The following is a 57671-nucleotide window of genomic DNA, read 5'->3' on the forward strand; positions in this document are numbered from 1 at the left end:
TTGTTCGGCTCAATGAATACTGACTTCAAAACTTATCGTTACTCGAAAGTAACAAGCAATTTTAAAGCTATTACCATTCCAACAGAATGATAATGAATTGACTGTGCCAAATAACCGAAGTCATTTGTATTGGTCACTCAGTTCATTGATACCTAAAGTGATTCAATAGAATCATTTTTGGATTATCATCAACGAGTGCCCACACAGATTGATAGGTTTATATTGTTAAAGAGCGGCTCTTCTTTTGCGACTTACATCACTTTGGAAGAGGCGGCTATTCTAACGAGATAATCTTCGGTGTCAAACACTTTTTTGCATTTTTATTTTTCTTTTAAAAAATAAAGGCAAACGACTATTTTGTTAAATTAAGCCTTGTCAAACAAGCTTCGAACCCTTGTGAACTCTTGCCCTGTCGACGAGGTGGCATTATAGATATCGCGGCTAAGTTGGCAAGCACTTTTATTAATTATCTCTTACTTTTTTCCCTTTCGGTCAAAAACTAAACCTAAATGCCCAAATAGCAGCCTTAATTTTACAAATCCATAAACTTTTGAGCAAATAAGGCGACTTTTTTCCAGTTGGTGTATTCCACTTCTTTGGTGGTGTCTGTTTCGCCACCCGTCATTCTCATAATGAATTTAATCATCATTTTATCAAACCAGTGATATCTCGGGTAATAAAGGGCACCAGCAAACACACCTATCAGTTCAGGCTTCCAAGTCGACTTGGCGAGAAACTTTCTAATATAAGCGCTACCTTCTGGTGTGTCTTTAGCCTGGTCTTCTTTTCTTGCGGTAAGGTTGACACAAAAGAACGCCACCTTGTTTGACTGTAAATAACGTTGATGGCGTTCAATAAAACGATATAGATGACGATTAAGGTGACCATAGCGAATAGATGCTCCAATTAGAATTCGACTATATTGGCCAACATCAATCTCCTTAACCTCATGAAGATCTTTGGTTTCAACGTCAAGCTGAGGTAATTCTTGTTCAATATAACGTAGAATTTTTTTCGTTTGCCCCTCTCGCGAGGAGTAGAGAAATAATGCTTTAGTCATAAAAGCTCCTTAGCTGCGCCAAAAAGTAGGGGTGAGAAGAATCAATAAGGTAAATATTTCCAGCCGCCCAAATAGCATTGATACAATCAACACCCACTTTGCTTTGTCATTAACATCGCCAAAATGAAGTGCAACCTCTCCCAATCCTGGGCCCAAGTTATTAAGTGTCGCTGCGACGGCAGAAAACGCACTTAACTCCTCCATACCCGTTGCGATGAGTCCGAGCATGCACACCACAAACACCAATGCATAGGCCGAGAAGAAGCCCCAGACTGCATCAACGACTCTTTGTGACAATGCCGTTCCGCCCACCTTTATGGTGTAAACCGCTCTTGGATGCACTAAACGCTTAAGTTCACGTGCACCTTGCAAAGTCAGTAGCAATATCCGTATCACTTTCATTCCACCACCTGTAGAGCCAGCACAGCCCCCTATAAAGGAAGAGAACAGCAGCAATACTGGTAAAAATAGCGGCCACTCAGAAAATCCAGTAGTGGTAAAGCCTGCTGTCGTTGAAATTGACACTGTTTGGAATAAAGCCTGATCAAAAGCATCGTAAACATTGTCATACGAACGGTGGTTTAACAAAATCAGAAAGCAAACAATGAAAAGCAAACTCTGGATAAATATAAAGGCACGAAATTCTGGATCCCTCCAATAATATTTTGGATGGACGCCACCGGAAGCAAATGCGGCAAAGTGAAGTGAGTAATTACATGCTGAAATCAACAAGAACACGACAGTAATCATGTTGATCGCATAACTATCAAAGTGTCCCATACTGGCGTCGTGCGTCGAAAAACCACCAATGGCTATCGTTGAGAAGCTGTGGCCAATGGCATCAAAGGGAGTCATGCCTGCCATCCAGAAAGCAAGCGCGCAGGACACCGTAAGGCTGAGATATATATACCAGAGTGCTTTCGCAGTCTCGGCAATTCTTGGTGTCATCTTAGAATCTTTCACAGGGCCTGGAATCTCTGCACGGTAGAGCTGCATCCCACCGATACCAAGCACAGGGAGAATCGCGACCGCCAATACGATAATCCCCATTCCACCAAACCATTGGAGAAATTGGCGATAAAACAATATCGCTTTAGGGAGATCGTCTAATCCGACAATCACCGTCGCACCTGTTGTCGTTAACGCAGAGAATGATTCAAAAAAAGCATCCGTTACCGACACATTGGGATTGTCAGCAATGAGCAGAGGCAAAGAACCCGCACTGCCAATAACGGTCCAGAAGAGGACAACAATAAGGAACCCATCTCGAGATTTAAGCTCATGTTTGTGATGACGATTTGGTACCCAACATATTGCCCCGCAGATAAACAAGACAAAAAAGGTCGTGATGAAAGGTACACCAGCACCGTCACGATATATTAACGCTACAAGAGCAGGGGCGAGCATTGATACACTAAAAAGCGCAAGCAATAGCCCGACAATACGAATTATTGAACGAAACTGCATGAATTGATGAGTACCGAAGCTAAGCTTCTGACTTCCTGATTATCTTTATTTTCCATCTAAAGAGGTGACCGACACTTTAGCGCCACTTTTATTCACAATGGCCTGCTTAAAATCAGCCGTATGTCTGATCTCGATTTCCACAAACATTTTTACTTTTTCACTATAGTCAGCCTTCACTTCTTGCGCGCCAAATTGTGGCAACAACGCCTGAACCATGGAGACAAAACCATAGTCTAACTCTAGTAACAACTTTGTGGTGATCTTTTTCTCAATTGTTTGAAGCAAACTCAGCGCTTGCTGAACACCCCCACCATAGGCTCTTACCAAGCCACCAGTGCCCAATTTTATCCCACCAGAATAACGAGTGACGACCGCTGAAATTTCTCCGACACTCATACCTTTGAGCTGAGCTAGAATAGGCTTACCCGCCGTACCCGATGGCTCACCATCATCACTAAAACCATACCTCATCGAATCTTCAGGCCTTCCCGCCACAAATCCCCAACAATTATGTCTTGCGCTTGAATGCAACATTCTTACTTTTTCTAAAAATGTTTTTGCTGCATCAATGGAAGGCGTATGTGCTAGCTGCGTAATAAACACGCTCTTTTTAATTTCTTCTTCAAATATGACCGGCTGAGCGGGAATTAAGTAGGGTTGGTCGTTCATAATTTAACGTTGATTTTCACTATCGGGTTAGCTTAGCACGACCTGAAAATAAGAACCCTCAAAAGATCCACCTTAGCGCACAATGTTAAACACTTGTTTAAAAAATGTGTTGAATTTGACCACCAGCCAGTTCAAACTGAACATACTGGTCAAACCAGATCATAATGAAGCGACATTTCTATATGTCATCCTAACAGGCGAATGGCTCAAGGGTGACATACGCGCAATCCCAAGATTGTATGTCATGGAGATAGATAATGATTTACCAAGCTGAAACCCTACAAGTCAGGGAATTACAAGATGGCATTGCTGAGCTTAACTTCTGCTCACCAAATTCTGTCAACAAACTCGATTTAGCTACCCTCGAGTCACTCGATAAAGCACTTGATGCGCTGAGCACCCACTCGAATCTGAAAGGCCTTTTACTAACGTCAGATAAAAATGCCTTCATCGTTGGGGCTGATATCACAGAGTTTTTAGGCCTGTTTTCTAAACAAGAATCTGAACTGGATAAATGGCTCAAATTTGCCAACAGTATCTTCAATAAACTCGAAGATCTCCCTGTCCCAACCGTATCTGTTTTAAAAGGGCATGCATTAGGGGGAGGTTGTGAGTGTGTACTGGCTACCGATATGCGTATTGGAGACAAAACCACCAGCATTGGGCTACCAGAAACAAAACTGGGCATCATGCCTGGATTTGGCGGCTGTGTGAGGTTGTCGCGCCTTATCGGAGCAGACAGTGCCATGGAGATCATTACTCAAGGTAAAGCTTGCCGTGCTGATGAAGCGCTGAAAATTGGTTTGATTGACGCTATCGTAGACCATGATGTGCTCTTTGAATCTGCGCTTGCGACCCTCACTTCCGCCATCAATGAGAAAGTAGATTGGCAGAAACGTCGCCAACAGAAAACCGCCGCGCTTTCCCTCAGCAAGTTGGAATCGATGATGAGTTTTACGATGGCGAAGGGCTTAGTTGCCCAAAAGGCGGGGCCTCATTACCCTGCGCCAATGAAAGCCGTCATTGCCATTGAAGAAGGTGCTCGGTTAGAGCGTGACAAAGCACTGGATGTAGAACGAAAGTACTTTGTACAACTTGCTAAATCGGAAGAAGCTAAAGCGTTAGTCGGTCTATTTCTCAACGATCAGTACATTAAAGGCATTGCGAAACAAGCGGAAAAGAGTGCCCAAAGTAGCACTGCGCGTGCCGCCGTACTCGGAGCAGGCATCATGGGAGGTGGGATAGCCTACCAATCAGCCTTAAAAGGCGTCCCAGTTTTAATGAAAGATATCGCTCAGCCTTCTCTCGATCTCGGAATGACAGAAGCGTCTAAGCTGTTGAACAAGCGCCTCTCCCAAGGTCGCATTGATGGCTTTAAGATGGCCGGAATACTTGCCTCTATTACACCAAGCCTTCATTACTCAGGAATCGAAACATCCGACATTATTGTTGAAGCAGTTGTTGAAAACCCTAACGTTAAGGCCTCCGTATTAAGTGAAGTAGAACACCATGTAGGTAAAGAAACGGTGATTACCTCAAATACCTCCACTATTCCTATTAATCTGCTCGCCAAATCTCTCAAGCGTCCAGAAAATTTCTGTGGTATGCACTTTTTTAATCCTGTGCATAAAATGCCTTTGGTTGAAATTATTCGTGGCGAACATACGTCGGATGAAACCATTAACCGCGTCGTCGCGTATGCAGCCAAAATGGGAAAATCTCCCATCGTAGTCAATGACTGCCCGGGATTCTTTGTTAACCGAGTGCTTTTCCCTTACTTTGGTGGCTTTAGCAAGCTACTGAGCGATGGTGCGGATTTTACAAAAGTAGATAAAATCATGGAGCGTCAATTTGGGTGGCCTATGGGTCCTGCCTACCTCCTTGATGTCGTCGGCATCGACACAGCCCATCATGCCCAACAAGTCATGGCTCAAGGATTTCCAGAGAGAATGGCGAAAGACAACCGTGATGCCATCGACGCGCTGTATGATGCCCAAAAGTACGGCCAGAAAAATGGCAATGGATTTTATAACTACAGTATCGATAAACGCGGCAGACCCAAGAAAGCATTCAGCGAAGATATCTTGGCCGTTCTATCGGAGGTCTGCAGTGAAACGAAACAATTCGACGATCAGACCATTATCCAACGCATGATGATCCCGATGATCAACGAGGTAGTTCTGTGCTTGGAAGAAGGCATCATTGCCTCAGCACAGGAAGCCGATATGGCGTTGGTTTACGGCCTAGGCTTTCCTCCATTCCGCGGTGGCGTTTTCCGCTACCTTGATAGTGTTGGTATTGCTGAATTTGTTGCGATGGCGTCACAGTATTCATCGCTTGGCGCTATGTATCAGGTCCCTCAAATGCTGATTAACATGGCTGAGAAAGGTGAGCGTTTTTATGGCACTCAGCAACAAGGTTCTATCTAAGGAGACGCCAAAATGGCTATAAATACAAAAAACGTCGTCGTTGTAGATTGTCTGCGTACCCCAATGGGGCGTTCTAAAGGTGGAGCTTATCGCCACACACGTGCTGAAGACTTATCCGCACATTTGATGAAAGGCATTTTGGCACGTAACCCTCAAGTGAATCCTTCTGATATTGAAGATATTTACTGGGGTTGTGTCCAACAAACACTAGAACAAGGCTTCAACATCGCTCGAAATGCCGCACTACTCGCCGGACTGCCCATTGAAATTGGGGCTGTCACAGTCAACCGTCTGTGTGGTTCTTCAATGCAAGCCCTTCATGATGGTACTCGTGCCATCATGACTGGCGATGCAGAGATCTGTCTTATCGGTGGTGTGGAACACATGGGTCACGTACCAATGAACCATGGTGTAGACTTTCACCCCGGTATGTCAAAAAATGTCGCCAAGGCGGCGGGTATGATGGGTTTGACCGCTGAAATGCTAGGTAAACTGCATAATATCAGTCGAGAACAACAAGATGAGTTTGCGGCCCGATCCCATGCTAGAGCCCATGCCGCAACACTCGAAGGTCGCTTTAAAAACGAAATTCTACCGACAGAGGGGCACACAGCAGACGGCACTTTGTTTACGCTCGACTATGATGAAGTCATTCGACCAGATACTTCCCAAGAAGGTTTATCTCAGTTACGTCCAGCCTTTGACCCAGCTAATGGCACCGTCACTGCAGGATCGTCTTCTGCACTCTCTGATGGTGCTTCTGCCATGCTGATCATGAGTGAAGAAAAAGCCAATCAATTGGGGTTAACAATACGAGCCCGTATTAAAGGAATGGCCATTGCGGGATGCGATCCTTCTATCATGGGTTATGGCCCCGTCCCCGCAACGAAAAAAGCGCTAAAACGAGCTGGCTTGGTTATTGAGGATATGGATGTTGTCGAGCTCAATGAAGCCTTTGCAGCACAGTCCTTACCCTGCGCCAAAGACTTAGGTCTACTTGATGTTATGGACGAGAAGGTAAACTTAAACGGCGGAGCGATCGCTCTCGGTCACCCTCTGGGCTGCTCCGGCGCTCGCATATCCACAACCCTCATCAATTTAATGGAATCCAAAGATGCCAAATATGGGTTGGCGACCATGTGTATTGGCTTAGGCCAAGGTATTGCTACTGTCTTTGAGCGCCCATAAACGTGAAGCAATGATTTCCTTGATACGCAAAGCGCCAGCTCAATGCTGGCGCTTTTCATCTCTGTCTCCCATCAGTATTGTAACCAATCTATATGGAGCTGACTGGATGACCCTAAATAGTCAACCATCCACTGAATCAACTTATGGTTATCATCTTTGCGCCAGACCAAACAACACTGACTGAGCAGGTTTTCCGCAGGCAATATTTTTTCCACCAACACACCATCATCAATTAAAGGCATGGCGATATGGCGAGGCATATAGCCTATACCTATGCCATTTTTCAAACATTCAATTGCTGTATACCAATTTGGTAACAATAAACGACGCTGTTGTGAATAGTGTTCAGTATGACGTTTCGGCAACACACTGGAGGTATCATCAAGACAAATAGCGGGAAATTGACTGACAAAGGCTTCAGTCAGCAGCTCTTGTTGGGCACAGGGATGAGCAGGTGACATAACAAACACCCAATCTAATACACCCATATCTTTAACGCCAAAATCGCCGCCAACGGGCACCGCCGACGTCGCTCCGATCACAATGTCAGCGCGTTCTTGAGCAATCGCCTCCCAAGAACCATTAAACACTTCCATATTGATCTGCAACTCAGCAAACTCAAACGCCTCATAAAAGCTCTCGACCAACGGTTTCAACTTTTCTAACTTCACGACATTGTCCAACGTCAATTTTAGTGTCGATTGCCACCCATGGGCCGCTCGGCGAGTTTGAGCCTTAAGTTCTTCCATTTGTCTGAGTAGTAATCTTGCTTGAGCAATAAAAAGCTCCCCAGCTGGTGTTAATTCAACCTTTCTGGGTAAACGTCGAAATAGAACAACATCAAGATCTTTTTCTACCTGACGAACACCATAGCTGATCGCAGAAGGGACTTTGTGCAACACGTCCGCGGCGGCGGTAAAACTGCCGAGGCGAGCAACAGTATCAAGCATTTCCAATGAGGATTTTGAATACATGAATTTTAGCCTTCAAAAAATTTGATTGATAACCAACAATTTTAGCGTTTTATTTTATCTAAATCGAAAAATAGAATGCCATAACAAATAAATCAGGATATGACACACCAAACCCTGAACCACTAATGATTAAATAATTTGATTGGAAAATAATGAATATCTCAAAACTACAGATTTTCTATCTGGCAGCTCTGTCAATGCTTGGTTTCATTGCAACTGACATGTATTTACCTGCTTTTAAAGCAATGGAAACCAATTTTGCCACTGGCCCAGAACAAATAGCCCTTTCATTGACTGTCTTTCTCATCGGTATGGCAATAGGTCAATTACTTTGGGGCCTAGCGTCCGATAAATTTGGTCACCGAAATACTCTGGCTGCTGGTCTTGCCATTTTTACCGCCGCTTCCCTTGGCATCGCATTCTGTGATCAAGTCTGGCAGTTGCTCTCCCTCCGTTTTATTCAAGCCTTTGGAGTCTGTGCCCCGGCGGTCATCTGGCAAGCCATGGTAATTAAGCGCTATCCGAATCATAGCCAGCAGATTTTTTCCACGATCATGCCTTTAGTCGCGCTATCTCCGGCATTGGCCCCGCAATTAGGTGTGCTGCTCGCAGACCACTTTGGATGGCAAAGTATCTTTATCACATTAACTCTCATGGGTGTGGTGCTTGTTGCTACAACCATGCGACAAAATAATGAAAAGGTTGAAGAAAAACAAACCAGTATTTCCGGTGACATCAAAGCTCTCATGAGTTCACCTAGCTATCTAGGGCATGTTTTGATGTTTGCTTCAGCTTCAGCTGCCTTCTTTGCCTACCTAACTGGGATGCCAGAAATCATGGCTCAACTTGGCTATGATGCCAAGGATATTGGCTTAAGCTTTATTCCTCAGACTATCGCTTTTATGGTTGGGGGTTATTTAGGTAAAGTAGGCATTCGCAGATACGGCGACGGTAAAGTACTTCGTCAATTGATTGGTTTGTTCAGCATCGCTTCTTTACTGATCTTTATTGCATCACAGTGGGCACTAACATCAATCTGGCCAATACTTTCTCCCTTCTGCCTCATTGCAATAGCCAACGGCGCTCTTTACCCAATAGTGGTCAATCGAGCGCTCGCTAGCGCTAAGAACAGCCCAGCAACCGCGGCTGGATTACAAAATAGCCTTCAGATCTGTGTCAGCAGCTTGGCGAGTGCGTTAGTGGCAGCCATGGCGACGCAAGCACAAACCTTCACCGGTATTGTTATCGCAATTTGCATGGTCGGGCTTTGGGTTGGGTACTTTATTGCTCATCGCCAAGTATCGACACACTTTACAGCTCCTGATGACTCTCGCGTTGTAAGTGACGAGTAAAAAATGGAGCCGTACAACAGTACGGCTCCATTTCCCACCCTTTACATACTTTTTAATCCCCACTTTTCCGCAGTTTGATTGAAAAAGCCCTGTGTTTTTTTCAACTCAATCCAGTGATTCAGATAATTAATCCAGATCTGATCATGCTGCGGTAATAACATGGCAATCGGCGTAGGTTTGCGTGGTTCTTTGACTGGGACAATAGCCAGTTGCTGAAACTTACTCACCAATGTGGCTGCCTCAACATTGGACGTGACAGACACATCTGCTCGACGAGCTAACAATTCCTGAAAATCGCGAGCAGGCGCTTCAATAACAATATGCCGAGCCGAAGGGAAGAACTCTTTGACCATTTTCTCCTGAACTGTTCCCAGTGTTGCAGCCACTCTCACTTGAGCATGATTAAAGTCATTCCAGTCGGTAAATTTTGCTAGATCTTTCTTTTGAACGATGGGAACAAATGCTAGATAGAAATAGGGCTGGCTGTATCCAGCCACTTTTGCACGAGACATATTCAATGATGCACTACCCGTCATATCATATTTATTGGCGGTAATTCCGTTAACAAGCGTTTTCCAATCGGTGGCGACGTATTCGACTTTTACGCCAAGATCCTTGGCAAGTTCAGTGGTCACATCAATATCAAATCCGCGGTAACTGTTCGTTGCCGGATCTTTCATTGTCATTGGATTCCAGTCTCCCGTCGTCCCGACTCTAAGTACACCTGTATTTAAGATGTCTTGAAGTCGGCTTGTTTCAGCCATCACCTGACCAACTGAAAAAAGGCACACACTCAGTGCCAAGAGAAACGTCTTCATTTAATCTTCCTTAAAGTTATTACATTGTGGGCGAATTCACTGATAACATAGCAGCCACAAACGGAATTTTTTAGCCTATACAAGGTGTAATGTGACTCCTCGTTATTTATTGCTGATCGTAACCTTATTCATAACTGGCTGCTCAGACTACGAGTGGGGATGGTATGTGTTAGATCCACGAACCGCACAAGGACAAACCAATCTCAAATTTTTGATGGCTGGTTTTCAAGACACCATTGCCGTATCTCTGCTCAGTATGATATTTGCAATGATGATCGGACTCTTGGTTGCTTTACCTGCCTTATCAACGCTAAAGTCTCTCAATACCTTAAATCGCCTCTACGTCGAAGTTGTAAGATCGGTGCCTTTATTGGTTCTATTACTCTGGGTCTACTACGGAATGCCGACCCTATTCGATATTTCACTCGACTACTTTTGGGCCGGCGTCATTGCGCTGACGATCGCTGAAAGTGCTTTTATGGCCGAAGTCTTTAGAGGAGGAATTCAAGCCATCAACAAAGGTCAACACGAAGCGGCGGAATCCTTAGGGCTCACTTATTGGCAAAAGATGCATCTGGTGATCATTCCACAGGCTTTTCGCCAAATACTGCCGCCTTTAGGAAACCAATTTGTTTACATATTAAAGATGAGTTCACTTGTCAGTGTGATTGGTTTGAGTGACTTGACTCGACGAGCCAACGAGCTGGTGGTAAGTGAATACTTACCACTAGAAATCTACACCTTTTTAGTCTTGGAATATCTGTTGCTCATATTATTGGTATCACAAGCCGTGCGTTGGTTAGAACGTTACATTGCCATTCCAGACCATTAAGACGGAACACAAACACTGGTATTCAGCGCTGTGTTCACGGTTTTATTCTAGTGAAAAAGTTACTGTTGCTTAACGGGCCGCTGCCATCCCGAAATTTTCTTTTCTCTGGTGCGCGTGATGACCAATTCTCCTTTCGCCACATCTTTGGTCAATGTTGTTCCAGCGCCCACTGTTGCGCCATCATCTATCGTCACCGGAGCCACTAATTGGCTGTCTGAACCAATAAATACATCGTCACCAATGATGGTCTTGAACTTATTGACGCCATCATAGTTACAGGTGATGGTGCCCGCACCAATATTGGTACGCTGGCCAATCTCAGTATCACCCAGATAAGTCAAATGGTTGGCTTTTGAACCTTCACCAAGGCAAGTATTTTTCATTTCAACAAAATTACCGACATGCGCATCATTTCGTAATTCAGCGCCGGGACGTAATCGAGTAAATGGTCCTATGGTACACGCTTCACCGACGGAGGCTCCCTCAATAACACTGTAAGGACGAACAACCGTGTTATCGTCGATTTCACAATCCTTCAGTACACAGCCAGTACCGATTGTGACATTATCGCCTAACGTAACCTGCCCTTCAATGATAACATTGCTATCAATTTCACAATCCATACCACACTGAAGTTCACCGCGCAGATCAAAGCGCGTAGGATCTCGCAACATGACACCTTGGGCTAAAAGTTGCTGTGCCTGCATGGATTGAAACGCTCGCTCAAGTCGAGCCAGTTGAACGCGATCATTCACCCCCTCAACTTCGATAGGGGTTGCCGGATGCGCCGTTGCAATAATTCGACCTTCTGCATGAGCAGCAGCAATAACATCGGTTAAATAGTATTCACCTTGAGCATTATGATTGTTCAAACCAGATAACCACCGCTTCAGATCACCTCCAGTCACGACCATCACACCAGTATTAATTTCTTGAATCGCTTTTTGCTCATCTGAGGCGTCTTTTTGTTCCACAATCGCCACGACCGAGCCCTGTTGACGTACGATACGTCCATAGCCTGATGGGTTATCAAGAACAACGGTCAGCAGGCCAATACCTCCTTCAGGCTGAGCCTCCAGCAAATTCTCCAGAGTTTGCTCAGAGATCAGTGGAACATCTCCGTAAAGAATGAGAATTTTCTCGTCATCTTGAAAATGTGGAGATGCTTGATCAACAGCATGGCCAGTACCAAGTTGTTTGGCCTGTAGGACCCAATTGACCCCTTCTCCAGCCAACTCCGCCTGCATTTGGTCGCCGCCATGACCAAAAACCAAATGTATATTCTGTACTCCCAAACTTTGACAGGTATCGATAACATGCTTGGCCATGGGTTTACCTGCCAATGTATGCAGTACTTTGGGTTTATTTGAATACATGCGGGTTCCTTTACCCGCAGCGAGGACCACCGCGCTAAATTTCATCTAATAACCTACTAATGGTATTTTTCATTGAGGGCTATTTTAGACACTAATTGTTAATTAGTTAATCGATTCAGAAATTTTCTGTCGTAAAAAAGCAAAAAGGCGGTCGTAAGACCGCCTTTATCTTTAAAGAAACATCGATTTTAATTAACGGTGTTTCTTTGTCAGCTCGATTACACGTAGCTGAGCAATGGCTTTCGCAAGCTCACTGGCCGCTTGAGCGAAGTCCATATCGCCGTGCTGATTCTGAATACTTTCCTCAGCGCGACGCTTGGCTTCTTCTGCCTTCGCTGCGTCTAGTTCTTCACCACGGATAGCGGTATCTGCCAGCACTGTTGCTGTACCTGGCTGAACTTCTACCATACCACCAGAAACGTATATGATTTCTTCGTGGCCGTGCTGTTTCACAATACGCACCATACCAGGCTTGATAGCGGTCAGTAACGGAGTGTGACCATGGAAAATACCAAGCTCACCCTCGCTACCGGTCACCTGAAACGTTTCAACGCGTCCTGAGAACAGTTTTTTCTCCGCGCTAACCACGTCTAGGTGAAAGGTTATTGGTGCCATATCGCCTCCTAGTTAGCCTTATAGCTTCTTCGCATTCTCAATAGCTTCGTCGATTGCACCACAGTACATGAACGCTTGCTCTGGAACGTCATCGTAATCACCAGCTAATAGACCTTTGAAGCCACGCAGTGTCTCTTTAAGAGGTACGTAGACACCAGGGTCACCAGTAAATACTTCCGCTACGTGATAAGGCTGAGTCAAGAAGCGCTCAATCTTACGTGCACGAGATACAACTTGCTTATCTCTCTCAGAAAGCTCATCCATACCTAGAATAGCGATGATGTCTTTCAGCTCTTTATAGCGTTGCAGTGTCTGCTGAACACCACGAGCTGTGTCGTAGTGATCTTGACCAACAACAAGAGGGTCAAGCTGACGAGACGTCGAATCTAACGGGTCAATTGCTGGGTATAAACCCATGGCTGCAATATTACGGTTAAGTACAACCGTTGCATCCAAGTGAGCAAAAGTGGTTGCTGGAGACGGGTCAGTCAAGTCATCTGCTGGTACATATACCGCCTGTACAGACGTGATAGAACCTGCTTTAGTTGACGTGATACGCTCTTGAAGTACACCCATCTCTTCTGCAAGTGTAGGCTGGTAGCCCACTGCTGAAGGCATACGACCTAGAAGTGCTGAAACCTCTGTCCCTGCTAGGGTGTAACGGTAGATGTTATCTACGAACAATAGAACGTCACGACCTTCGTCACGGAAACGCTCTGCCATCGTCAGGCCAGTCAATGCAACACGTAAACGGTTACCTGGTGGCTCGTTCATCTGACCGTAAACCATTGCTACTTTAGATTCTTCTGGCTTCTCAACGTTGACAACGCCCGCTTCCTGCATCTCAAAGTAGAAATCGTTACCCTCACGAGTACGCTCACCTACACCTGCGAATACTGAAAGACCTGAGTGCTGTAGTGCGATGTTGTTGATAAGCTCCATCATGTTAACGGTCTTACCTACACCTGCACCACCGAATAGACCGATTTTACCACCCTTAGCGAATGGACAAACCAAGTCGATTACTTTAACGCCAGTTTCTAGTAGAGCAGTTTCGTTCGATTGCTCTTCGTAGCTTGGTGCTTCTCGGTGAATAGAGTAAGTCTCTTCTGCACCGATTTCACCACACTCATCAATCGCATCACCAAGTACATTCATGATACGACCAAGGGTCTTAGTACCTACCGGTACCGAAATTGGAGCGCCAGTGTTTACAACTTCAACTCCACGACGTAAACCATCAGAGCTACCCATTACGATACAACGAACTACGCCACCGCCTAGTTGTTGCTGAACTTCAAGAACGAGACGTTCTTTTGAGTCCGTAACGTTTAGAGCGTCATATACACTAGGTACTTCGCTCTGTGGGAACTCTACGTCGACTACCGCACCGATGATCTGTACGATCTTACCTGTAGCCATCGTTAATCCTCTAAACTATTTCGTTTTACCTAAGCCTAAACCGCTGCAGCACCTGACACGATTTCTGATAGTTCTTGTGTAATCGCAGCCTGACGGGCTTTGTTGTACACAAGTTCTAGGTCATCAATCAGGTCGCTAGCGTTGTCAGTTGCAGCTTTCATCGCAATCATTCGAGCCGCTTGCTCACAAGCAAGGTTCTCGACAACACCTTGATAAACCTGAGACTCCACGTAACGCACGAGTAGTGCGTCCAGCAGAGGTTGTGGCTCAGGCTCATAGATGTAATCCCATGAGTGCTCACGCTGCATTTCTTCGCTATCTGATTTAGGCAAAGGTAGCAATTGATCGATCGTTGGTTCTTGAACCATGGTGTTCATAAACTTATTAAACACAACATACAGACGGTCCAATTCACCTTCATCGTATTTCTTCAGCATAACGCTTACAGAACCGATTAGGTTTTCAAGGCTTGGGCTATCGCCCAGACCAGAAACCTGAGCCGCTACTTTCGCGCCACTGTTATTGAAAAAGGCTGTCGCTTTTGACCCAATGAGAGCCAATTCAACGTCAACACCTTTTTGTTTCCATGCCTGCATATCGGTTAAGGCTTTTTTGAACACATTAATGTTCAAACCACCACACAGGCCTCGGTCTGTAGAAACGATGATGTAACCAACTCGCTTTGCTTCACGCTCTTCTAGGTATGGATGACGATACTCTAGGTTTGCGTTTGCTACGTGACCGATCACTTTACGCATTGTTTCAGCGTATGGACGAGAAGCTTCCATTGCATCTTGAGAACGACGCATTTTTGAAGCTGCTACCATTTCCATCGCTTTCGTAATTTTCTGCGTGCTTTTAACACTACCGATTTTATTACGTATCTCTTTTGCGCCGGCCATCGTTACTCTCCATTAGTTGGTGACAGTGACTGTCACCGACCTATTACCAAGTTTGGGTTGCTTTGAAATCGTCAGTCAGTTTTTTAAGCTGAGCTTCAACTTCATCATTGTAAGCACCCGTCTTGTCGATCTCAGCTGCAAAATCAGCATATTGACCACGAGCATACGATAGTAGAGCCGCTTCGAAATCGAGCAGTTTGTTCAATTCAACATCTGCCAGATAGCCACGTTCAGCAGCGAAAATAACCAGTGCTTGGTCAAAAACAGACATTGGAGCGTATTGCTTCTGCTTCATAAGTTCTGTCACTTTTTGACCATGGTCTAGCTGCTTCTTCGTCGCTTCATCAAGATCAGATGAGAACTGTGCAAATGCAGCAAGTTCACGATACTGAGCCAGTGCAGTACGAATACCACCAGATAGCTTCTTGATAATTTTCGTCTGCGCAGAACCACCTACACGAGATACCGAAATACCTGGGTCAACCGCTGGGCGAACACCTGCATTAAATAGCTCAGTTTGTAGGAAGATCTGACCGTCGGTAATCGAAATTACGTTGGTCGGTACGAATGCTGAAACATCACCAGCTTGAGTTTCAATGATAGGTAAAGCCGTTAAAGAACCCGTCTTACCTTTCACTTCTCCCTTCGTGAATTTTTCCACATACTCTTCGCTTACTCGAGCTGCACGCTCCAGTAGACGTGAGTGAAGATAGAAAACATCACCAGGGAATGCTTCACGGCCCGGAGGACGCTTCAATAGCAGAGAGATTTGACGATAAGCAACAGCTTGCTTAGATAGATCATCATAAACAATCAGTGCATCTTCACCACGATCGCGGAAGTATTCACCCATCGCACAACCCGCATAAGGCGCCAAGTATTGTAGCGCTGCAGATTCAGAAGCAGAGGCAACAACGACAACAGTATTTGCCAATGCACCATGCTCTTCAAGTTTGCGAACCACGTTAGCAATAGTCGAAGCTTTCTGACCAATGGCAACATAGATTGAGAAAATACCAGAATCTTTCTGGTTGATAATCGCATCGATCGCCATCGCTGTTTTACCAGTTTGACGGTCTCCGATCACAAGTTCACGCTGACCACGACCGATTGGGATCATTGAGTCGACTGATTTGTAACCAGTTTGCACGGGTTGATCTACCGACTTACGGTCGATTACACCCGGTGCAATGACTTCTACAGGCGAAGACAGTTTCGCATCAATTGGACCCTTACCATCGATAGGCTCACCTAGTGTGTTAACAACACGACCAAGCATTTCAGGACCAACAGGCACTTCTAAAATACGACCTGTACCTGTTACTTTCATGCCTTCCCTAAGGTTGGCATATGGGCCCATTACTACGGCACCAACCGAGTCACGCTCAAGGTTAAGTGCTAACGCATAACGGCCACCCGGTAATTCAATCATTTCACCTTGCATCACGTCCGCTAGGCCGTGAATGCGGATGATACCATCGCTTACCGATACGATAGTACCTTCGTTGCGAGCTTCACTAACAACCTCGAATGACTCGATACGTTGTTTGATTAGATCACTAATTTCAGTGGAATTAAGTTGCATGCTCCATCCCCATTAAGACTGCAATGCATCGCTCAGGCGGCTCAAACGACCACGCGCTGAATCATCGATGACTAGGTCTCCGGCTCGAATAATTACCCCACCAAGTAGGGTCTCATCTACACTGCAATTCAGCTTGACTTTACGCTTTAGGCGTATTTCAAGTTTGCTGCTGATATTTGCAAGTTGTTCATTAGAAAGACTCGTCGCTGAAATGACTTCAACATCGACTTCTTTCTCATGCTCTTTTTTAAGAGCAAAGAACTGTTCACAGACATCAGGAAGGGCCGTTAAACGACCATTCTCAGCCATCACCTTCAGAAGGTTTTGACCGTTGGCATTAACTTGATCACCACAAACTGCAACAAATATTTCAGCCAATCTCTCGGCAGAAACAGAACCAGTTAAAAGTTCTTTCATTTGTTCGTTTTTGGCGACTTCAGCAGAAAAAGACAACATATGACCCCATTGGTCAAGTTGGTCTTTATCCACCGCAAAATCAAAAGCTGCTTTAGCATAGGGGCGTGCGATAGTTGTCAAATCAGACATATGCGCCCCCAGACTTAAAGTTTTGCAGTAATGTTGTCGAGAATATCTTTGTGCGCATCTTTATCAATAGAGCGTTCAATGATTTTCTCAGCACCAGCTACAGCCAGAGTTGCAACTTGTTTGCGCAGCTCATCACGTGCACGGTTACGTTCAGCTTCAAGTTCAGCTTCTGCTTGTGAAAGGATTTTCTGACGTTCTGTCTGAGCTTCCTCACGTGCTTCATCTAAAATTTGAGCTTTACGCTTATTCGCTTGCTCGATGACCTCTGTTGCTGTGCGCTTCGCTTCTTTCATTTGGTCAGAAGCGTTTGCTTGTGCTAGATCCAAGTCTTTAGCAGCTCGTTCAGCTGCCTGTAGACCGTCAGCAATTTTTTTCTGACGCTCTTCTATCGCTTGCATCAATGGCGGCCATACATACTTCATGCAGAACCACACAAATAAGGCAAACGAGATTGCTTGACCCAGCAGAGTTGCGTTTATATTCACAACAGCTACCCCTTCTATTCAGACTTAGTGTTAATCAATAACAAGCTAATGCTTGTCGAGGGTTAAAAGTGATTAACCTAGTTGACCAACGAATGGGTTCGCGAAAGTGAATAGAAGTGCGATTACGATACCGATCATTGGAACCGCATCAAGCAGACCCGCGATGATAAACATCTTAACTTGTAGCATAGGAGCCATTTCTGGTTGACGTGCTGCACCTTCAAGGAATTTACCACCTAGAAGTGCGAAACCAATCGCTGTACCAAGAGAAGCAAGACCGACGATAAGACCTACGGCGATTGCAGAAAAGCTCAGTAAAGTTTCCATTACTATCTCCAATTTATAGTTTTTGGCTAATTGCCCAAATAAAAAGCTTTAAAAAATTAATGATCACTGTCTTCGTGTGCCATCGACAAGTAAACAATTGTCAACATCATAAACACGAAGGCTTGAATAGTGATAACCAAGACATGGAAGATTGCCCACGGTAGTGAACCCATCCATTGCAAGTACCATGGTAGCATTGCCGCACAAAGAATAAACACAACCTCACCCGCAAACATGTTACCGAATAAACGCATACCAAGTGACAGAGGTTTCGCCAGAAGAGAAACAACTTCAATCAGTAGGTTAAACGGAATCATCAAAGGGTGATTAAATGGATGCAATGCTAATTCTTTAGCGAACCCACCCAGACCCTTCACTTTGATGCTGTAATAAATCATCAGAGCGAAAACGCCTAGAGCCATAGCCATGGTGATATTCACATCAGCAGATGGTACAACCTTTAGATAAGGGATACCAAGCCAATGCTCTGCTGGGTAAGGTAAGAAATCAATGGGCACGAGGTCCATCAAGTTCATAATAAATACCCAACAAAAGATAGTCAGTGCTAAAGGCGCGATCAATGGGTTGCGTCCATGAAACGTATCTTTGACGTTTTCCGCGACAAATTCTACGATCATTTCAACAGCACACTGAAGCTTACCTGGAACACCTGCTGTTGTTCTCTTCGCTACTTTGTAAAAGATTCCGAGGAAAATTAAACCAGTAAACCAAGAAAAAAACAGGCTATCGATATGTACGTTCCAGAAACTGGCCTCCTCCGCTACAAAACCTAACTTATAAGTAGAAAGGTTTGTAAGGTGGTGGCTAATGTATCCAGACGTAGTTAGCGCTTCATCTGGCGCAGCCATAACTCATCCTATTTTTTTGTTGTTAATGAATAGCACTGGCGCACAGATATTAATACCTAGAGCCAGCAAATAGGTTAGCTTAAGGGGAACAAGTTCCACCTGTATATACATGTAAACAACGGAGAAAAGAATCACCGTGATGGCGATTTTCAGAGCTTCACCGGCATAAAAAGAAGTTGCAATACGTTTGGCTGCGCGTGCGCCACCATACAGAAACGCAAACCACGCAAACACGGCATTAGCAACTACAAAAATACCACCACCAATGAGCGATGAAAGTCCCCATTCAACATTCATGACTAATGTCATTCCTGCTGCCATTAGTGTAACCGCGCCAAGCTGGATCACTAACAATCGCTTTGCAAGCTCTCGTCCTGGCCTCGCTAACGCAGCTACCATGTATTCGTACCTCGAGTAAAATCCACAGCGTTACGACCTCAGTGCTGGGAAATTGGCGAAAATTATACGGTGAGTCTTTTTGAATGCAATTAAAACACCGCAAAAAGTTACAATTTTGTTTACAAACCGACAACTTTCGCACAAAAAATCATTTTTTATATAATTGAGCGGGATGGATTATCTCACTTAGCCCTCAAGCTTGGCAATCAGTTGCTCTAACTTTTGAGGTTCGTCTAGACTAATCGTCACTTTAGAGGCTCCGTTTAGGCTTCTCACAATCGCCACTTTTGCCCCCAACATTTCACTCAGTCTCTCGGAGATTTGTTGTGTATCTGAGTCTTGCGCATCGTTTTTCTGCTCAGCCATCGGCTCCAGACACTTTTTAACTAATTGTTCCGTCTGTCGCACGGTCATACGCTTCTTGGCAACCAGTTCTGCGATATCGACTTGTTGCTCCCCTTCCAACGCAAGTAACGCTCTTGCATGGCCCATATCAAGCATTCTCTCCGATAGGAGATACTTAACATCCAGCTCAAGTTGGTTGAGGCGGAGCAAGTTACTCACTGTTGCTCTCGATTTACCAATCACATCAGCGACTTGCTGGTGGGTCAAAGAAAACTCTTCTTGAAGACGATCCAATGCGACCGCTTCTTCGATCACATTAAGATCTTCACGCTGTATGTTCTCAATTAAAGCCATGGCAATAGCGGCACGATCTTCCACATTTTTGATCACACAAGGAACCTGCTTGAGGCCTGCTTTGCGCGCCGCTCGCCAGCGACGTTCACCCGCAATAATTTCATATTTATCGTTGTCGACTTGACGCACCACGATCGGTTGAATAATACCCTGCGATTCTATCGAAGCAGCCAACTCATCAAGGGCTTCTGGCTCCATATTTTTTCGTGGCTGATACATCCCTGGCTTTAAACTATTAATGTTCAAATCTGTTAGATCGCCATCGGAAGAGAGCTCCTGACTATGCAAAGCACTTTGCTGTTTTTCACGCGCTAGTGAACTAGTTGAAAGCAGAGCATCAAGCCCTTTACCTAAACCACGTTTAGACATGAGACACTATTCCTTTGATTGGGTTATGCAGGGACTTCATCACGGCGCAGCATTTCTCCAGCCAACGCCAGATATGCTTTTGCACCCGCAGAGTATTTATCGTAGTACATGGCTGGTTTGCCATGACTGGGCGCTTCGGCCAGGCGAACATTACGAGGAATAACGGTACGGTAGACTTTGTTGCCAAAGTGCTTCTTAAGCTGATCAGAAACTTCATTGGACAGACGATTACGAGGATCATACATGGTCCGTAATAAACCCTCTATTTTTAGATTTTCATTCACAACTGCGGCCAACTTACTGATCGTGTCCATTAACGCTGTTAATCCTTCCAAAGCAAAATACTCGCACTGCATTGGGACTAAGACCGAATCGGCCGCAGCCATCGCATTGATAGTAAGGAGATTTAGAGACGGAGGGCAGTCAATAAAGATAAAATCATAGTCATCACGAACGGATGCCAGCGCATGTTTCAAACGTACTTCGCGGGCAAAGACTTCCATCAATTTGATTTCAGCGGCTGTCACATCGCCATTGGCTGCAATGAGATCATAGTTTCCTGACGTTTTGCGGCACACGACATCATCAAAAGGAACATCTTCGACCAAAAGCTCATAGGCTGTGGCATCTATTTGATATTTATCGACACCGCTCGCCATGGTGGCATTCCCTTGAGGGTCAAGGTCAATCACCAAGACATTACGTTTGGTCGCAGCCATCGAGGCAGCTAAGTTGATGCACGTTGTTGTCTTACCAACCCCGCCTTTTTGGTTGGCGATTGCTACGATTTTTCCCACGTTGAACCTCGCTTTTAATCCTTGTGGGATAAGATTACTAGATGACGCTTGCCTTCCAATTGAGGAACTTGCAAAGCTTTGATGTCGGTCACAGAACACCAATCTGGCAACTGTTCAATCTCATCCTGAGGCAACTGCCCCTTCAATGCCATAAACTGGCCCGTCCTATCTTTAGGCAAATGATGACACCACTCAACCATATCTAGCATAGAAGCAAAAGCTCGGCTCAAAACACCATCAAATTTGTCTTCTGGTTGAAACTCTTCCACTCGACTTTGAACTGGAGTCACATTTTTGAGTTTGAGTTCATGTATGACCTGCTTAATAAAGCGAATGCGTTTGCCCAAACTATCCAGTAAAACGAATTCCCTTTGAGGGTTCATGATTGCAAGAGGAATCCCCGGTAATCCAGGTCCTGTGCCCACGTCAATGAAACGTTCACCCCGCAAATGTTCACTAACCACAAGGCTATCAAGAATGTGTTTAACCAGCATGTCATCAGGCTCACGCACTGACGTTAAATTATACGATTTGTTCCACTTATTCAGCATTTCAACGTAGTTAACTAATAATTGACGTTGCTGTTCAGAGACAACCAAGTCCGTTTGCTCAATCAAATGGTCCAGCTTGTTGCGTAATTGATTCATTAGGCAACCTTACCCTTTTTCAACATTCCCTGTTTTTTTAGATGGACTAACAAGATTGAGATAGCCGCGGGTGTAATGCCTGATATACGAGATGCAATACCTATTGATTCTGGTCTGGCTTGAGTCAGTTTTATTATCACTTCATTAGAAAGCCCTTTGACTTCAGCGTAATCCATATCAAGAGGGAGTTGAGTATTTTCATGGCGCAACGATTTGTCTATTTCATCTTGTTGACGCTTGATATAGCCTTCATATTTTACTTGAATCTCAACCTGTTCCGCGGCTTGAGAATCAGTCAAAGCTGGTGAGAATCGATCAAGTTCCGTGAGTGTTTGATAGTTCATTTCAGGCCGACGAAGAAGATCTTCCCCACTTGCTTCACGAGCAACAGGCGTTTTCAGTAAAGCATTGAGAGCCTCAACATCATCAGAGTTTGGGTTAATCCAAATATCTTTGAGACGCTGACGTTCTTTCGCCATATTTTCCACTTTTTCGTTGAAACGAGCCCAACGGCTCTCATCGATTAAACCTAACTCTCGCGCTTTTTCTGTCAAACGTAGATCCGCATTGTCTTCGCGTAACAGCAAACGATATTCTGCTCGAGATGTGAACATTCTATAGGGTTCTTTCGTGCCCATTGTTGATAAATCATCAATCAACACGCCCATATAAGCTTGATCACGACGGGGGTTCCACCCCTCTTTTTCCTGACTAAACAAACTGGCATTAAGTCCTGCCATTAAACCTTGTGCGGCCGCTTCTTCATAACCTGTTGTACCGTTTATCTGACCGGCAAAAAATAGTCCCTGGATAAATTTGGTCTCGTAATTTTGCTTGAGATCGCGTGGATCAAAGAAATCATACTCAATGGCGTACCCTGGACGTACGATATGCGCATTTTCAAAGCCTTTCATTGAACGAACTATATTCACCTGAACGTCAAATGGAAGACTGGTGGAAATACCATTTGGGTAAAGCTCATGGGTATTGAGTCCTTCAGGTTCAACAAAAATTTGATGACTGTTCTTATCAGCAAAGCGCATGACTTTGTCTTCAATCGATGGACAGTAACGAGGGCCAATTCCTTCGATGACACCAGCGTACATAGGGCTTCGATCTAGGTTCTTGCGAATCACATCATGAGTATTCTCATTGGTGTGCGTGATATAGCAAGGTATTTGGGTTGGATGCTGGTTCCTCTGGCCCATAAACGAAAACACTGGTGTTGGGTTGTCGCCATGCTGTGTTTCTAAAACGGAAAAATCTACCGTTCTAGCATCAATTCTTGGTGGTGTACCTGTTTTTAGACGATCAACTCGAAAAGGCATCTCTCGCAAACGATCAGCGAGAGCTATTGAAGGAGGATCACCTGCACGGCCGCCAGACGAGCTTTCCATCCCAATATGGATCTTACCCCCTAGAAAAGTACCGACGGTCAAAACAACGGCTTTAGAGTGAAAGCGTAGACCCATCTGTGTGACTACACCAATGGCCTTCTCATTTTCTACGATCAAGTCATCAACTGATTGCTGAAATAAGGTCAGGTTTGGTGTGTTTTCTAGTGATTCTCGTACAAACGATTTGTATAGCGAACGATCAGCTTGGGCTCGAGTTGCTCTGACTGCTGGGCCTTTTGATGCATTTAATGTTCTAAATTGAATTCCAGAATGATCGATCGCTTGCGCCATCAAACCACCCATAGCATCAACTTCTTTGACTAAGTGACCTTTCCCGATCCCACCGATTGCAGGATTACAGGACATCTGGCCCAATGTCTCAATGTTATGTGTCAGCAGCAGGGTTTTTTGCCCTGTGCGAGCTGATGCGAGTGCGGCTTCCGTTCCTGCATGTCCGCCACCAACAACGATGACGTCAAATTTTTCGTGATAAAGCATGAACTGACCTCTGGTATTCAATAAAGAGCTGGACAGGTAAGGGAGCGATATTCTACCTGCTTTCCCTAGGATAGAAAATCGCTTTTATTGATTTTAGATTTAAGCGTCTGACAAAACTTACTGATATAGGATCTTTATATATGATCTTTTATAAGATCTATTATTAGGATCGACGATCTCTGTGGATAAGTGATAAATGATCAATAGGATCATCGATCTTGTGGAGATCATATCATGTGATCTTATACTGATCATGATGAGGATTTCCTGAGATCAAAATACCTGTTTATACACAGGTGATCGGATCAAAAATAGTTATTAAGTGGATAAATAAAGGCTAATCACCGGATATCTTTTTTTTATCCACAACTGGTCTGGTTAATATTTCATCATCTTTAGGTATGTATTTAGGCAGAAAAGTGGCTTTGTGAACCCTAGCCACTTTTATTTGAAGGTTAAATTTGATGGATATGTTTCATGAGCCACGACTCAGCAGCATCTTCTGGGACATCATGCTCTAGAATATCTATGGTCAAGCAGTCAGTCACCGCTGTTGCTCCAATGTCAGCCAGTAATTCGTGGGCGTGTTTTCCGGCGGCACAAAATGTGTCATAGCTAGAATCACCAATCGCTATGACTGCATATCTCACGTTTGACATTTTAGGCGGGGTGTTTTGAAGAGCCTGAATAAAGGGTTGGATATTATCAGGGTATTCACCAGCACCATGGGTTGAGGTAATCAATAACCAACATCCTTCAGCCGGTATTTCTTCGATGCTAGGGTGGTTATGTATCTGGGTTTCAAACCCTTTTTCAACCAGTAAATCACTGAGGTGATCACCCACATATTCAGCACCGCCGAGAGTGCTGCCCGTAATGATTTGGATCATAGTATTTCCTTTATTGGATAACAATGAGATGAATAGCGGTTACTTATAGTACTATTTCCCAATACAGAAAGACGAAAAGATACGCCCGAGAAGATCATCAGAACCGAACTCGCCAGTAATTTCGTTGAGGTACTGCTGAGTGATTCTAAGTTCTTCAGCGAGTATCTCTCCAGCCATGTAGCCCTCAAGTTGCTGCTGACCAATATCGAGGTGCCGTGCTGCACTTTCCAAGGCTTCTAGATGGCGTCTTCGAGCCATAAAGCCCCCTTCATTCGCACCTGCAAAGCCCATACATTCTTTGAGATGGGTTCGCAATGATTCAACCCCTTGTCCTGTTTTTGCTGAAAGCCGGATTAAGGTTGGATCATTGACGTGACAAATTCCGAGTGCTTCGTTTGTTTGATCCGCCTTGTTACGGATCACCGTAATGCCGAGGTTTTTTGGTAAACGATCAATGAAATCGGGCCAGATTTGTTTTGGATCTGTCTCATCGGTCGTTGTGCCATCCACCATAAATAAGACTCTGTCAGCTTGTTCTATCTCATCCCACGCACGTTCAATACCTATTCTTTCTACTTCATCAGAGGCATCGCGAAGTCCCGCGGTATCGATGATGTGGAGTGGCATACCGTCGATATGAATATGCTCTCGAAGAACATCTCGAGTTGTCCCTGCAATATCAGTAACAATCGCGGAATCCTTGCCTGAGAGCGCATTCAGTAAACTTGATTTACCCGCATTGGGGCGACCCGCTATCACGACTTTCATCCCTTCACGCATAATTGCGCCTTGATTGGCTTGTTGGCGAACGCGGTTAAGGTTATCGATAATGGCTTGTAAATCAGAAGAGACTTTTCCGTCGGCTAAAAAGTCAATTTCTTCTTCTGGGAAGTCAATCGCTGCTTCGACGTAGATTCTCAAGTGAATTAACGACTCTACCAAGGTATTAATGTGTTGTGAAAATACCCCTTGTAGTGACTGTAGGGCTGACTTGGCGGCTTCCTCAGAGCTGGCGTCAATGAGATCCGCAATGGCTTCTGCTTGCGTTAAATCGAGTTTATCGTTTAGGAAGGCACGTTCAGAAAATTCGCCAGGTCGAGCGGTTCGTATTCCTGGTATTTTGAGAATACGCTTGATCAACATATCGATGACGATGGGGCCGCCATGCCCTTGCAATTCAAGAACATCTTCGCCTGTAAACGAATTGGGATTTGGAAAAAATAGAGCAAGGCCTTGATCTAATTCGGAGCCATCTTCTGCGAGAAAGGGAATATATTCTGCGTATCTTGGGCGTAACTGTTTTTGAGTCAGCTCTATTGCGACTTTTTCAGCAAGAGGGCCAGATATTCTGATTATACCAACGCCGCCTCGTCCGGGCGCGGTGGCTTGAGCGACAATGGTCTCTGTATTCATTTGATTACCTATAAGCGTCGATCCACAAGGGAAGTAGTGATTGAGATGAATTGTAATCAGCTATAAATAAAAAGGCGACCTTATTGGTCGCCTTTCTCTGATATGGGACAGAGTGGTTACTTGGAGTGTAAGCCTTTCTTCTCCAGCGCCTTATAAATAAGTGTTTGCTGAATAAGGGTAACGATATTCGATACCAACCAGTACAGAACTAAACCTGATGGGAAGAACAGGAAGAAGACAGTAAACATCACCGGCATAAAGGTCATGATTTTCTGTTGCATAGGGTCTGTGACGGTTGTCGGACTCATCTTCTGGATCATAAACATTGAAGCGCCCATCAGCAATGGCAAGATGTAGTAAGGATCTTTTGCTGAAAGGTCAGTGATCCAACCAAAGAACGGAGAATGACGTAGCTCAACGGATTCCATCAATGCCCAGTAAAGAGCAATGAATATTGGCATTTGAAATATTAGCGGTAGACAGCCACCCAATGGATTTACTTTTTCTTTTTTGTAAAGTTCCATCATTTCTTGGCTCATACGCTGGCGATCATCGCCGATACGCTCACGCATTGCTTGAAGCTTGGGCTGCAGCATGCGCATTTTTGCCATTGAGGTATATTGCGCTTTAGTTAGCGGATACATCGCTCCACGTACACAGAATGTCAGGATGATAATGGCGACACCCCAGTTACCCACACCGTATGGAAAACTGATTAATCCAAGTAGTTCGCCGCCAGACTGAATAAATGAAAGGAAGGTATGCAATGGTTTCGCTAGGAACCATAGCCATCCGTAATCAACCACCAAATCAAGGTTGTCCGCTGTCGCTGCCATTTGATCTTGCAGTTTAGGACCGACCCACAATGTGGCCTGAAATGTCGTGCTGTCGCCGTTGGCGATGGTTTTATTTGGCATACGAACGCCAATATCGCCGAGGTTACCGATCACGCGAGTATATAGGTTAGTACCTGCCTCGTTGCGGGGTATCCATGCTGCGGCGAAATAGTGCTGAATCATTGCTGCCCAGCCTTTTCCGTCCGGTAATGGCAGAGACAAATTGCGATCTTGCATATCGTCAAAGCTATATTTTTTGTAACGAGTTTCTTCTGTTGAGTATGCACCACCTCGGTAGGTTGGCATCGTAATACTGCCACCATCATCCATCAGGTTTTGGCGCAAGTGTGCATACATGCCAAACGTAGCATTGTTACCAGAACGGTTAACGATATCGTACTCAACATTGATTGCGTAGCTGCCACGTTTAACCACAAACGTCTTGGTATATTCAAGGCCATTGGCTTGATAGGCCATTGGAATACGTAATTCATTTTGATCTTGTGTTAACACATATTGGTCAGCGCTGACGGCATAAGCAGGTCGGTTTGTACTGCTAAGATCGATACCTTGAGGGCCAACTAAACCACTTTGAGCAATAAACTGATGACCCGGCTCGTCTTTTAATAGAACGAAAGAATCAGCTGAATCGAGCTCTGCTGCGTATTGATTGAGCTCGGCGCTGACAATATCACCACCAACGGTATCAATCATCAGAGTCAATACATCAGTGGTAACGGTAATCGTTTTGGCAGATGCTTGCTGAGTAGGTGCTGGGTCTAATTCATCAGCAAAAGACGGTGCAGGTAACGTACTGCTTGATTGAGCCTGTTCAATCGGCTGCGGTTTTGGGTTCTTTTCTACTTGCCATTGTTGAAACAACAGAAAAGAAACCAGTGCTAGCGCGATTAACAGGATATTTCGTTGAGAATCCATCGTTATTTATCTCTGTCTTGTTGTTGGACTGGTGGAACGGGATCAAAACCGCCTTCACTCAAAGGGTGGCATTTTAATAGACGTTTGCTTGATAACCAACAACCTTTTACACATCCATGAGCTTTAATTGCCTCTATGGCGTATGCAGAGCAAGTTGGACTGAAACGACAGCGTGGTCCCAAAAGCGGACTAATAAGACCTTGATAAAGGCGGACAAGTCCGATTGCTACCCGCGCGAGGGGCGAGACAGGCGCTGCCATAATTTATCAAATAGTTTAAGTATTTCTTCATTGCTCAGATCTTGGGCGCTTTTCTTTGCGATAACCACAAAGTCTTTATGAGCAAGCTGATGCTGTTGATTGCGAAAGCTTTCTCGGGCTAAGCGTTTGAAGCGATTCCGACCGACAGCCGTTTTTATCTGCTTTTTAGGTACAGCAAGGCCTAATCTGGGATGAGATAGGTTATTTTTACGAGCAATAATGGTGAAATGGGGTGAGCCTGCTCTATGAGCTTGCTTGAAGACATTTTGATAATGCTCGGGAGTTAACAAACGTAACTCCCGATGGAACGCGTACGTATTCAAAATAAACTAATGATTATTTTGAAAGGCGCGCACGGCCTTTTGCACGACGTGCATTAATTACTTTACGACCGTTCTTAGTTGCCATGCGAGCACGGAAACCGTGGCTACGCTTACGCTTTAGAACTGAAGGTTGAAAAGTGCGTTTCATGATAATACCTTTACTGATCAGTAGTTTTAGGTCAATGTTTATTCAGTGATGGTCATAGTATCTGCTTTACTAGAGTAAAAGAGATAAACCGGCACCTTTCGACAAAGAGGCGGAATTGTAATCACAGTCACACAAAGTGTCAATCTTTGTGCAAGCGCTAAATTCCAACTGGGCGATTATACGTTGTGTGAGCAAAATCTCAAGGATCATACGGCTATTGCTAATGATCTTTATTCCACACCAACAAGACGCAGGAATTTTTGCAAACGAGGGTCTTGTGGATGATCAAAGATATCTTGTGGGGAACCCTGTTCTACAATCTTTCCTTCCGCCATGAAAATCACCCGATCGGCGACGTCTTTAGCAAACTGCATTTCATGAGTGACCACCAGCATCGTCTGATGTTGTTGTGCTAATGTCTTCATTAATTGGAGTACTTCTCCAACCCACTCCGGATCCAGTGCTGAGGTTGGTTCATCAAACAACAAAAGTTCAGGTTTTAGTGCCATTGCTCGCCCAATACCCACCCGTTGCTGCTGACCACCTGAGAGCGCGGCAGGATAGCTGTCTCCTTTATCACTTAAACCGATATCATCAAGAATCGTCTGAGCGTGCACCAAGGCTTTTGCCTTGTTCCACCCTCGAACAGTAATAAGGCCCTCAGCTATATTTTCACGAGCGGTCCTATGGGCGAATAATGCGTAATTTTGAAAAACAAACCCAGTCTTTCGACGCAGTGTCAGTATTTCCGATTTGGTTGGTTTTTCGGTGTCAACGCTAACATTATCAATTGTGATGGTGCCTTTATCCGCGTTTTCTAGAAAGTTGATGGTTCTCAAAAGCGTTGATTTTCCCGTACCACTCGAACCAATAATGACAATGATCTCGCCTTGTTTTATATCAAGATCGATACCTTGAAGTACTGCACTATCACCAAAGCGTTTGTGGATATTTTCTAGTTTGATCATCTTTCATACGCCTTATTTAATTGGGCTTCAGCTTGTATTTGTACTCTAGTGAGTATGATGACGACGCCCCAGTAGATAAGAGCGACGGCGAGGAAGGCTTCAAAAAATCGAAAGCTGGAAGACGCTTCCATTTGCGCTTTGGCCATGATTTCGGCTACGCCCAAAGTGAACGCTAGAGAGGTCGATTTGATCATATCAATGAAGTAATTCATTAAAGAAGGCAGGGCAACTCGGGTTGCCTGAGGCAAAATGACTCGACGCATTGCTTGAGATGTTGTCATACCAACGGACAGACTGGCTTCCATTTGACTGCGATCGATACCAATAATCGCGGCTCGAATGCTTTCTGCCATATAAGCAGCAAAGTGGAGTGTCAGCCCTATTACGGCAGCACTGAATGCATTGAGGCCGACGAGAAAAGGGAATATTTGCGGCAAACCATAGTAGAGCAGAAAAAGCTGGACTAAGAGAGGTGTACCGCGAAAAAAACTAATGTACAACTGACTTAGCTGATTGAGCACCGGAACTCGAAATACCCTAATGTTCGCCAATATGAGGGCTAAAATAAGTGAAAATACCAAACCCCATACTGCCATCTCCATCGTGGTGCTAAGATACTTTAGCAGTATCGGCATCAAATTCAGCATGTAGTTAAAATCGAATCCCATAATCTATCCCAGTTTAAAATAAGTATCTTAGAGAAAAACAAAACCCACTGCCAAAGTCATTTAAGCAGCGGGTTCGTCATGTGTAGAAGCAAAGAGAGTTACTTTGTGATGTCTGCACCAAACCATTTTTGGGAAATGTTCTCAAGCGTACCGTCTGCTCGCATTTCAGCTAGAGCACGATTGACTTCTGTTTGAAGTTTTTTGCCATTATCATTGTTAACGAATGGCCACGCGTTTTGAATCGTTTCAAATGGTTGGCCTGCTAATTGTAATGGTAGACCGGTTTTTTTGATTAATTCCAGCGCTGACAAACGATCCATGACAAAAGCATCGGCTCGGCCTAATGCGACATCGTGTTCAATTCCAGTGTCGTAGGTTTTGATGGTGATCTGATTGTCGGTATCGTGGCGGCGTAGCAATTGTTCAAAGTTTGATCCTAGATTTACGGCCACCGTTTTTCCTTTAAGATCATCGATACCTTTGATGTCCTCGTTACCGTTGCGAACCGTGATCTGAGCGCCGTCTATCACATAAGGATCCGCAAACAGGTATCGAGCTTTGCGGGTGTCGGTTATGGTGATCTGGTTCGATATAGTGTCAATACGCCCTGTTTCCAGAAGACCAAATAACCCAGAAAAATTTGCAGTTACATACTCTACGTTATAATCATTGCGCTGGCCGATTTCATCCCATAAATCAACTTCGAAACCTTGGAGTTTATCTTGCTGAACAAAAGTAAATGGGAAGTAACGCCCAGACATTCCTACTTTGATATCCGTCGCAGCTTGAACGGTTGCTGCAGAGAGTACAACAGCTGCAACAGCAGCTTTAATCCAGTTATTCATAATTTAACTCCATAGTTTTATGGGCATAGATACTACTGTTACTTCAGTTAACTATATAAATAACCAAGTGCAATAACCTAGACTGATGGGGAATAAGCTCTCGGTGATCATCCGTTAGTGAGCGCCTTGCACACCATTTTCACGCAAGCGAAACCATGATCCATCACCAGAGTTTACGTCTTCATACACAGACTTATCACCAATTTAAGATCTGCTTAAATATCGCCCAAATGTGGATCAAAGTGTGAACAATATTGGGGCAGCTTGTGTCGAAGTCGAGAATAATGATGGAAATATTGTGAATAACTTAGATCTTATTCACTGGATCGCCGATCATTTGCTGGCGATCTTGGTTATCAACAGGTAAAATTACCAATCTTTTCCGATCATTTACTTTGAGTGGGGGCACCGTGTCATCTTCGCTTTGGTTGCAATGTATGCAACAGCTTCAAGAAGAGTTACCAGCTACAGAATTCAGTATGTGGGTACGTCCGTTACAAGCGGAGCTCAATGACAATACTCTCACTTTGTTTGCACCTAACCGCTTTGTTTTAGATTGGGTTCGTGATAGATACCTCAATAGTATTAACCACCTACTGCAGGAATATTGTGGCAATGATGTTCCCAGTTTGCGTTTTGAGGTAGGTAGCCGCCGACTCTCTAGTCCCAAATTGGCACCAAAACGAACACCGGCGGATGTGGCTGCAGCGTCTTCTGCGCCTGCGCAGCTTGCTGCTCGAAAACCGGTTCACAAAACGTGGGACGATGATGAACAGCAAGTGGCGGAAATCAACCACCGCTCAAATGTGAACCCAAAACATAAATTCAATAATTTTGTTGAGGGTAAATCTAACCAACTTGGGCTTGCCGCTGCGCGACAGGTGTCTGATAATCCAGGTTCTGCCTATAATCCGCTCTTTCTTTATGGTGGAACTGGGCTTGGGAAGACTCACTTACTGCATGCTGTGGGCAATGCGATTGTTGATAACAAGCGTAATGCAAAAGTGGTTTACATGCATTCAGAGCGTTTTGTTCAAGATATGGTTAAAGCCTTGCAAAACAACGCAATAGAAGAATTTAAACGGTATTATCGCAGTGTCGACGCGTTGTTGATTGATGATATTCAATTTTTTGCCAATAAAGAACGGTCACAGGAAGAGTTTTTTCATACTTTCAATGCCTTACTTGAGGGTAATCAGCAAATCATCCTAACGTCAGATCGCTACCCTAAAGAGATCAGTGGGGTAGAAGATCGACTGAAATCGCGTTTTGGATGGGGGTTGACCGTGGCGATAGAGCCGCCAGAGCTTGAAACTCGTGTCGCTATTTTGATGAAAAAAGCGGAAGATCATCAGATTCACCTTGCCGATGAAGTGGCCTTTTTCATTGCGAAGCGCCTTCGCTCTAACGTTCGCGAGCTTGAAGGGGCTTTGAATCGTGTTATTGCTAATGCCAATTTCACTGGTCGTCCAATCACCATCGATTTTGTTCGTGAGGCGTTACGCGATTTGTTGGCGCTCCAAGAAAAGCTGGTTACGATAGATAATATCCAAAAAACAGTAGCTGAATACTACAAAATCAAAGTTGCAGACTTGCTGTCAAAGCGCCGGTCTCGTTCGGTTGCGCGCCCACGACAACTTGCCATGGCTTTAGCGAAAGAGTTGACGAATCACAGCTTGCCAGAAATCGGTGACGCCTTTGGTGGCCGCGACCATACTACGGTTTTGCACGCTTGCCGTAAGATTGAACAGCTGCGCGAAGAAAGTCACGATATTAAAGAAGATTATTCCAACTTGATTCGTACCCTTTCTTCCTAAACCAAAGTATCCTAAACACGGAATAGAATAATACCGTTAAGCCAAACGAATTCTTATAAGAGCGTACTATGAAATTCTCGATTGACCGTAGCCACTTACTCAAGCCGCTTCAACAAGTGTCTGGTGCTTTAGGTGGGCGCCCTGCATTGCCTATATTGGGTAACCTGTTGTTGAAAGTGGGCGATAATGTTTTGTCAATGACGGCGACTGACTTGGAAGTTGAGTTGATAAGCCGTGTGGCACTGGAAGGTGATTGTGAGGCTGGCGCTGTCACTGTGCCATCTAGAAAGTTTCTGGATATTTGTCGTGGGTTGCCTGAAAACGCAGTGATTACCTTTATACTGGAAGGCGATCGTGTTCAGGTAAGTTCTGGGCGCAGTCGTTTTTCGCTTTCTACTTTGCCGGCCAATGATTTCCCCAATATTGAAGATTGGCAAAGTGAAGTTGAAGTTTCGATGACTCAAGGAGAGCTACGCGGGCTGATCGAAAAGACTCAGTTTTCGATGGCAAATCAAGATGTGCGTTACTACCTCAATGGCATGTTGTTCGAAATTGAAGAGACAACGCTTCGCAGTGTCGCGACGGACGGACACCGTATGGCAGTATCTCAGGTGCCTTTAGGCGCTGATTTTGCTCAACAGCAAATTATTGTACCGCGTAAAGGCGTATTAGAATTGGTGAAATTGCTGGATGCGCCCGAGCAACCATTGACGTTACAAATTGGCAGTTCCAACCTTCGTGTTGAGGTGAATAATTTTATCTTTACCTCCAAGTTGGTGGATGGACGTTTTCCTGATTATCGCCGCGTTATGCCGCAAACCACGACAAAAACACTTGAAGCTGAGTGTGATGAATTGCGTCAGGCGTTTTCACGCGCCGCGATATTGTCGAATGAAAAATTTCGTGGGGTACGAGTCAATTTATCTGGCAGCGAAATGCGTATTACCGCAAATAATCCAGAGCAAGAAGAAGCCGAAGAAATGCTGGATGTAAACTTCGAAGGTGATGATATAGAAATTGGCTTCAATGTCAGTTATGTCATTGATGTACTTAATACGCTTCGTTGCGAAAAAGTGCGTGTCTCTATGTCGGATGCGAATGCCAGTGCCATGATTGAGAATTTTGATGACGATAGCGCCATGTACGTAGTGATGCCGATTCGACTCTAGCATGCCGCTTTCTCGACTGATCATTAAGCAATTTCGTAATATTAAAGCCTGTGATATCAAATTATCAGCAGGCTTTAACTTTATTATTGGACCAAATGGCAGTGGCAAAACCAGCGTATTAGAAGCGATTTACTTACTGGGACATGGGCGTTCATTTAAAAGCAGTCTTACTGGTCGAGTGATACAAAATGACAGTGAAGAGCTGTTTGTTCACGGTCGTTTTTTGAACTCGGATCAATTTGAGTTACCTATTGGGATTAATAAGCAGCGTGATGGTTCAACAGAGGTTAAAATAGGCGGCCAATCTGGTCAGAAACTGGCACAGTTAGCACAGGTGTTGCCATTGCAACTGATTCATCCAGATGGGTTTGATTTGCTCACGGATGGACCTAAGCATCGTCGGGCATTTATCGACTGGGGTGTGTTTCATACAGAGTCTGCATTTTATGATGCTTGGGGGCGGTTTAAGCGCTTGAACAAACAGCGTAATGCATTGTTGAAAAGCGCAAAGAGCTATCGTGAGCTGTCGTATTGGGATAGAGAAATGGCAACGCTGGCTGAAAGTATTAGCCAGTGGCGGGCCACTTATATTGAACAAATGTCTGACAAAGCAAAGGATATATGTCAGGGATTTTTACCTGAGTTTGATGTAAAGCTAAACTACTACCGTGGTTGGGATAGGGATACTCCATATCAAGATATTTTAGAAAAAAATTTTGAAAGAGATCAGTCGCTTGGTTACACGTTTAGTGGCCCCAATAAAGCTGATCTAAAAATAAAAGTGGGCGGTACTCCGGTGGAAGATGTCTTGTCACGCGGTCAGTTAAAGCTGATGGTTTGTGCCTTGCGTCTCGCTCAGGGCCAACATTTAGCAGAAATGACCAACAAGCAATGCGTCTACTTAATTGATGACTTTGCCTCTGAATTAGATAGCCAACGTCGCAAGCGTCTCGCTGATTGCTTAAAAGAGACGAGGGCACAAGTTTTTATCAGTTCTATTACTGAAAGTCAGATCGCCGACATGTTGGGCGAAAATGTCAGGATGTTCCGTGTGGAACATGGCACAATAGAGCAAAATATATAGTGGAAGATAACTCATGTCTGAAAATTACGATTCATCGAGTATTAAGGTACTAAAGGGTCTGGATGCGGTTCGAAAGCGTCCAGGAATGTACATCGGCGACACGGATGATGGAACCGGTCTACACCACATGGTTTTTGAGGTGGTGGATAACTCAATTGATGAAGCGTTAGCTGGTCACTGTAAAGACATCATTGTGACAATTCATGAGGACAACTCAGTATCTGTAAGTGATGATGGCCGTGGCATACCGACGGAAATGCACACTGAGGAAAATGTATCGGCCGCAGAAGTGATCATGACAGTACTTCACGCTGGTGGTAAGTTCGATGATAATTCGTACAAGGTATCAGGCGGACTTCACGGTGTGGGTGTCTCTGTGGTCAATGCACTTTCAGAAAAAGTCACGCTAACCATTCATCGTGGTGGTCACGTTCATGCGCAAACCTACCATCATGGTGAGCCCCAAGCGCCGCTATCGGTTGTGGGTGAGACCGAGACAACGGGAACAAAAATCCGTTTCTGGCCAAGTGGTGATACCTTCACAAACACTGAATTCCACTATGATATTCTCGCCAAGCGTTTACGAGAACTTTCATTTCTTAACTCCGGTGTTTCTATCATGCTGAAAGATGAGCGTGAAGAAGACAAGAGTGATCATTTCATGTTTGAAGGTGGTATTCGGGCATTTGTTGATCACCTTAACACCAATAAAACGCCCATTATTGATAAGATCTTTCACTTCGATTTTGAACGTGAAGACGGTATTTCGGTTGAAGTCGCAATGCAGTGGAATGATGGTTTCCAAGAAAACATCTACTGTTTCACTAACAATATCCCGCAGCGTGATGGTGGCACACACTTAGCCGGTTTTCGTGCGGCACTGACGCGTACGCTGAATTCCTTCATGGACAAAGAAGGTTTTTCTAAAAAAGCAAAAACATCGACGTCAGGAGATGATGCTCGTGAAGGCCTAACCGCGGTCGTGTCTGTTAAAGTGCCTGATCCTAAATTCTCAAGCCAGACGAAAGACAAGCTTGTTTCCTCAGAAGTAAAATCTGCGGTTGAGTCTGCGATGGGAGAAAAACTGTCAGAGTTTTTGGTAGAGAACCCAGCAGAAGCGAAGATGGTGTGTTCCAAGATTATCGATGCCGCTCGAGCTCGTGAAGCGGCGCGTAAAGCACGTGAAATGACACGTCGTAAAGGAGCGCTTGATTTGGCTGGACTGCCAGGTAAGCTGGCGGATTGTCAGGAAAAAGACCCAGCACTTTCAGAACTTTACATAGTGGAGGGTGATTCCGCTGGTGGTTCTGCAAAACAAGGACGTAATCGTAAGAATCAGGCTATATTGCCGCTCAAGGGGAAAATTCTGAACGTTGAGAAGGCGCGTTTTGATAAAATGCTCTCGTCTCAAGAGGTGGCCACACTCATCACAGCACTGGGTTGTGGTATTGGGCGTGATGAATATAACCCTGATAAACTGCGCTATCACAACATTATTATCATGACAGATGCGGACGTTGATGGTTCACATATTCGCACGTTATTGTTGACCTTCTTCTATCGTCAAATGCCAGAATTGATCGAGCGAGGATATATTTATATCGCTCAACCACCACTGTATAAGGTCAAGAAAGGCAAGCAAGAGCAATACATCAAAGATGAAGATGCGATGAACCAATACCAAGTCTCATTAGCGCTTGATAATGCTGCTCTTCATGTTAACGCAGAAGCGCCAGCCCTATCAGGTGAAGCGCTAGAGAAGTTGGTTCAGCAGTATAATGCGGGTATTAAGTTGGTGGAACGCATGAGTCGTCGCTATCCAAAAGCGTTGATTCATGAGCTCATTTATACGCCTCGTCTGAGCGCTGAACAGTGCCAAGATACCGCTGAAGTTCAATCATGGACCAAGCAACTTGTTGATCAACTCAATGCGAAAGAAGTCGGTGCGAGCCAATACAGCTTTGAAGTTGAGCAGCATGCAGAGTTAGGACTTAACTTACCTAAAGTGATCGTACGCACTCACGGGGTGACCCATGAACATGCGCTGAGTATTGACCTGATCAATTCCAAAGAGTATGGCAAGCTTGCGACGCTTTCTGAAGCGCTGGAAGGGTTGATTGAAGAGGGCGCATACATCAAGCGTGGTGAACGTACACAGGCTATTTCTAGCTTTGTCGATGCCACTGAGTGGTTGATAAAAGAATCTCGCCGTGGGCTGAGTTTGCAACGATACAAAGGTTTGGGTGAAATGAACCCCGATCAGCTTTGGGAAACCACTATGGACCCAGAAACTCGTCGCATGATGCAGGTTACGATTGAAGATGCTGTCGGTGCTGATCAATTGTTTACTACCTTGATGGGCGATCAGGTTGAACCTCGTCGTAACTTTATCGAAGAGAATGCGTTGAAAGTTGCTAACCTGGACGTTTAAGCGCGTGGCGATGCGATTTTGTTTTTGTGTGGAGCGTCATGGGTTTCATACTGAATTAAATTAACGCGAAATTGCGCTCCATAGGTCAAACCAAAACGAATAAAAGCACCGCCTGTTAAGGCGGTGCTTTTTTGATCTATGAAAATAATGTTAGCGCTGCCCTTGAAACGATGTAGCGCTATCCATATATCTATTTATGAAGAGGATGTCTGTCTTGCTCGATGAGAGAAGCAACAGAACTCTGAAACTGCGGATTTCACATCGCTCACGAGAGGATGTTGGTTATCACGCACACTGACTTGATTCGATTTTATGTCCGAGCGGAATAAAATTCGAGCCCTTAGCCGCTTGCTCCTTAATGATAGAGAGCCAAGCAAACTCAGGCTAAGACTATTGCTTAACTTAAGAGGATAGCATGATGAGAACTGTAGATTTCACTCCACTTTATCGCAACGCCATTGGTTTTGATCGTCTGGTTAACATGATGGAAGCCAATTCATCGAAAAACACGTCCGGCGGTTACCCTCCCTATAACATCGAACAGAAAGATGAGAATAACTACCGTATTATTATGGCGGTGGCAGGGTTTTCTGAGACACAGCTTGATTTGACTCAGAAAGAAAATACGCTGATCGTAAAAGGTGAGCGCCAGTCACAAGAAGAAAAAACGTATGTTTATCAAGGAATTGCAGAGCGTGATTTTGAGCGTAAATTTCAGCTTGCTGACTACGTTAAAGTGGTGGGTGCCAGTATGGAAAATGGCTTGTTGCACATTGATCTGGAGCGAGAAATTCCAGATGCCATGCAACCTAGAAAAATTGCAATCAATGGTCAAAAACTGATCGACGCTTAATTTTTAGCGAGTAAGAGAGTGAAGAGCGCCATCGGCGCTCTTTTTTGATCATTCTGAATAGGCTTTGTTTACTTCTTCAGCGATAACAGCAATGCCTTTTTGCATCATGTCGTCATCCTGAACGTAATTCATCCGTAGACACTGATGAGCATGCGCCCAGTCATCGTTTTGGCCAATGAAGAAGTATTCACCAGGTACAATCAGTACACCCCGTGCTTTAAGCCTTTGGTACAATTCCATTGTGGTGATGGGGAGCTCATCAAACCAAAGCCATAGAAACATTGCACCTTCTGGTTTGTGGATACGAAAGCGAGGATCAGAAATGGCATTTTTGAGTAGCGTTAATGCCCGCTGAGATTTTTGTTGATAAAAAGGTTTAATGACCTGATTGCTGAGTCTCAGTATGTCATTGTTTTTGATCATATGATGACCAAGTGCTGGCCCTAGGCTCCCAGGAGCCAGACTAATGATGCCATTCATATTGGTCATGGCTTGAGTGATGGTTTCATTCGCAATCACAATGCCACACCTCACTCCGGGTAGCCCCAATTTGGATAAACTCATGCAAAGAATGGTGTTGTCGTTCCAAAACGGCTGTACGTCTTCAAAAATGATGTTTGGAAATGGCAGACCATAGGCGTTATCAATGATGAGCGGAATATTATTGGTGCGGGCCAGCTTGTCCAACTTTAAAATTTCTTGGTCGGTTAATACATTGCCAGTTGGGTTTGTTGGCCTTGATGCACATATTGCCGCTACTGATTCATCGACTTTAAGTTGCTCAAAATTAACATGGTATTTGAACAAACGATTGTCGAGCATTTCGATATCGGGATGGTAGGAAATAAAAATATTTTCATCGATACCCGCATCGCCGTAGCCAATGTACTCAGGGGCTAAGGGCAATAAAATCTTTTTGTGTGAGCCATCCGGCTGTTGACCCGCTAGGAGGTTAAATAGGTAGAAGAACCCACTTTGACTGCCGTTGGTCAGGCTAATGTTTTTTTCGCTGATGTCCCAACCATATGTGTCCTTGAGCAATTTGGCGAGTGCTTTTACAAACGCATCTTTTCCTTGTGGACCATCATAGTTTGCCATTGCGGCTATCAGTTCACCATTGGCAAGCATCTCCTCGCTGGCCTGATGAAAGTAGTCGAGCATCTCGGGTATGGCGGCAGGGTTCCCACCACCGAGCATGATCGCTCCAGGGGTGCGAAGGCCATCATTTAAGTCGTCCATCAAACGTGTAATACCGGAATACTGAGTGTACTTTTTACCAAACTTAGAGAATTGCATTTGTCGTTATACCTAATTCATTATTGTCATTGCTTCATAAATAGCTTGGTTAGAGGTATCTAACCAATAGAGGAATTTCTGAACATACCTTAATGTGTATACGAGGCAAAGCATAAAATGACGCCAAGCATGAAAACAAAAGCCCGGCTAAGTAAGCCGGGCTTTTTTATAGGCAGAATTCTCTACATAACTACTTTTGTAGCAGAGATATATCGGCTACCTGTAAGAACAGGTTGCGCAGTTTATTCAGTAGAGTGAGACGATTATTTTTCAGCGTTTCATCATCGACCATAACCATGACATTATCGAAGAAGGCATTAACAGGATCTCGTAAGTTAGCGAGTTTGCTCAACGCTTCCTGATAGTTGCCTGTTGCGAATGCAGGCTCAAGTGCTTCCGCCATGACTTCAACGTTTTCGGCGAGCGCTTTTTCTGCCTCCTCTTGGAGTAGAGAGAGATCGATCTCATCAGCTAATTCGCCATCAAATTTGGCCAATATATTGCCGACACGTTTGTTTGCTGCTGACAGCGCTTCTGCTGCGTCTAGCTCGCGGAAGTGTGACACTGCTTTAACTCGTTGGTCGAAATCCGCTGGTTTTGTTGGACGACGAGCCAACACCGCTTGGATGATGTCGATACTGAAGCCTGCGTCTTGGTACCAGGTTCTGAAACGACCTAGCATAAAGTCGACCACATCAGATTCCACTTTCTCGTTAGTTAAGCGATCTCCAAACAGAGATTTTGCTTTAGCGATGAGATCGGTTAGATCAATATTGTAGCCATTTTCAACGAGAATACGCAGCACGCCAAGTGAGGCACGGCGCAGAGCGAATGGGTCAGAGCCTTTTGGTGCCTGACCAATACCAAAGATGCCAACAATAGTGTCAAGTTTATCAGCCATAGCAACGGCAGAAGAAATACCTGTGCTTGGCAGGGTATCACCTGCAAAACGAGGCATGTACTGTTCGTAAAGGGCGAGTGCAACCTGTTCATCTTCACCATCATGTGTGGCGTAGTGCATACCCATAACACCCTGAGTATCGGTAAATTCGAATACCATAGAGGTCATCAGGTCGCATTTCGCAAGCAAACCAGCACGTTTAGATTTTTCAACGTCAGCGTCGATCTGTTCTGCGATGTAGCCAGCAAGCTCAGTAATACGGTCTGTCTTGTCTTTGATAGTACCGAGCTGTTTTTGGAAGATCGCTTGGTCTAGCTCAGGCAAACGATCGATAAGAGGGCGCTTGCGGTCTGTGTTGAAGAAGAATTCTGCATCCGCTAGACGTGGACGTACAACTTTCTCGTTACCTTCGATTACGTGGCGAGGCTCTTTCGATTCAATGTTTGACACGAAAATAAAGTGAGGAAGAAGCTTCTTATCGTCGTCGTAAACTGGGAAGTACTTCTGGTCACCTTTCATCGTATAAACCAAGGCTTCAGAAGGTACTTTTAGGAACTCTTCTTCAAACTTCGCGGTCAGTACCACAGGCCATTCAACAAGAGAGGTCACTTCTTCGACAAGGTCGTCTTCTAGATCCGCTTTGCCACCCACCGCGGTGGCGGCTTTTTGAGCGTCGGTGAGGATGATGGCTTTACGCGCTTCGTAATCGGCCATGACCTTCCCGCGCTCTTCTAGGATAGCTGGGTATTGCTCTGCGGAATCAATAGTGAACGCTTGCTCACCCATAAATCGGTGCCCACGAATAATGCGGTCAGATGTTACACCTAGGATTTCACCTTCGATGAGCTCGCTGCCCATTAACATTGTTAGCGTTTTTACGGGTCGGATAAACTGAGTGGTTTTGTTACCCCAGCGCATCGGCTTAGCGATAGGCAAATTTGCTAGCGCTTTCGCGGCAAGATCACCAATAATTTTCGTTGTTGTTTGACCTTTTACTTCTTGTTTGAATAAAAGCCATTCGCCTTTGTCGGTCGTTAGGCGGTCTGCAAGGTCGACGGTAATGCCATTACCACGTGCCCATCCCTGTGCTGCCTTTGTTGGTAGCCCTTCAGCATCGAATGCGGCAGATACCGCGGGGCCACGCTTTTCTACGATTTTGTCCGCTTGACCTTCAGACAATGCTTCCACTTTTAAGGCAAGACGGCGAGGCGCAGCATACCACTTGACGGCATTATAGGTTAGCTCAGCGTTGTTGAGTTCCGCTTCGAAGTTGGCAGCAAAAGCTTCCGCTAGTGTACGAAGTTGTGTTGGTGGAAGCTCTTCAGTACCCAGTTCAATTAAAAATTCTTTGGCCATGATCACTTCTCCTCCTTGCGGCACATGGGGAAGCCAAGCGCTTCTCGTGAGGCATAATAGGCGGCTGCAACGGACTTCGTTAGATTACGTATACGAAGGATATAACGTTGGCGCTCTGTCACAGAGATAGCTTTACGCGCATCAAGAATATTAAATGCGTGGCCTGCTTTCAAAATACGCTCGTAGGCTGGGAGCGGCAGTGGCTTTTCCAGTTCTAACAGCATTTGACATTCTTTTTCGCACTGGTCGAAGAAGGTAAATAGAAAATCAACATCCGCGTGTTCGAAGTTGTAGGTTGATTGTTCAACTTCGTTCTGATGGAAGATATCACCGTATGTGACGACATTGCCGTCTGAGGTAACGTTCCAGACGAGATCGTAAACAGAATCAACTTCTTGGATGTACATAGCCAAGCGTTCAATGCCGTAAGTAATCTCACCAGTGACAGGTTTGCATTCGAGACCACCCACTTGCTGGAAGTAAGTAAATTGCGAGATTTCCATGCCGTTTAACCACACTTCCCAACCTAAGCCCCATGCGCCGAGTGTTGGGTTTTCCCAGTTATCTTCTACGAAGCGAATGTCATGAACCAGAGGATCGACACCAAGAACTTCTAGAGAGCCCAAATACAATTCCTGAATATTATCCGGAGAGGGCTTTAAGGCAACTTGGAACTGATAGTAGTGCTGCAGGCGGTTTGGGTTTTCACCATAACGGCCGTCTGTTGGTCGACGGGATGGTTGAACGTATGCCGTCGACATCGGCTCAGGGCCAAGTGCTCTTAGACATGTCATTGGGTGGGAGGTGCCAGCACCGACTTCCATGTCCAAAGGTTGAACAATGGTACAGCCGTTCTGAGCCCAATAATCCTGCAGCGCGAGGATCATTCCCTGGAAGGTTTTGATATCGTATTTTTGCATAATGGTTCGCGCGATTCTTCTGTGTACGATCAGTGATGAACACAGGCGTTGTCACAACGGCCGGTCTCATCAATGTCAGTAAACTAATGTGATGAAAATAACCATCAAGTATACCCAGATATTGAGTATGGGAGTAGGGCTAATCTTGATTAATGTCTAGTCAATATTCCTCTTTAATAGAAATTTCTCGGAGTATTAACCTCAATTGGGTTAAAAGACCGATTTTGACCATGTTGCTACTTGAGATGAAACCGAGAGGTCGATAGAATTGAGAGTATCTTTGGGGAGTAGCTTGCCGTAACAAACGTCTGTTTGTGAGGTTCGTTCGTCAACATAATTGGTGCAAAATCACCATGGCGTCCGAGATTCATCACCTGATGAATTCAGCAAGACCTTAGATAAATACCGTGAACCGGGGTGGGGCGCGGCGTTTGTCTTAGGTTTAAATAATAATCCCTGCCCTAGTGAGCAGATCGTGAGTGTTTTAGCTATTTCAATAACTACTGTAGCCCTGGCAGAGATAGGGGATAAAACTCAACTACTTTCTTTATTGCTGGCTAGCCGATACAGAAAACCTCTACCTATTGTCGCTGCGATATTTTTTGCCACTTTGGTAAACCATGCTTTAGCTGCATGGCTCGGGGTTGCGATTTCTGAGTATCTATCTCCGGAGGTGTTGATGTGGGTTATATCGATCAGTTTCCTCGCGATGGCTGGCTGGGTTTTAATTCCAGATAAATTGGATCAAGACGACGTCACTTCAAGCCAAAGTCCATTTGTGGCCAGTTTTATTGCATTTTTTATCGCAGAAATTGGAGATAAAACTCAAATAGCGACGTCAATTTTGGGAGCCCAGTTTGCTGATACGCTAGTGTGGGTGATTTTGGGCACCACGATAGGCATGTTGATCGCGAACGTTCCTGTTGTCATCATTGGTAAACTTTCAGCAGATAAGTTACCGCTTAAGTTGATTAGAAGAGTGACGGCGACTTTGTTTGTACTGCTTGCTTTGGGCGCTGTTTTTTCTGGAATAGTAGAGCATCACTCGCTGGATAGGGACGCTGTTCTTTGATTTACAGAGTGCACAGTCGTGAATATTGACATATAACTGTTACAATTATCATGCTAGGTTATCGATAGATATATTTACCCAAAGGTCTTAAGGCTCATCAGCGGCGAGGCTTTTGAGAATATGGCGAGAGGGCAATGTGATGCTGACACGTTATACGGGTATGACCCCAAAAAGTCAGAGTTATTTATTCACCTTTGGGTTAATGCTGTGCTTGCTCGCAATGGTGTTGACCGACATGTGGTTGCCTATCGTGGCTGGAACGTATGTTTTGACCGCGCTCACGGTTGAAGCTTGGATTCGTGTTGCACACATTATTCCCATGCAAAATGAGATCAAAACTCTCCAACAACAACTTGATAAACTTCAGTCTATTGATAGCCGCAAAGATCTTTCTGAATAAGTACACGGCTCTTATCAAAGGATTTTTCCGTTTACCTATTCTGCATGCATTCCTTTCTTAATTAAGTATAGATAGGGCAGTGTTTCTGTTTGCGATGCCAGTAGCTGGTGGTCCATAAACCGACAAAAGCTGGGAATATCGCGGGTGGTTGATGGGTCATCCGCTTTAACGAGCAGCACTTCGCCATCTTGCATCTTTCTAATGGTCTTTCTGACCATCATTACGGGCTCAGGACAACGCATTCCCTCTGCTTCTAGTGTGGTCGTTGCCTGTTTTACGTTTAATGTCATCGTTGCATCATTATTTGTCGTTTCTGGTAGTAGATAATACTGGCGAAGAAAAAATATTCAATAACCTCTTGGCAAACCGAATAAATTGATTTAACTTAGTTAACAACTTGGTAACATTCGGGTGGGCCTATGACAGTGCTGGATCGCGTCACTACATACTCAGTATTGTGTCTGCTCTCCCTTTGCGCACTTGTTTTTCGTTCATCTGAAGATGTTTCCCTAATGCCTTTACTTGGCGTGGTTGCGACGGTCTTAGGAATTTGGCTAGAAATGCACAGTTATTCAGGGGCATCAGACACGTAAAATACAGATTGACCTTTATTATAAAGTCACCCCACTACCACGTTCAATGATATTCCAACACTATCCCCAGTTTTCTTGGGCTTCCCCGCTGAAAGGCGGGATTTTTTTTGCCTACGGTTTGAGCGCGGGTGTTCATCGTTTTCCCTACTCAAACGACATCCAAACAGGATCTTTCTCAATTCAATTATCCGGATGAGCGTTGGATTTTCACTCGCTCCTATGAACATTTATGTTGGTCGTTATACGGAGTACAATTAACCAAATACTCTATGAACAACATCGAGAATGTGTGCAACTGGAAGATATCTATCGCCGTGATTTGAATCTGTTGGTGGCGCTTCGGGTGTTAGTCGAAGAGCGCAGCGTGAGTAAAGCCGCCCATCGACTCAACTTGAGCCAATCGGCGATGAGCCGTGTGTTAGGTCGACTGAGGAATATGTTAGGCGATCCCTTGTTCAGCCGACAAGGGCAGCGATTAATTCCAACGGAAAAAGCATTGGAAATTAATCAGGCTTTGGGAGAGCCACTTGAAGGCTTGTGCCGAGTGCTTAGCCCAATGCAGGCAGAGCCGAAAAGCTATAATCAGTCGTTTGTTATCGCGACAACGGATTATGCCATGCAGACAATACTGCCTTTTGCTCTGCGGCGTATTTATCGAGAAGCCCCTAATATAGCAATTAATTTTATACCGATACAGCATGATAGCCTTGCAAATCAGCTGACTTTTGGTGGGGCTGATTTGGCGATTTGTCGACCAACGGAGCCGATAGAACCACTGCAAAGCGATACGCTTGGTCGAGTGGGTGTGTCGTGTTTAGTTTCTAAGCATCACCCCTTGGCAGAGGCAAAGCTCAGTTTGCCAGATTATTTAAAGTACCCTCATGCGATGATTGCCATTAGTGAGGGTGTCAGCGCGTTAATAGAGCAAGCTTTGATCATGCAACCCAAACCCAACATAATGTTGCGAGCTTATCATCTCGAAGCGGCGCTAGCGATGGTTGATGAACTGCCATTGATCATTACCGTCCCTGCTGATTTGGCCTATTTGGTTGCAGAACGTTATGAGTTGGTGGTGAAACCAGTCCCGTTTGATATCACACCGTTTGACTACTTTATGATTTGGCACTCTCGCTGTGAGCATTCGCCAGCTCAAGTGTGGCTGCGATCAGTACTTCGTGAAGAGTGTCGTCGTCTTATTGCAAAAAGGATTGATGATGTGGGGCTGGATTGATGTTGTCACGGATGAAGGAAATATGCTCAAGGATCTCCGTAATAAAACAGAGATCCGTCTCTCTCAGGATTACAGCTTAATCACGATACGCCCAGTGACTTGGCCATGAACAATATCATCGGCGAAGGCTGGTGCCTGTGCCAATTCAATTTCGGTACAAGCCTGAGTAAAATAGTCTTCTGGCAGTACCTCAACCAGCTTTTCCCAAGCGGCGATGCGCTTTTCCACTGGGCACATGACGGAGTCGATGCCTTGAAGCCTAACGTTGCGTAATATAAATGGCATTACTGTGGTCGGTAAATCGAAGCCGCCAGCCAATCCACACGCAGCCACTGCGCTATTGTAATCCATTTGAGCCAAGACCTTGGCTAATACTTTACTGCCCACTGTATCAATGGCCCCAGCCCAAATTTGCTTTTCAAGTGGTCGGGAAGGGGTTTCAAACTCTGTTCGTTCAATGATGCGACTTGCCCCCAGACCCTCTAATAGAAGGCCATTTTCTTTCGCTCGTCCTGTGATGGCTGCGACTTGGTAACCAAGTTGGCTAAGTAGGCAGACTGCTACGGATCCAACCCCCCCACTCGCACCGGTGACGAGAATTTCTCCATTGCTGGGTTTGATGCCCGCATCGATGAGTGCTTGGACGCAGAGCATGGCGGTTAATCCGGCAGTACCGACCATCATGGCTTTTTTACTGCTCAGCCCTTTGGGCAAGGGGACCAGCCAGTCCGCGTTGAGACATGCACGTTGAGCCATCCCACCCCAATGATTCTCTCCTACGCCCCAACCGGTCAGAACAACCTTGTCACCAGCTTGATAGCGTTGATCATCGGAATGGGCTACGGTCCCAGCGAAGTCGATACCTGGCACCATAGGGAAATTACGTATTATTTTACCTTTACCAGTGATCGCCAGACCATCTTTATAATTGAGAGAAGAGTACTCAACATCAATCATTACGTTCCCTGCGGGTAACTGGGTGTCGTCAATTTTTTCAATTGAGGAAGTAGTGCGTGTGTCTTCTTGTTTCAAAATCAGGGCATTAAACATAGGTGCTCTCCACGACAGGTAGAAAATAATCTAAAACTGGTTTTTGAGTGTAGTCTGAAAGTGGCTATGAATTAAATGAAACTTTAGCATTAGATACATGCATAAAGGACATGAATTCAAAGACAAAACAGCGTCATTGGCAAGCGTTTGGGCAAAGAAAGCAGGTCTATAAAGCGTGATTGCCTTGCTGGCTTTGGTAAAAATGGAGATGTAAATGGCGTGCTAGCAAGGACTGTCGCTGCACTTAAACCTTTCATTTGGCAGCCACATATCAATGATGAGGTGGCGCTGACATAAGCATGCCCTAAGTTTCGAGTAAACTTAGGGCATGCTTGGTTTGTCGATCTATTTTAGGCCGAGAGGAAAAACTGATAGGAGGGGTTATCGGTTTCATCTTTGTACTGATAACCCAGCTCGCGTAAGTGAGTAGAAAAACGGGAGAGATCTGACTCATCCAGCTCAAAGCCACACAGAACACGACCATAATCGGCGCCGTGATTGCGATAGTTAAAAAGGCTAATATTCCAATGCGTTCCTAATGTACTGAGAAACTTAAGTAATGCACCAGGGTACTCAGGGAACTCAAAGCTATATAGCCGCTCTTTAAGAGGTTTTGAGGGTTTTCCACCAATCATATAACGAACGTGTAGCTTAGCCATTTCATCGTCAGATAAGTCGACAACGGGATAGCCACCGTTACGCAGATCCTGAATGATATGCACCAGCTCCTCTTGGCCCGCTTGTAAACGTACCCCAACGAATATATTGGCGAGTTTGCTGTCATTGTAGCGATAGTTGAATTCGGTGACTGCCCGTCCGCCGATAAGGTGGCAAAAATCATAGAACGCCCCTTGACGTTCTGGAATCGTTACCGCCAGTAAACCTTCTCGCTTTTCACCCAGTTCACATCGCTCAGAAACGTAGCGAAGGCCATGGAAGTTGGTATTCGCCCCCGACAAAACGGTGCTGAGATTTTTGTCCTTAAGTTGTTGCTCTTCAGCGTACTTCTTAAGCCCCGCCAAAGCCAATGCCCCAGAGGGTTCTGCAATGGCGCGTGTATCTTCAAAAATATCTTTGACAGCAGCACAAATTTCATCGCTGGACACAGTAACATGGCCATCAATGTGGGCTTGGCAAAGTCGAAACGTTTCTTCTCCAATGCGCTTTACCGCCACGCCATCAGCAAACATACTGACTTGATCAATGATGACGGGCTCGCCCGCGTCGAGCGCGGCTTTTAAGCACGCAGAATCTTCTGGCTCTACTGCAATCACTTTAATTTCAGGCATCAGTTGTTTCACAAGCACGGCGACGCCAGCCGCTAGCCCACCCCCGCCGACGGGAACAAAAATATAGTCTAAGTGCCCGTTTTGCTGGAGCATTTCCATGCCAATCGTCCCCTGACCGGCAATGACCAGAGGATGGTCGAAAGGAGGGACAAAGGTATAACCATGCTGCTTGGATAAATGTTCTGCCTGAGCTTTCGCTTCATCAAAATTGTTGCCATGCAGCACCACATGGCCGCCGAACCCACGCACAGCATCAACCTTGATATCGGGCGTGGTTTTTGGCATCACTATGGTGGTTTTTATCCCAAGCTTCTTGCCTGATAATGCCATGCCCTGAGCATGGTTACCGGCGGAAGCGGCAATGACACCTGCCTCTTTTTGTTCGGTAGACAAGCTGGCGACCATATTGTAAGCACCACGAAGCTTAAAGGAGTGAACGGGTTGACGGTCTTCTCGCTTTATCTGAACCTGATTACCAATACGTGCTGCAAGACGTGGCATGTCTTGAAGTGGTGTGACGGTGGCCACCTCATAGACTGGAGCTCTGAGAATTTGGCGCAGATAATCTGCGCCAGTCTGGTTAGTCAGAGTCATAAGCTAGTCCTCTAGCTTAGATTTGTCTCGCACCGCGCCTTTGTCTGCGCTGGTTGCCAAATTTGCATAAGCTCTTAAGGCAAAAGACACCTCACGCTGACGGTCAACAGGCTTCCAACCTTGCTGATCTTGCTGTTCGCGGCGAGCCGATAGCTCAGCATCAGTCAGTTCTAACGTAATGGAGCGATTGGGGATATCAATGGTGATAATATCGCCATCTTTTACTAATCCCAGCGTGCCGCCGCTGGCCGCTTCCGGAGAAACGTGTCCAATTGATAGGCCTGATGTACCGCCAGAAAAACGACCATCGGTTAGCAGCGCACACGATTTACCCAGCCCCATAGATTTGAGGTAAGTGGTGGGATAGAGCATTTCCTGCATACCAGGCCCCCCTTTAGGGCCTTCGTAGCGGATGACGACGACGTCACCGGCTGTTACTTTGCCACCTAGGATGCCTTCTACCGCGGTATCTTGGCTTTCAAAGACAATCGCTGGTCCCTGAAATGTCAAATTATCTTCATCGACACCTGCGGTTTTGACGATACAGCCGTCGGTAGCAATATTACCTGATAGTACGGCTAAGCCGCCTTCTTGACTGAACGCGTTTTCCTTGGTGCGGATACAGCCATTTTGGCGGTCATCATCCAGACGATCCCATCGACAATCTTGTGAAAAGGCTTTAGTGGTACGGATCCCAGCGGGTCCGGCGCGAAAGAAGCTTAATACATCGGCATCATCGGTCTGCATGATGTCATAGTGAGACAACTGCTCCTTCATCGACATACCCAGCACCGTGTTAGTGTCACTATTGAGCAGGCCTGCGCGATCTAGCTCACCGAGGATCGCCATAACACCACCCGCTCGGTGAACGTCTTCCATATGATATTTTGGTGTCGACGGGGCAACTTTGCACAAATGTGGGACTCGGCGAGACATCTCATCGATATCCGTCATATCAAAGTCGATGTCACCTTCTTGTGCCGCGGCAAGTAAGTGAAGGACCGTATTACTGGAACCTCCCATCGCGATATCCAGCGCCATGGCATTTTCAAAGGCCTGTCGGTTGGCTATGTTGCGGGGTAGTGCGGAATCATCATCTTGCTGATAGTAGCGTTTAGTCAGTTCAACAACCCGTTTCCCTGCATTGATAAACAATTGTTCACGGTCAGCATGAGTGGCAAGCATTGAGCCATTACCTGGTTGAGACAAGCCAAGAGCTTCGGTTAAACAGTTCATTGAGTTGGCGGTAAACATACCGGAGCATGATCCACAGGTTGGGCACGCTGAGCGCTCGATCTGCTCACTTTGCTCGTCAGAAACCGTTGGATCTGCCCCTTGAATCATGGCATCAACCAAATCAAGTTTGATGATTTGATCAGACAGTTTGGTTTTCCCAGCCTCCATAGGACCGCCAGAAACGAAAATCACGGGAATGTTGAGACGCATCGCAGCCATCATCATCCCCGGAGTGATTTTGTCACAGTTAGAAATACACACCATGGCATCTGCGCAGTGAGCATTGACCATGTATTCGACTGAGTCAGCGATCAGCTCACGAGATGGCAAAGAGTAAAGCATGCCTCCGTGACCCATTGCGATGCCATCATCGACGGCAATGGTATTGAATTCTTTGGCGATACCGCCCGCTTTTTCAATTTCACGTGCCACAAGTTGGCCCATGTCTTTGAGGTGTACGTGGCCGGGCACGAACTGAGTAAAAGAATTTACTACAGCAATAATCGGCTTACCAAAATCTTCATCTTTTACACCCGTTGCGCGCCAAAGGGCGCGTGCGCCCGCCATATTGCGACCGTGTGTGGTGGTCGCGGATCTGTATTTAGGCATTTTACTACTTCCTTATTTTGTCGCGTTTGCTGGGTAAACGTAATCTAACCAGCCCCACTTGTCTTCAGTGGTGCCGTTGAACAGGCCAAAGTAAGCTTCCTGAAGCTCTTTGGTTATTGGGCCTCGTTTTCCGCTGCCCACGTCTATTTTATCAATGGTTGCAACAGGAACGACCTCTGCTGCTGTACCTGTCATAAAAACTTCATCCGCTAGGTAAAGCGCTTCACGAGCGATGTTGATCTCACGAACCTCATACCCTTTATCATGTGCAATGGTCATGATGGAGTCGCGTGTGATACCGGGTAAGATGGCGCTGGTGGCGGGAGGGGTCAAGAGAACACCATCTTTGATGACAAAGATGTTCTCACCCGCCCCTTCAGACAGGTAGCCATCGACACTTAAAGCGATACCCTCATCGTAACCATTGCGACGGGCTTCGCCACCGACCAGCAGTGAAGAAAGGTAGTTTCCACCCGCTTTGGCGGCTGTTGGTATGGTGTTAGGTGCGGCACGGTTCCAGCTTGAAATCATGGCATTCACACCATTTTCCAGTGCTTCTTCACCGAGGTAAGAGCCCCATGGAAAGGCGGCGATGATCAAGTCCATTTCTGTACCGACAGGAGGACAAACGCCAAGGCCGACATTACCGACGAAACCCAAGGGGCGAATGTAGGCGCTGTTGAGTTTATTTTCGCGTAATGTTTGACGAGTTGCCTCCATGATCTCATCGACAGAATAGGGAATTGGGAAGCGATAGATTTTTGCAGAGTCTTTTAATCGTTTGGCGTGATCTCGATGGCGAAAGACAATCGGACCTTTTGGAGTGTCATAACAACGCACGCCTTCAAAGACAGAAGTTCCGTAGTGCATGGCGTGAGTCAAGACGTGCACGTTTGCTTCAGCCCAAGGGACGAGTTCGCCATTAAACCAAATGTAATCTGCTGTTTTTGTGGCCATTGCTGCTTTCCTTATTATGCACAAACTTTTTGTTGTAGGTTGTTATTCGGTAGAACATCATGAGGGATTTGTGTGACCTCTACAGTGCGAACATCCCAAAGTTTTTCGATTTGATTGGTGAGAAATGCAATTGGGCGATCACTGTCGACAATGATCTCGACACTGGCAATTTTGCTTTCATGGTTTTGGGTCCCCGCGACTTGCTTAACCACAAAGCCACGATGGCGAACCACCCGAAGAACTCGCTCTAACAACACAGGCTTGTCATCGGCCTTAATGTCTAATAAATATCTTTCCATCTTAGGTGTTCTCCAGCATGTCATTGTTTGAAGCTCCTGGTGGAACGAGTGGCCACACATTTTCTTCTTCATCAATCAGTACATGAAGCAAGTAGGACGTTTTGCTGGCCAGCATTTCCTCAAGGGCAGGCCCGACTTCTTGCTTTGTCGTGATCGTTTTACCCGGAATATCAAATGCTTTTGCTAGCATTATGAAATCTGGGTTATCGTCGAGAATCGTTTCGCTATGGCGGCCATCAAAAAATAATGATTGCCATTGACGAACCATCCCCAAACGTTGGTTGTTCAGTAGAACGATTTTTACAGGAATCTGACGTCGTTTCAGCGTCCCCAGCTCCTGAATGTTCATCATAAAAGACCCGTCACCTGTAATAAGAATAGACTGATCATTCGGACGCGCGACCGCTGCACCCATTGCAGCTGGTAGGCCAAACCCCATTGTGCCCAAACCAGCAGAAGTGATGAAGTTCTGCGGCTCTCGGGGTTGAATATGCTGCGCTGCCCACATCTGATGCTGCCCCACATCGGTTGAAATAATAGAGCTGTCAGGCATCATATCGGATAACTGCTTAAGCAAGCTGGGAGCAAAAATAAGCTCACCTGGGTGATCATAGCGCCATTTAAAACCGCTTCTTAGGCTTTCACTGTGTTTAACCCAAGGCGTGATGTCTTGAGTCAGCTCCAATTGTGGAAGAATGAGGTTTATCTCACCGCGAAGTGGTGCGTGGACATGTCGCAATTTATTGATCTCGGCAGCATCAATATCGATATGGATCACTTTGGCATGTGGGGCAAAAGTGTCTAATTTCCCTGTGACTCTATCGTCAAAGCGAGCTCCAACTGCAATGAGAAGGTCACTTTCTTGTACAACAAGATTGGCCGCTTTTGTGCCGTGCATTCCGAGCATACCAAGATAGTGTGGATCGTGACGTTCAACCGTGCCCAATCCTTTCAATGTGCTAACGGTTGGCATTGGATTGAGGCGTAAAAACTCACGCACTGATTGAGTGGCTTTGCCCAGTTGGACCCCACCTCCAACATACAGTACCGGGCGAGTACTTTGCGAGAGCAACTGTTGTGCAGTACTAACAGCGTCTTGTTGTGCGATAGGCAACGCGGGGGGTGTAAACGGTGGCAGGATTTCAACAGGCGATTGTGCGAGCTGAACATCTTTGGCAATATCGACAATGACGGGGCCAGGACGACCGGCCTTAGCCACTTCGAAGGCCTCTGCCAATGTGTCTGCCAGTTCACGGATATCGGTGACTAGGTAGCTGTGTTTGGTACAAGAAAGAGACATCCCGATAACGTCCATTTCCTGAAAGGCGTCGGTACCGATATGGGAACTCGCAACTTGGCCAGTGATGGCGACTAACGGCACGGAATCCATAAAAGCATCAGCGAGGCCTGTGACCAAATTGGTTGCGCCGGGACCGGAGGTCGCCATACACACAGCGACATCCTGAGTGGATCGCGCCATGCCGATAGCGGCCATTGCAGCACCTTGTTCATGACGGCAGAGAATATGTTCTACTCCGCCATCGTAGAGGGCATCGTAAATGGGCATTATTGCGCCACCCGGATAACCAAAAACGGTTTTTATGCCTTGCTGCTTCAACGCGGCTACGACTAACTCAGCACCTTTCATCGTAACCTCCTCGGCTACTAGCGTAACCTCCTCGGCTACTAGCGTAACCTCCTCGGCTACTAGCGTAGCCTTTTTTTGTTGCTCTGCACATCATGTGCACTCCCGTTATTTTTTGTCAGCTTTATTGGGCTGAGCTTGTTATTTTGACTGTCTGTCGAACGACGAGATGATGGAACTATTGCACTTTTCTCATTGTTCAAGTTGAAAAAAACCCCCGGACTTTTCAGTGCGGGGGTTTTTTTGAATTTGGTGTTTATCTGTCGCCCACCAGCCCCCGTGCGGAATCAATAATGACCACAATAATCAGGACTAGCAGTGTGTTGAAGCGGGCGTTGATATTCATCTCAATTTTTTATGTTGTTTTTGCGCAATCGGATACGAATTTGTCTATGTCCCTAGTGGTAACATATAAATCCGTTACGTGACAAGGAAAAACTCATTCTTTTTTCACATTCCCTCAATCTCTTACCACGGTATATAACATTACTGGTAGAAAAGTGAACGACTTATCAAGAAGATAGTTTAGAACGGGGAGTCTAGGGTGGGTTTAGCAATTGTATATAGCCGAGCGTCGGTGGGGGTTGAAGCGCCCTCAGTCATGGTCGAAGTCCATATTAGTAATGGTATGCCAGGTTTTTGCCTAGTGGGTTTGCCGGAAACGACCGTTAAAGAATCGCGGGACAGAGTACGCAGTGCGATCATTAACTCCCGATTTGAGTTTCCTGCCAAACGAATTACCGTCAATCTTGCGCCTGCCGATCTGCCCAAAGAGGGCGGGCGGTTTGATTTGCCAATCGCTCTGGGCATTTTGGCCGCGTCTGAACAAATACCCATCAGTACATTAGTCGATAGAGAGTTTGTTGGTGAATTAGCCTTATCCGGTGAAATACGCCCTGTAAGAGGTGTACTCCCAGCGGCTTTGGCCGCAAACAAAGCTCAACGGAGTATTGTTGTCCCTCACTCAAACGGTGATCAGGCAGCGTTGGTCTCAAAGCACGACCACAAATCGGCAGCCAGTTTACTTGAGGTATGTGCGGATATGTTCGGCCAACAAGCACTGGGTCTACATCAAAACCCAGCCCGTCAAAAAGCCATTGAGAATGACCGTGATCTTCAGGATATTATTGGGCAGCAGCAAGGGAAAAGAGCATTGGAGATTGCAGCTGCGGGTAATCATAATCTCTTATTTCTAGGCCCGCCCGGAACGGGAAAAACGATGCTGGCTTCCCGACTGCGGGATTTGCTTCCTGAAATGAATGAGAAGGAAGCGATTGAAACGGCCTCAGTCGCCTCTTTGACTCAGCAGGAAATTAGTGAACACAACTGGAAACAAAGGCCGTTTCGTGCCCCGCATCATTCGAGTTCAATGGCGGCTTTGGTTGGGGGTGGGACGATACCTCGTCCAGGTGAGATTTCTCTCGCGCACAACGGATTATTGTTTCTCGATGAAATGCCAGAGTTTGAGAGAAAAGTACTTGATTCCCTGAGAGAACCGCTAGAATCTGGAGAAATAATCATCTCCCGAGCACAGGGAAAAACGTGTTTTCCCGCCCGCTTTCAGTTAGTCGGAGCACTGAATCCAAGCCCGACTGGCTATTATGAGGGCAATCAGTCTCGGGCTAATCCACAAATGATCTTGCGTTACTTGAGTCGTCTCTCTGGCCCTTTGTTGGATCGTTTTGATATGTCGATCGAAATCCCTGCTCTGCCGAAAGGAACGCTGGCACAAGGCGGTGATAGAGGGGAGTCGACAGCTGCAGTAAAACAGAGAGTATTACGGGCTCGAGATAGTATGAATGATAGGTCGAATAAAAGTAATGCTTTATTGAACAGCCGTGAAATCGAGATCTATTGCCCGTTGCAACAAGATGACGCGTTATTTTTGGAAACCGCTCTCCATCAACTGGGCTTATCAATAAGAGCTTATCATCGTATTATTAAAGTGGCGCGAACGATTGCTGATCTCGATGGGCAAGAGCACATCGCACGGCGACATCTTGCAGAGGCCTTAGGGTATCGTGCGATGGATAGATTGCTGAAACAACTAACCGCTCAAGCCATTTAAACGTTTATTGGCCAAGCTTTCTTTGTTGTTAAAATTGGTAGTTCATACCAACAGAGAACAAGTACTGCTTTTGATCGTAGAAGTCGATGTTTGCTTCTGTGCGACCAAAGCCAGCGAACGAAATGAGTGACCAATTTTTCCAACCCATAAACTGCTGATATTCATAGGCCGCGAAGAAACTGAGTTCATCTTCTTCAAGCGTTTTACCGTAAATGGGGTTAGTGGCATCGTATGAACGTTCGATATAGCTAGCGGTCAGAGCATATTGATGACGGTCGAATGTTTTAATATAAGACAGCTCACCCCCAAGAGACGTGAGAGAATTGGCTTCTCCGTCAGCATCAGTTTTGATGTAAGTCAGTGATGGTTGAATCAGTGATGTTTTGTTAAGGGGTTGGCGATAGCTGCCTTTAACATAGATGGAAGTGCTGTCACGTTTTAGGGCGTTAACTTGCTCAGTGGTTAGGCCCGTGTTCGATGTCCCTGATTGTTCGTTATCCACATCTCTGGTGGCGTAAGCGGTATCTAAACTGAATCTGGAACCCATGATGTCATTGAATTGCAGTCGAAATGCGTTGCCTGCTTCATCTGTTTCCTGACGAGTCTGAGAGGTCAAAAATGGGTCTGACCAAGTTTCTCCGGACATGACGGTGGGCAAGACCGATGCACTGATCACCATTCCGGAATCAAGCTGTTGTTTGTATCCAAGTTCCAGTACAACCGTGCCGACGGCGATGTCTTCTCGCGCCATACCAAGGTAAACCTGTTTATCTAAATCTGTGCCAAAGGTGTAGGCGAGGCTTCCAAGAGGTAAGAATAATCCGCTGCTTTCTGAGGATGCTTCCTGATTGACATTGGTAATGGTTTTGTCACCATCGGTATTAAAATTGGAGGTAGATGAAGCTATTCCTGCGCTTAGCGAGACTTCGCCACTGAACCCTACGTGCTCTGCTAACTGAGCCATGGCAGGTAAGGTAACAAAAGAAAAAGAGAGGGCGGTTGCTACCAGAGAGAGTCTTGTTTTCATTTTTCTAATCCTTTTTATGAAACAGAGTGTATATTTTTCTTCGTCGGTATTGTATCAGAACTAATCCGACCATCGTCAGAGAGGCGACAAAACTTGGCCATAACGATTCCAATGTGGTCATGGGCTTGTATAATCACATGCTGTTTTATTATTCATAAATGAAATTTTGTGAATTCTATCCGGGATCTCATTAGTAACATTATGTCTGCATACCTACTTTTTATCTTAAACGTGGCCTTGGTCCTGATGAATTTGGCTTTTTGCTCGATCGCCATCTGTCTTGCTGCTGTGTGTAAAGCCGTGATGCCGGGCAGGCGTTTGAAAGCCAAAAGTACAGCAATGGCGAATAAAATGATGTGGTTATGGGCGACGGTGAATCTGGGTATCCTTTCAATGTCTAATCGTATCGAATGGGACATTGAAGGCGGTGAAGGTTTGTCCAAAGAGGGTTGGTACTTATTACTTAGCAACCACATCAGTTGGACAGATATTGTCGTGATATGTAGCGTGTTTAAAGACCGGATACCTATGCCAAAGTTTTTCCTCAAGCAACAGCTGCTCTATGTCCCTTTCATTGGGATGGCGTGCTGGGCATTAGATATGCCTTTTATGCGCCGCTATTCTCGAGAGTATTTGCTTCGTCATCCTGAAAAACGTGGACAGGACCTATCAACGACACGTCGTTCATGTGCTAAATTTCAACATACGCCAACCACGGTGGTTAATTATGTTGAAGGCACGCGCTTCTCTGAAGAGAAGCAGAGT

The 57671-nt window shown here is 45.4% G+C and carries 54 protein-coding genes (1 of these 54 running past the window's edge); 15 read left to right on the top strand and 39 right to left on the bottom strand.

Annotation, left to right across the window (positions count from 1 at the left end; genetic code table 11):
- Window positions 1-532: 532 nt before the first annotated feature.
- From hemG to HLM86_RS18510, 3 genes are read right to left on the bottom strand one after another with little or no spacing between them, the layout of a single operon-like run.
- Window positions 533-1060 (bottom strand): menaquinone-dependent protoporphyrinogen IX dehydrogenase, encoded by a 528-nt coding sequence (gene hemG / locus HLM86_RS18500; RefSeq protein ID WP_076590511.1) that lies wholly within the window; start codon window positions 1058-1060, stop codon window positions 533-535.
- Window positions 1061-1069: 9 nt separating this feature from the next.
- Window positions 1070-2527, bottom strand: coding sequence for a TrkH family potassium uptake protein (locus tag HLM86_RS18505; protein WP_076590510.1), 1458 nt, complete (start codon window positions 2525-2527; stop codon window positions 1070-1072).
- A 45-nt stretch (window positions 2528-2572) separates the two neighbouring features.
- The gene (locus HLM86_RS18510) at window positions 2573-3196 is read right to left on the bottom strand and encodes a YigZ family protein (protein ID WP_076590509.1); all 624 of its coding nucleotides are present in this window, start codon (window positions 3194-3196) and stop codon (window positions 2573-2575) included.
- A gap of 257 nt (window positions 3197-3453) precedes the next feature.
- Between HLM86_RS18510 and fadB the strand changes: the two genes are divergently transcribed.
- Together fadB and fadA are read left to right on the top strand one after the other, a co-directional pair.
- Complete coding sequence (gene fadB, locus HLM86_RS18515; protein ID WP_170883716.1) at window positions 3454-5625, top strand: fatty acid oxidation complex subunit alpha FadB; 2172 nt, start codon at window positions 3454-3456, stop codon at window positions 5623-5625.
- 12 nt (window positions 5626-5637) lie between these two features.
- Entirely contained in the window at window positions 5638-6813 is a 1176-nt protein-coding gene (gene fadA, locus HLM86_RS18520; protein WP_076590506.1) for an acetyl-CoA C-acyltransferase FadA, read from the top strand.
- Window positions 6814-6884: 71 nt separating this feature from the next.
- Here the strand turns inward: fadA and punR are convergent, their stop codons facing one another.
- The gene (gene punR, locus HLM86_RS18525; RefSeq protein ID WP_076590505.1) at window positions 6885-7787 is read right to left on the bottom strand and encodes a DNA-binding transcriptional activator PunR; all 903 of its coding nucleotides are present in this window, start codon (window positions 7785-7787) and stop codon (window positions 6885-6887) included.
- Between the two features lie 152 nt (window positions 7788-7939).
- Here punR and punC point away from each other — a divergent pair, with 152 nt between their 5' ends.
- Window positions 7940-9139 (top strand): purine nucleoside transporter PunC, encoded by a 1200-nt coding sequence (gene punC / locus HLM86_RS18530; protein WP_170883715.1) that lies wholly within the window; start codon window positions 7940-7942, stop codon window positions 9137-9139.
- Window positions 9140-9180: 41 nt separating this feature from the next.
- On the opposite strand, the gene HLM86_RS18535 is transcribed toward punC, so the two are convergent.
- Window positions 9181-9957 carry a transporter substrate-binding domain-containing protein gene (locus tag HLM86_RS18535; RefSeq protein ID WP_170883714.1) on the bottom strand — a complete coding sequence of 259 codons (777 nt, stop codon included), beginning with the start codon at window positions 9955-9957 and terminating at the stop codon, window positions 9181-9183.
- A 91-nt stretch (window positions 9958-10048) separates the two neighbouring features.
- Between HLM86_RS18535 and HLM86_RS18540 the strand changes: the two genes are divergently transcribed.
- Entirely contained in the window at window positions 10049-10789 is a 741-nt protein-coding gene (locus HLM86_RS18540) for an amino acid ABC transporter permease (RefSeq protein ID WP_170883713.1), read from the top strand.
- A 59-nt stretch (window positions 10790-10848) separates the two neighbouring features.
- On the opposite strand, the gene glmU is transcribed toward HLM86_RS18540, so the two are convergent.
- The 23 genes from glmU to HLM86_RS18655 form a co-directional block, all read right to left on the bottom strand.
- Window positions 10849-12210, bottom strand: a complete 1362-nt coding sequence (gene glmU, locus HLM86_RS18545; RefSeq protein WP_170883712.1) for a bifunctional UDP-N-acetylglucosamine diphosphorylase/glucosamine-1-phosphate N-acetyltransferase GlmU — start codon at window positions 12208-12210, stop codon at window positions 10849-10851.
- A gap of 147 nt (window positions 12211-12357) precedes the next feature.
- Entirely contained in the window at window positions 12358-12780 is a 423-nt protein-coding gene (locus HLM86_RS18550; protein WP_076590501.1) for a F0F1 ATP synthase subunit epsilon, read from the bottom strand.
- 18 nt (window positions 12781-12798) lie between these two features.
- Entirely contained in the window at window positions 12799-14202 is a 1404-nt protein-coding gene (gene atpD / locus HLM86_RS18555) for a F0F1 ATP synthase subunit beta (protein WP_076590500.1), read from the bottom strand.
- Between the two features lie 35 nt (window positions 14203-14237).
- Entirely contained in the window at window positions 14238-15104 is an 867-nt protein-coding gene (atpG, locus tag HLM86_RS18560) for a F0F1 ATP synthase subunit gamma (protein ID WP_076590499.1), read from the bottom strand.
- Between the two features lie 43 nt (window positions 15105-15147).
- Window positions 15148-16689, bottom strand: coding sequence for a F0F1 ATP synthase subunit alpha (atpA, locus tag HLM86_RS18565; RefSeq protein ID WP_076590498.1), 1542 nt, complete (start codon window positions 16687-16689; stop codon window positions 15148-15150).
- Window positions 16690-16701: 12 nt separating this feature from the next.
- Complete coding sequence (atpH, locus tag HLM86_RS18570) at window positions 16702-17235, bottom strand: F0F1 ATP synthase subunit delta (RefSeq protein ID WP_170883711.1); 534 nt, start codon at window positions 17233-17235, stop codon at window positions 16702-16704.
- 14 nt (window positions 17236-17249) lie between these two features.
- The gene (gene atpF, locus HLM86_RS18575; protein WP_076590496.1) at window positions 17250-17720 is read right to left on the bottom strand and encodes a F0F1 ATP synthase subunit B; all 471 of its coding nucleotides are present in this window, start codon (window positions 17718-17720) and stop codon (window positions 17250-17252) included.
- Window positions 17721-17792: 72 nt separating this feature from the next.
- On the bottom strand, window positions 17793-18047 hold the full coding sequence (atpE, locus tag HLM86_RS18580) for a F0F1 ATP synthase subunit C (protein WP_006957448.1): 255 nt from the start codon (window positions 18045-18047) through the stop codon (window positions 17793-17795).
- A gap of 56 nt (window positions 18048-18103) precedes the next feature.
- Window positions 18104-18916, bottom strand: a complete 813-nt coding sequence (atpB, locus tag HLM86_RS18585; RefSeq protein ID WP_170883710.1) for a F0F1 ATP synthase subunit A — start codon at window positions 18914-18916, stop codon at window positions 18104-18106.
- Between the two features lie 3 nt (window positions 18917-18919).
- Window positions 18920-19315, bottom strand: a complete 396-nt coding sequence (locus tag HLM86_RS18590) for a F0F1 ATP synthase subunit I (protein WP_076590494.1) — start codon at window positions 19313-19315, stop codon at window positions 18920-18922.
- 186 nt (window positions 19316-19501) lie between these two features.
- Window positions 19502-20383: a ParB/RepB/Spo0J family partition protein gene (locus HLM86_RS18595; protein ID WP_076590493.1), complete on the bottom strand. Its 882-nt coding sequence runs from the start codon at window positions 20381-20383 to the stop codon at window positions 19502-19504.
- Window positions 20384-20406: 23 nt separating this feature from the next.
- Complete coding sequence (locus HLM86_RS18600) at window positions 20407-21180, bottom strand: ParA family protein (protein WP_170883709.1); 774 nt, start codon at window positions 21178-21180, stop codon at window positions 20407-20409.
- A gap of 14 nt (window positions 21181-21194) precedes the next feature.
- Window positions 21195-21827 carry a 16S rRNA (guanine(527)-N(7))-methyltransferase RsmG gene (rsmG, locus tag HLM86_RS18605; protein WP_076590491.1) on the bottom strand — a complete coding sequence of 211 codons (633 nt, stop codon included), beginning with the start codon at window positions 21825-21827 and terminating at the stop codon, window positions 21195-21197.
- Complete coding sequence (gene mnmG, locus HLM86_RS18610) at window positions 21827-23722, bottom strand: tRNA uridine-5-carboxymethylaminomethyl(34) synthesis enzyme MnmG (protein WP_170883708.1); 1896 nt, start codon at window positions 23720-23722, stop codon at window positions 21827-21829. Before mnmG ends, rsmG begins: the two co-directional genes overlap by 1 nt.
- 455 nt (window positions 23723-24177) lie before the next feature.
- Window positions 24178-24612, bottom strand: a complete 435-nt coding sequence (gene mioC / locus HLM86_RS18615; protein ID WP_076590489.1) for an FMN-binding protein MioC — start codon at window positions 24610-24612, stop codon at window positions 24178-24180.
- A gap of 51 nt (window positions 24613-24663) precedes the next feature.
- Window positions 24664-26025, bottom strand: coding sequence for a tRNA uridine-5-carboxymethylaminomethyl(34) synthesis GTPase MnmE (gene mnmE / locus HLM86_RS18620; RefSeq protein ID WP_076590488.1), 1362 nt, complete (start codon window positions 26023-26025; stop codon window positions 24664-24666).
- 116 nt (window positions 26026-26141) lie between these two features.
- On the bottom strand, window positions 26142-27797 hold the full coding sequence (gene yidC, locus HLM86_RS18625; protein ID WP_170883707.1) for a membrane protein insertase YidC: 1656 nt from the start codon (window positions 27795-27797) through the stop codon (window positions 26142-26144).
- Between the two features lie 2 nt (window positions 27798-27799).
- A complete protein-coding gene (gene yidD, locus HLM86_RS18630) occupies window positions 27800-28057 on the bottom strand; it encodes a membrane protein insertion efficiency factor YidD (RefSeq protein ID WP_076590486.1) in 258 nt (85 codons plus the stop codon).
- Entirely contained in the window at window positions 28024-28347 is a 324-nt protein-coding gene (rnpA, locus tag HLM86_RS18635) for a ribonuclease P protein component (RefSeq protein ID WP_245798272.1), read from the bottom strand. The genes yidD and rnpA overlap by 34 nt, the downstream gene beginning before the upstream one ends.
- 46 nt (window positions 28348-28393) lie before the next feature.
- Entirely contained in the window at window positions 28394-28528 is a 135-nt protein-coding gene (gene rpmH, locus HLM86_RS18640; RefSeq protein ID WP_009600312.1) for a 50S ribosomal protein L34, read from the bottom strand.
- A 230-nt stretch (window positions 28529-28758) separates the two neighbouring features.
- Window positions 28759-29496, bottom strand: coding sequence for an amino acid ABC transporter ATP-binding protein (locus HLM86_RS18645; RefSeq protein WP_170883706.1), 738 nt, complete (start codon window positions 29494-29496; stop codon window positions 28759-28761).
- Window positions 29493-30164, bottom strand: a complete 672-nt coding sequence (locus tag HLM86_RS18650) for an amino acid ABC transporter permease (RefSeq protein ID WP_076590483.1) — start codon at window positions 30162-30164, stop codon at window positions 29493-29495. Before HLM86_RS18650 ends, HLM86_RS18645 begins: the two co-directional genes overlap by 4 nt.
- 98 nt (window positions 30165-30262) lie before the next feature.
- The gene (locus tag HLM86_RS18655) at window positions 30263-31009 is read right to left on the bottom strand and encodes an amino acid ABC transporter substrate-binding protein (protein WP_076590482.1); all 747 of its coding nucleotides are present in this window, start codon (window positions 31007-31009) and stop codon (window positions 30263-30265) included.
- A 410-nt stretch (window positions 31010-31419) separates the two neighbouring features.
- On the opposite strand from HLM86_RS18655, the gene dnaA reads away from it, so the two are divergent.
- From dnaA to HLM86_RS18680, 5 genes are all read left to right on the top strand, one after another.
- Window positions 31420-32826, top strand: coding sequence for a chromosomal replication initiator protein DnaA (gene dnaA, locus HLM86_RS18660; protein WP_076590481.1), 1407 nt, complete (start codon window positions 31420-31422; stop codon window positions 32824-32826).
- 68 nt (window positions 32827-32894) lie between these two features.
- On the top strand, window positions 32895-33995 hold the full coding sequence (gene dnaN, locus HLM86_RS18665) for a DNA polymerase III subunit beta (RefSeq protein ID WP_170883705.1): 1101 nt from the start codon (window positions 32895-32897) through the stop codon (window positions 33993-33995).
- Window position 33996: 1 nt separating this feature from the next.
- The gene (gene recF / locus HLM86_RS18670) at window positions 33997-35079 is read left to right on the top strand and encodes a DNA replication/repair protein RecF (RefSeq protein WP_170883704.1); all 1083 of its coding nucleotides are present in this window, start codon (window positions 33997-33999) and stop codon (window positions 35077-35079) included.
- 13 nt (window positions 35080-35092) lie between these two features.
- Window positions 35093-37510, top strand: a complete 2418-nt coding sequence (gyrB, locus tag HLM86_RS18675; protein WP_170883703.1) for a DNA topoisomerase (ATP-hydrolyzing) subunit B — start codon at window positions 35093-35095, stop codon at window positions 37508-37510.
- 418 nt (window positions 37511-37928) lie between these two features.
- A complete protein-coding gene (locus HLM86_RS18680; protein ID WP_076590515.1) occupies window positions 37929-38363 on the top strand; it encodes an Hsp20 family protein in 435 nt (144 codons plus the stop codon).
- Between the two features lie 48 nt (window positions 38364-38411).
- Here HLM86_RS18680 and HLM86_RS18685 read toward each other — a convergent pair whose 3' ends face one another.
- The 3 genes from HLM86_RS18685 to glyQ form a co-directional block, all read right to left on the bottom strand.
- On the bottom strand, window positions 38412-39659 hold the full coding sequence (locus HLM86_RS18685; RefSeq protein ID WP_170883702.1) for a valine--pyruvate transaminase: 1248 nt from the start codon (window positions 39657-39659) through the stop codon (window positions 38412-38414).
- 190 nt (window positions 39660-39849) lie between these two features.
- The gene (gene glyS, locus HLM86_RS18690; RefSeq protein ID WP_170883701.1) at window positions 39850-41916 is read right to left on the bottom strand and encodes a glycine--tRNA ligase subunit beta; all 2067 of its coding nucleotides are present in this window, start codon (window positions 41914-41916) and stop codon (window positions 39850-39852) included.
- Between the two features lie 2 nt (window positions 41917-41918).
- Window positions 41919-42836: a glycine--tRNA ligase subunit alpha gene (gene glyQ, locus HLM86_RS18695; protein WP_076590475.1), complete on the bottom strand. Its 918-nt coding sequence runs from the start codon at window positions 42834-42836 to the stop codon at window positions 41919-41921.
- A 475-nt stretch (window positions 42837-43311) separates the two neighbouring features.
- Between glyQ and HLM86_RS18700 the strand changes: the two genes are divergently transcribed.
- Together HLM86_RS18700 and HLM86_RS18705 are read left to right on the top strand one after the other, a co-directional pair.
- On the top strand, window positions 43312-43908 hold the full coding sequence (locus HLM86_RS18700) for a TMEM165/GDT1 family protein (protein ID WP_170883700.1): 597 nt from the start codon (window positions 43312-43314) through the stop codon (window positions 43906-43908).
- A 139-nt stretch (window positions 43909-44047) separates the two neighbouring features.
- Complete coding sequence (locus HLM86_RS18705; protein WP_170883699.1) at window positions 44048-44308, top strand: hypothetical protein; 261 nt, start codon at window positions 44048-44050, stop codon at window positions 44306-44308.
- 35 nt (window positions 44309-44343) lie between these two features.
- Here HLM86_RS18705 and tusA read toward each other — a convergent pair whose 3' ends face one another.
- Window positions 44344-44598, bottom strand: a complete 255-nt coding sequence (gene tusA / locus HLM86_RS18710; RefSeq protein WP_076590473.1) for a sulfurtransferase TusA — start codon at window positions 44596-44598, stop codon at window positions 44344-44346.
- A gap of 129 nt (window positions 44599-44727) precedes the next feature.
- On the opposite strand from tusA, the gene HLM86_RS18715 reads away from it, so the two are divergent.
- Together HLM86_RS18715 and HLM86_RS18720 are read left to right on the top strand one after the other, a co-directional pair.
- Entirely contained in the window at window positions 44728-44901 is a 174-nt protein-coding gene (locus tag HLM86_RS18715) for a hypothetical protein (protein WP_170883698.1), read from the top strand.
- A 289-nt stretch (window positions 44902-45190) separates the two neighbouring features.
- Window positions 45191-46132 carry a LysR family transcriptional regulator gene (locus HLM86_RS18720; protein ID WP_170883718.1) on the top strand — a complete coding sequence of 314 codons (942 nt, stop codon included), beginning with the start codon at window positions 45191-45193 and terminating at the stop codon, window positions 46130-46132.
- A gap of 69 nt (window positions 46133-46201) precedes the next feature.
- Here the strand turns inward: HLM86_RS18720 and acuI are convergent, their stop codons facing one another.
- The 6 genes from acuI to ilvG form a co-directional block, all read right to left on the bottom strand.
- Window positions 46202-47182 carry an acrylyl-CoA reductase (NADPH) gene (gene acuI, locus HLM86_RS18725; RefSeq protein WP_076590472.1) on the bottom strand — a complete coding sequence of 327 codons (981 nt, stop codon included), beginning with the start codon at window positions 47180-47182 and terminating at the stop codon, window positions 46202-46204.
- A 350-nt stretch (window positions 47183-47532) separates the two neighbouring features.
- Window positions 47533-49065 carry a threonine ammonia-lyase, biosynthetic gene (gene ilvA, locus HLM86_RS18730; protein ID WP_076590471.1) on the bottom strand — a complete coding sequence of 511 codons (1533 nt, stop codon included), beginning with the start codon at window positions 49063-49065 and terminating at the stop codon, window positions 47533-47535.
- A gap of 3 nt (window positions 49066-49068) precedes the next feature.
- The gene (ilvD, locus tag HLM86_RS18735; RefSeq protein ID WP_076590470.1) at window positions 49069-50910 is read right to left on the bottom strand and encodes a dihydroxy-acid dehydratase; all 1842 of its coding nucleotides are present in this window, start codon (window positions 50908-50910) and stop codon (window positions 49069-49071) included.
- 12 nt (window positions 50911-50922) lie between these two features.
- A complete protein-coding gene (gene ilvE / locus HLM86_RS18740; protein ID WP_076590469.1) occupies window positions 50923-51867 on the bottom strand; it encodes a branched-chain-amino-acid transaminase in 945 nt (314 codons plus the stop codon).
- Between the two features lie 14 nt (window positions 51868-51881).
- The gene (ilvM, locus tag HLM86_RS18745; protein WP_076590468.1) at window positions 51882-52166 is read right to left on the bottom strand and encodes an acetolactate synthase 2 small subunit; all 285 of its coding nucleotides are present in this window, start codon (window positions 52164-52166) and stop codon (window positions 51882-51884) included.
- Between the two features lies 1 nt (window position 52167).
- Window positions 52168-53814, bottom strand: a complete 1647-nt coding sequence (gene ilvG / locus HLM86_RS18750; RefSeq protein WP_076590467.1) for an acetolactate synthase 2 catalytic subunit — start codon at window positions 53812-53814, stop codon at window positions 52168-52170.
- 541 nt (window positions 53815-54355) lie between these two features.
- On the opposite strand from ilvG, the gene HLM86_RS18755 reads away from it, so the two are divergent.
- On the top strand, window positions 54356-55879 hold the full coding sequence (locus HLM86_RS18755) for a YifB family Mg chelatase-like AAA ATPase (protein WP_170883697.1): 1524 nt from the start codon (window positions 54356-54358) through the stop codon (window positions 55877-55879).
- A gap of 28 nt (window positions 55880-55907) precedes the next feature.
- Here the strand turns inward: HLM86_RS18755 and HLM86_RS18760 are convergent, their stop codons facing one another.
- The gene (locus HLM86_RS18760; protein ID WP_170883696.1) at window positions 55908-56906 is read right to left on the bottom strand and encodes a DUF2860 domain-containing protein; all 999 of its coding nucleotides are present in this window, start codon (window positions 56904-56906) and stop codon (window positions 55908-55910) included.
- A gap of 201 nt (window positions 56907-57107) precedes the next feature.
- Here HLM86_RS18760 and yihG point away from each other — a divergent pair, with 201 nt between their 5' ends.
- A protein-coding gene (yihG, locus tag HLM86_RS18765) for a 1-acylglycerol-3-phosphate O-acyltransferase, YihG family (RefSeq protein WP_170883717.1) crosses the window boundary here: on the top strand, window positions 57108-57671 show its 5' portion. It continues 342 nt past the right edge of the window; 564 of the gene's 906 nt are visible here — the first part of the coding sequence; its start codon is at window positions 57108-57110; its stop codon lies beyond the right edge, outside the window.

Origin of the sequence: Vibrio ostreicida (genome assembly GCF_013074385.2) — a bacterium.
GTDB classification, from domain to species: Bacteria; Pseudomonadota; Gammaproteobacteria; order Enterobacterales; family Vibrionaceae; genus Vibrio; species Vibrio ostreicida.

What these genes read in the sequence shown, in the direction of transcription:
- hemG (WP_076590511.1), bottom strand. Translation starts at nt 1,060, where the DNA reads ATGACTAAAGCATTATTTCTCTACTCCTCGCGAGAGGGGCAAACGAAA.
- HLM86_RS18505 (WP_076590510.1), bottom strand. Translation starts at nt 2,527, where the DNA reads ATGCAGTTTCGTTCAATAATTCGTATTGTCGGGCTATTGCTTGCGCTT.
- HLM86_RS18510 (WP_076590509.1), bottom strand. Translation starts at nt 3,196, where the DNA reads ATGAACGACCAACCCTACTTAATTCCCGCTCAGCCGGTCATATTTGAA.
- fadB (WP_170883716.1), top strand. Translation starts at nt 3,454, where the DNA reads ATGATTTACCAAGCTGAAACCCTACAAGTCAGGGAATTACAAGATGGC.
- fadA (WP_076590506.1), top strand. Translation starts at nt 5,638, where the DNA reads ATGGCTATAAATACAAAAAACGTCGTCGTTGTAGATTGTCTGCGTACC.
- punR (WP_076590505.1), bottom strand. Translation starts at nt 7,787, where the DNA reads ATGTATTCAAAATCCTCATTGGAAATGCTTGATACTGTTGCTCGCCTC.
- punC (WP_170883715.1), top strand. Translation starts at nt 7,940, where the DNA reads ATGAATATCTCAAAACTACAGATTTTCTATCTGGCAGCTCTGTCAATG.
- HLM86_RS18535 (WP_170883714.1), bottom strand. Translation starts at nt 9,957, where the DNA reads ATGAAGACGTTTCTCTTGGCACTGAGTGTGTGCCTTTTTTCAGTTGGT.
- glmU (WP_170883712.1), bottom strand. Translation starts at nt 12,210, where the DNA reads ATGAAATTTAGCGCGGTGGTCCTCGCTGCGGGTAAAGGAACCCGCATG.
- HLM86_RS18550 (WP_076590501.1), bottom strand. Translation starts at nt 12,780, where the DNA reads ATGGCACCAATAACCTTTCACCTAGACGTGGTTAGCGCGGAGAAAAAA.
- atpD (WP_076590500.1), bottom strand. Translation starts at nt 14,202, where the DNA reads ATGGCTACAGGTAAGATCGTACAGATCATCGGTGCGGTAGTCGACGTA.
- atpG (WP_076590499.1), bottom strand. Translation starts at nt 15,104, where the DNA reads ATGGCCGGCGCAAAAGAGATACGTAATAAAATCGGTAGTGTTAAAAGC.
- atpA (WP_076590498.1), bottom strand. Translation starts at nt 16,689, where the DNA reads ATGCAACTTAATTCCACTGAAATTAGTGATCTAATCAAACAACGTATC.
- atpH (WP_170883711.1), bottom strand. Translation starts at nt 17,235, where the DNA reads ATGTCTGATTTGACAACTATCGCACGCCCCTATGCTAAAGCAGCTTTT.
- atpE (WP_006957448.1), bottom strand. Translation starts at nt 18,047, where the DNA reads ATGGAAACTTTACTGAGCTTTTCTGCAATCGCCGTAGGTCTTATCGTC.
- atpB (WP_170883710.1), bottom strand. Translation starts at nt 18,916, where the DNA reads ATGGCTGCGCCAGATGAAGCGCTAACTACGTCTGGATACATTAGCCAC.
- HLM86_RS18590 (WP_076590494.1), bottom strand. Translation starts at nt 19,315, where the DNA reads ATGGTAGCTGCGTTAGCGAGGCCAGGACGAGAGCTTGCAAAGCGATTG.
- HLM86_RS18595 (WP_076590493.1), bottom strand. Translation starts at nt 20,383, where the DNA reads ATGTCTAAACGTGGTTTAGGTAAAGGGCTTGATGCTCTGCTTTCAACT.
- rsmG (WP_076590491.1), bottom strand. Translation starts at nt 21,827, where the DNA reads ATGAATCAATTACGCAACAAGCTGGACCATTTGATTGAGCAAACGGAC.
- mnmG (WP_170883708.1), bottom strand. Translation starts at nt 23,722, where the DNA reads ATGCTTTATCACGAAAAATTTGACGTCATCGTTGTTGGTGGCGGACAT.
- mioC (WP_076590489.1), bottom strand. Translation starts at nt 24,612, where the DNA reads ATGATCCAAATCATTACGGGCAGCACTCTCGGCGGTGCTGAATATGTG.
- mnmE (WP_076590488.1), bottom strand. Translation starts at nt 26,025, where the DNA reads ATGAATACAGAGACCATTGTCGCTCAAGCCACCGCGCCCGGACGAGGC.
- yidC (WP_170883707.1), bottom strand. Translation starts at nt 27,797, where the DNA reads ATGGATTCTCAACGAAATATCCTGTTAATCGCGCTAGCACTGGTTTCT.
- yidD (WP_076590486.1), bottom strand. Translation starts at nt 28,057, where the DNA reads ATGGCAGCGCCTGTCTCGCCCCTCGCGCGGGTAGCAATCGGACTTGTC.
- rpmH (WP_009600312.1), bottom strand. Translation starts at nt 28,528, where the DNA reads ATGAAACGCACTTTTCAACCTTCAGTTCTAAAGCGTAAGCGTAGCCAC.
- HLM86_RS18645 (WP_170883706.1), bottom strand. Translation starts at nt 29,496, where the DNA reads ATGATCAAACTAGAAAATATCCACAAACGCTTTGGTGATAGTGCAGTA.
- HLM86_RS18650 (WP_076590483.1), bottom strand. Translation starts at nt 30,164, where the DNA reads ATGGGATTCGATTTTAACTACATGCTGAATTTGATGCCGATACTGCTA.
- HLM86_RS18655 (WP_076590482.1), bottom strand. Translation starts at nt 31,009, where the DNA reads ATGAATAACTGGATTAAAGCTGCTGTTGCAGCTGTTGTACTCTCTGCA.
- dnaN (WP_170883705.1), top strand. Translation starts at nt 32,895, where the DNA reads ATGAAATTCTCGATTGACCGTAGCCACTTACTCAAGCCGCTTCAACAA.
- recF (WP_170883704.1), top strand. Translation starts at nt 33,997, where the DNA reads ATGCCGCTTTCTCGACTGATCATTAAGCAATTTCGTAATATTAAAGCC.
- gyrB (WP_170883703.1), top strand. Translation starts at nt 35,093, where the DNA reads ATGTCTGAAAATTACGATTCATCGAGTATTAAGGTACTAAAGGGTCTG.
- HLM86_RS18680 (WP_076590515.1), top strand. Translation starts at nt 37,929, where the DNA reads ATGAGAACTGTAGATTTCACTCCACTTTATCGCAACGCCATTGGTTTT.
- HLM86_RS18685 (WP_170883702.1), bottom strand. Translation starts at nt 39,659, where the DNA reads ATGCAATTCTCTAAGTTTGGTAAAAAGTACACTCAGTATTCCGGTATT.
- glyS (WP_170883701.1), bottom strand. Translation starts at nt 41,916, where the DNA reads ATGGCCAAAGAATTTTTAATTGAACTGGGTACTGAAGAGCTTCCACCA.
- glyQ (WP_076590475.1), bottom strand. Translation starts at nt 42,836, where the DNA reads ATGCAAAAATACGATATCAAAACCTTCCAGGGAATGATCCTCGCGCTG.
- HLM86_RS18705 (WP_170883699.1), top strand. Translation starts at nt 44,048, where the DNA reads ATGCTGACACGTTATACGGGTATGACCCCAAAAAGTCAGAGTTATTTA.
- tusA (WP_076590473.1), bottom strand. Translation starts at nt 44,598, where the DNA reads ATGACATTAAACGTAAAACAGGCAACGACCACACTAGAAGCAGAGGGA.
- HLM86_RS18715 (WP_170883698.1), top strand. Translation starts at nt 44,728, where the DNA reads ATGACAGTGCTGGATCGCGTCACTACATACTCAGTATTGTGTCTGCTC.
- acuI (WP_076590472.1), bottom strand. Translation starts at nt 47,182, where the DNA reads ATGTTTAATGCCCTGATTTTGAAACAAGAAGACACACGCACTACTTCC.
- ilvA (WP_076590471.1), bottom strand. Translation starts at nt 49,065, where the DNA reads ATGACTCTGACTAACCAGACTGGCGCAGATTATCTGCGCCAAATTCTC.
- ilvD (WP_076590470.1), bottom strand. Translation starts at nt 50,910, where the DNA reads ATGCCTAAATACAGATCCGCGACCACCACACACGGTCGCAATATGGCG.
- ilvE (WP_076590469.1), bottom strand. Translation starts at nt 51,867, where the DNA reads ATGGCCACAAAAACAGCAGATTACATTTGGTTTAATGGCGAACTCGTC.
- ilvM (WP_076590468.1), bottom strand. Translation starts at nt 52,166, where the DNA reads ATGGAAAGATATTTATTAGACATTAAGGCCGATGACAAGCCTGTGTTG.
- ilvG (WP_076590467.1), bottom strand. Translation starts at nt 53,814, where the DNA reads ATGAAAGGTGCTGAGTTAGTCGTAGCCGCGTTGAAGCAGCAAGGCATA.
- HLM86_RS18760 (WP_170883696.1), bottom strand. Translation starts at nt 56,906, where the DNA reads ATGAAAACAAGACTCTCTCTGGTAGCAACCGCCCTCTCTTTTTCTTTT.